Origin of the sequence: Streptomyces sp. NBC_01723 (assembly GCF_036246005.1) — a bacterium.
Taxonomy (GTDB): domain Bacteria; phylum Actinomycetota; class Actinomycetes; order Streptomycetales; family Streptomycetaceae; genus Streptomyces.
The window spans coordinates 6579469-6632760 of sequence record NZ_CP109171.1 but is presented as its reverse complement, the minus strand read 5'-3'; the positions used below and the strand labels follow the sequence as shown (position 1 = coordinate 6632760).

At 72.5% G+C, this 53292-nt stretch carries 57 protein-coding genes and 4 pseudogenes (1 of these 61 only partly in view); 27 read left to right on the top strand and 34 right to left on the bottom strand.

The features are described 5' to 3' along the window. The 3 genes from OIE75_RS31200 to OIE75_RS31190 form a co-directional block, all read right to left on the bottom strand. On the bottom strand, positions 1-246 hold the 5' portion of the coding sequence (locus OIE75_RS31200) for an ATP-binding protein (RefSeq protein WP_329472929.1). 153 nt of this gene lie to the left of the window's left edge; only the first 246 of its 399 coding nucleotides appear in the window; its start codon is at positions 244-246; its stop codon lies off the left edge, out of view. A gap of 134 nt (positions 247-380) precedes the next feature. Then, positions 381-2123 (bottom strand): pyruvate dehydrogenase, encoded by a 1743-nt coding sequence (locus OIE75_RS31195; RefSeq protein ID WP_307015818.1) that lies wholly within the window; start codon positions 2121-2123, stop codon positions 381-383. Positions 2124-2151: 28 nt separating this feature from the next. Continuing rightward, positions 2152-3960: a protein phosphatase 2C domain-containing protein gene (locus OIE75_RS31190; RefSeq protein WP_329472928.1), complete on the bottom strand. Its 1809-nt coding sequence runs from the start codon at positions 3958-3960 to the stop codon at positions 2152-2154. A 269-nt stretch (positions 3961-4229) separates the two neighbouring features. Between OIE75_RS31190 and OIE75_RS31185 the strand changes: the two genes are divergently transcribed. Then, positions 4230-5213, top strand: a complete 984-nt coding sequence (locus OIE75_RS31185; RefSeq protein ID WP_307015816.1) for a helix-turn-helix domain-containing protein — start codon at positions 4230-4232, stop codon at positions 5211-5213. Positions 5214-5286: 73 nt separating this feature from the next. Further along, positions 5287-5772 (top strand): DUF456 domain-containing protein, encoded by a 486-nt coding sequence (locus tag OIE75_RS31180; protein WP_307015815.1) that lies wholly within the window; start codon positions 5287-5289, stop codon positions 5770-5772. Here the strand turns inward: OIE75_RS31180 and OIE75_RS31175 are convergent. From OIE75_RS31175 to rsgA, 3 genes are read right to left on the bottom strand one after another with little or no spacing between them, the layout of a single operon-like run. Next, positions 5769-6296 carry a methylated-DNA--[protein]-cysteine S-methyltransferase gene (locus tag OIE75_RS31175; RefSeq protein ID WP_329472927.1) on the bottom strand — a complete coding sequence of 176 codons (528 nt, stop codon included), beginning with the start codon at positions 6294-6296 and terminating at the stop codon, positions 5769-5771. The genes OIE75_RS31180 and OIE75_RS31175 overlap by 4 nt on opposite strands. Further along, the gene (locus tag OIE75_RS31170; protein ID WP_329472926.1) at positions 6293-7762 is read right to left on the bottom strand and encodes a DNA-3-methyladenine glycosylase 2 family protein; all 1470 of its coding nucleotides are present in this window, start codon (positions 7760-7762) and stop codon (positions 6293-6295) included. Before OIE75_RS31170 ends, OIE75_RS31175 begins: the two co-directional genes overlap by 4 nt. A gap of 28 nt (positions 7763-7790) precedes the next feature. Beyond that, positions 7791-8900: a ribosome small subunit-dependent GTPase A gene (rsgA, locus tag OIE75_RS31165; protein WP_329472925.1), complete on the bottom strand. Its 1110-nt coding sequence runs from the start codon at positions 8898-8900 to the stop codon at positions 7791-7793. A gap of 373 nt (positions 8901-9273) precedes the next feature. Here rsgA and OIE75_RS31160 point away from each other — a divergent pair, with 373 nt between their 5' ends. After that, positions 9274-10152, top strand: coding sequence for an SDR family oxidoreductase (locus OIE75_RS31160; RefSeq protein ID WP_307015811.1), 879 nt, complete (start codon positions 9274-9276; stop codon positions 10150-10152). A gap of 102 nt (positions 10153-10254) precedes the next feature. Here the strand turns inward: OIE75_RS31160 and OIE75_RS31155 are convergent, their stop codons facing one another. From OIE75_RS31155 to OIE75_RS31145, 3 genes are all read right to left on the bottom strand, one after another. After that, positions 10255-11790, bottom strand: a complete 1536-nt coding sequence (locus tag OIE75_RS31155) for an FAD-dependent oxidoreductase (RefSeq protein ID WP_329472924.1) — start codon at positions 11788-11790, stop codon at positions 10255-10257. A gap of 100 nt (positions 11791-11890) precedes the next feature. Next, positions 11891-12436, bottom strand: coding sequence for a pyridoxamine 5'-phosphate oxidase family protein (locus tag OIE75_RS31150; protein WP_307015809.1), 546 nt, complete (start codon positions 12434-12436; stop codon positions 11891-11893). 120 nt (positions 12437-12556) lie between these two features. Further along, positions 12557-12925 carry a low affinity iron permease family protein gene (locus tag OIE75_RS31145; protein ID WP_307015808.1) on the bottom strand — a complete coding sequence of 123 codons (369 nt, stop codon included), beginning with the start codon at positions 12923-12925 and terminating at the stop codon, positions 12557-12559. 164 nt (positions 12926-13089) lie between these two features. Between OIE75_RS31145 and OIE75_RS31140 the strand changes: the two genes are divergently transcribed. After that, positions 13090-13497, top strand: coding sequence for a class II D-tagatose-bisphosphate aldolase non-catalytic subunit (locus OIE75_RS31140; RefSeq protein ID WP_307015807.1), 408 nt, complete (start codon positions 13090-13092; stop codon positions 13495-13497). Here the strand turns inward: OIE75_RS31140 and OIE75_RS31135 are convergent. Further along, positions 13457-14776, bottom strand: a complete 1320-nt coding sequence (locus OIE75_RS31135) for a radical SAM protein (protein ID WP_307015806.1) — start codon at positions 14774-14776, stop codon at positions 13457-13459. The genes OIE75_RS31140 and OIE75_RS31135 overlap by 41 nt on opposite strands. Positions 14777-14882: 106 nt before the next feature. Here OIE75_RS31135 and OIE75_RS31130 point away from each other — a divergent pair, with 106 nt between their 5' ends. Continuing rightward, positions 14883-16142: an FAD-binding protein gene (locus tag OIE75_RS31130; protein WP_329472923.1), complete on the top strand. Its 1260-nt coding sequence runs from the start codon at positions 14883-14885 to the stop codon at positions 16140-16142. Here OIE75_RS31130 and OIE75_RS31125 read toward each other — a convergent pair. Beyond that, positions 16139-17404, bottom strand: a complete 1266-nt coding sequence (locus OIE75_RS31125; RefSeq protein WP_329472922.1) for an MFS transporter — start codon at positions 17402-17404, stop codon at positions 16139-16141. The genes OIE75_RS31130 and OIE75_RS31125 overlap by 4 nt on opposite strands. Before the next feature lie 168 nt (positions 17405-17572). On the opposite strand from OIE75_RS31125, the gene OIE75_RS31120 reads away from it, so the two are divergent. After that, positions 17573-18145, top strand: a complete 573-nt coding sequence (locus tag OIE75_RS31120; RefSeq protein WP_329472920.1) for a TetR-like C-terminal domain-containing protein — start codon at positions 17573-17575, stop codon at positions 18143-18145. Here the strand turns inward: OIE75_RS31120 and OIE75_RS31115 are convergent. Then, positions 18142-18897, bottom strand: a complete 756-nt coding sequence (locus OIE75_RS31115) for an isocitrate lyase/PEP mutase family protein (protein ID WP_329472919.1) — start codon at positions 18895-18897, stop codon at positions 18142-18144. The genes OIE75_RS31120 and OIE75_RS31115 overlap by 4 nt on opposite strands. Beyond that, entirely contained in the window at positions 18894-19394 is a 501-nt protein-coding gene (locus tag OIE75_RS31110; protein WP_307015801.1) for a hypothetical protein, read from the bottom strand. The genes OIE75_RS31115 and OIE75_RS31110 overlap by 4 nt, the downstream gene beginning before the upstream one ends. A 118-nt stretch (positions 19395-19512) precedes the next feature. Here OIE75_RS31110 and OIE75_RS31105 point away from each other — a divergent pair, with 118 nt between their 5' ends. Then, on the top strand, positions 19513-20049 hold the full coding sequence (locus OIE75_RS31105) for a hypothetical protein (RefSeq protein WP_307015800.1): 537 nt from the start codon (positions 19513-19515) through the stop codon (positions 20047-20049). 32 nt (positions 20050-20081) lie between these two features. Here the strand turns inward: OIE75_RS31105 and OIE75_RS31100 are convergent, their stop codons facing one another. Genes OIE75_RS31100 through OIE75_RS31090 form a run of 3 tightly spaced genes read right to left on the bottom strand, consistent with a single transcriptional unit; the run spans position 20082 to position 22761 of the window. After that, positions 20082-20741 (bottom strand): response regulator transcription factor, encoded by a 660-nt coding sequence (locus OIE75_RS31100; RefSeq protein WP_329472918.1) that lies wholly within the window; start codon positions 20739-20741, stop codon positions 20082-20084. Beyond that, positions 20738-21925, bottom strand: coding sequence for a sensor histidine kinase (locus OIE75_RS31095; RefSeq protein WP_373463027.1), 1188 nt, complete (start codon positions 21923-21925; stop codon positions 20738-20740). Before OIE75_RS31095 ends, OIE75_RS31100 begins: the two co-directional genes overlap by 4 nt. Further along, a complete protein-coding gene (locus OIE75_RS31090; protein ID WP_329472917.1) occupies positions 21922-22761 on the bottom strand; it encodes a CPBP family intramembrane glutamic endopeptidase in 840 nt (279 codons plus the stop codon). The genes OIE75_RS31095 and OIE75_RS31090 overlap by 4 nt, the downstream gene beginning before the upstream one ends. A gap of 162 nt (positions 22762-22923) precedes the next feature. Here OIE75_RS31090 and mmuM point away from each other — a divergent pair, with 162 nt between their 5' ends. Then, entirely contained in the window at positions 22924-23832 is a 909-nt protein-coding gene (mmuM, locus tag OIE75_RS31085) for a homocysteine S-methyltransferase (RefSeq protein WP_329472916.1), read from the top strand. Between the two features lie 15 nt (positions 23833-23847). On the opposite strand, the gene OIE75_RS31080 is transcribed toward mmuM, so the two are convergent. Beyond that, complete coding sequence (locus OIE75_RS31080; RefSeq protein ID WP_329472915.1) at positions 23848-24423, bottom strand: CGNR zinc finger domain-containing protein; 576 nt, start codon at positions 24421-24423, stop codon at positions 23848-23850. 82 nt (positions 24424-24505) lie between these two features. Here OIE75_RS31080 and OIE75_RS31075 point away from each other — a divergent pair, with 82 nt between their 5' ends. Further along, positions 24506-25687 carry an epoxide hydrolase family protein gene (locus OIE75_RS31075; RefSeq protein ID WP_329472914.1) on the top strand — a complete coding sequence of 394 codons (1182 nt, stop codon included), beginning with the start codon at positions 24506-24508 and terminating at the stop codon, positions 25685-25687. Positions 25688-25878: 191 nt separating this feature from the next. On the opposite strand, the gene OIE75_RS31070 is transcribed toward OIE75_RS31075, so the two are convergent. Continuing rightward, positions 25879-28002 carry a pentapeptide repeat-containing protein gene (locus tag OIE75_RS31070; RefSeq protein ID WP_329472913.1) on the bottom strand — a complete coding sequence of 708 codons (2124 nt, stop codon included), beginning with the start codon at positions 28000-28002 and terminating at the stop codon, positions 25879-25881. Between the two features lie 495 nt (positions 28003-28497). Between OIE75_RS31070 and OIE75_RS31065 the strand changes: the two genes are divergently transcribed. Next, positions 28498-28809, top strand: coding sequence for a hypothetical protein (locus OIE75_RS31065; RefSeq protein WP_329472912.1), 312 nt, complete (start codon positions 28498-28500; stop codon positions 28807-28809). Between the two features lie 20 nt (positions 28810-28829). Further along, positions 28830-29106: pseudogene (locus OIE75_RS41515) on the top strand (hypothetical protein); the annotation flags it as partial. On the opposite strand, the gene OIE75_RS31060 reads toward OIE75_RS41515, so the two are convergent. After that, entirely contained in the window at positions 29099-29974 is an 876-nt protein-coding gene (locus OIE75_RS31060; protein WP_329472911.1) for a glycosyltransferase family 2 protein, read from the bottom strand. The pseudogene OIE75_RS41515 and the gene OIE75_RS31060 overlap by 8 nt on opposite strands. Positions 29975-30090: 116 nt before the next feature. Continuing rightward, a pseudogene (locus OIE75_RS31055) lies at positions 30091-30363 on the bottom strand (DUF6336 family protein); the annotation flags it as partial. Positions 30364-30479: 116 nt separating this feature from the next. On the opposite strand from OIE75_RS31055, the gene OIE75_RS31050 reads away from it, so the two are divergent. From OIE75_RS31050 to OIE75_RS31040, 3 genes are all read left to right on the top strand, one after another. Then, entirely contained in the window at positions 30480-31067 is a 588-nt protein-coding gene (locus OIE75_RS31050) for a DinB family protein (RefSeq protein ID WP_307015792.1), read from the top strand. Positions 31068-31184: 117 nt separating this feature from the next. Beyond that, positions 31185-31700, top strand: a complete 516-nt coding sequence (locus OIE75_RS31045; protein WP_307015791.1) for an NUDIX hydrolase — start codon at positions 31185-31187, stop codon at positions 31698-31700. 333 nt (positions 31701-32033) lie between these two features. Beyond that, positions 32034-32924, top strand: a complete 891-nt coding sequence (locus OIE75_RS31040; protein WP_329472910.1) for a S1 family peptidase — start codon at positions 32034-32036, stop codon at positions 32922-32924. A gap of 186 nt (positions 32925-33110) precedes the next feature. On the opposite strand, the gene OIE75_RS31035 is transcribed toward OIE75_RS31040, so the two are convergent. Both OIE75_RS31035 and OIE75_RS31030 read right to left on the bottom strand, forming a co-directional pair. Next, positions 33111-33239: an LPFR motif small protein gene (locus tag OIE75_RS31035; RefSeq protein WP_260474199.1), complete on the bottom strand. Its 129-nt coding sequence runs from the start codon at positions 33237-33239 to the stop codon at positions 33111-33113. Positions 33240-33396: 157 nt separating this feature from the next. After that, positions 33397-34044, bottom strand: a complete 648-nt coding sequence (locus OIE75_RS31030; RefSeq protein WP_329474084.1) for a TetR/AcrR family transcriptional regulator — start codon at positions 34042-34044, stop codon at positions 33397-33399. Positions 34045-34257: 213 nt separating this feature from the next. Here OIE75_RS31030 and OIE75_RS31025 point away from each other — a divergent pair, with 213 nt between their 5' ends. Continuing rightward, on the top strand, positions 34258-35721 hold the full coding sequence (locus OIE75_RS31025; RefSeq protein WP_329472909.1) for an MFS transporter: 1464 nt from the start codon (positions 34258-34260) through the stop codon (positions 35719-35721). A gap of 57 nt (positions 35722-35778) precedes the next feature. On the opposite strand, the gene OIE75_RS31020 is transcribed toward OIE75_RS31025, so the two are convergent. From OIE75_RS31020 to OIE75_RS31005, 4 genes and pseudogenes are all read right to left on the bottom strand, one after another. Next, positions 35779-36210, bottom strand: coding sequence for a VOC family protein (locus OIE75_RS31020; RefSeq protein WP_307015786.1), 432 nt, complete (start codon positions 36208-36210; stop codon positions 35779-35781). 49 nt (positions 36211-36259) lie between these two features. Next, positions 36260-37288, bottom strand: coding sequence for a YdcF family protein (locus OIE75_RS31015; RefSeq protein ID WP_307015785.1), 1029 nt, complete (start codon positions 37286-37288; stop codon positions 36260-36262). A 186-nt stretch (positions 37289-37474) separates the two neighbouring features. Further along, positions 37475-37768, bottom strand: a pseudogene (locus tag OIE75_RS31010) (RHS repeat-associated core domain-containing protein); the annotation flags it as partial. Positions 37769-38106: 338 nt separating this feature from the next. After that, positions 38107-38819 (bottom strand): annotated as a pseudogene (locus OIE75_RS31005) (RHS repeat domain-containing protein); the annotation flags it as partial. Here OIE75_RS31005 and OIE75_RS31000 point away from each other — a divergent pair. Continuing rightward, entirely contained in the window at positions 38794-39261 is a 468-nt protein-coding gene (locus OIE75_RS31000; protein ID WP_329474172.1) for a hypothetical protein, read from the top strand. The pseudogene OIE75_RS31005 and the gene OIE75_RS31000 sit on opposite strands and share 26 nt — an antisense overlap. 6 nt (positions 39262-39267) lie before the next feature. Here the strand turns inward: OIE75_RS31000 and OIE75_RS30995 are convergent, their stop codons facing one another. Then, positions 39268-39675, bottom strand: coding sequence for an ATP-binding protein (locus tag OIE75_RS30995; protein ID WP_329472908.1), 408 nt, complete (start codon positions 39673-39675; stop codon positions 39268-39270). Positions 39676-39787: 112 nt separating this feature from the next. On the opposite strand from OIE75_RS30995, the gene OIE75_RS30990 reads away from it, so the two are divergent. Both OIE75_RS30990 and OIE75_RS30985 read left to right on the top strand, forming a co-directional pair. Next, the gene (locus OIE75_RS30990) at positions 39788-40606 is read left to right on the top strand and encodes a helix-turn-helix domain-containing protein (protein WP_329472907.1); all 819 of its coding nucleotides are present in this window, start codon (positions 39788-39790) and stop codon (positions 40604-40606) included. Beyond that, positions 40603-40785 carry a DUF397 domain-containing protein gene (locus OIE75_RS30985; protein WP_329472906.1) on the top strand — a complete coding sequence of 61 codons (183 nt, stop codon included), beginning with the start codon at positions 40603-40605 and terminating at the stop codon, positions 40783-40785. Before OIE75_RS30990 ends, OIE75_RS30985 begins: the two co-directional genes overlap by 4 nt. On the opposite strand, the gene OIE75_RS30980 is transcribed toward OIE75_RS30985, so the two are convergent. Next, entirely contained in the window at positions 40742-42247 is a 1506-nt protein-coding gene (locus tag OIE75_RS30980; RefSeq protein WP_329472905.1) for a carboxylesterase/lipase family protein, read from the bottom strand. The genes OIE75_RS30985 and OIE75_RS30980 overlap by 44 nt on opposite strands. Before the next feature lie 140 nt (positions 42248-42387). Between OIE75_RS30980 and OIE75_RS30975 the strand changes: the two genes are divergently transcribed. Beyond that, on the top strand, positions 42388-42726 hold the full coding sequence (locus tag OIE75_RS30975) for an STAS domain-containing protein (protein WP_307015775.1): 339 nt from the start codon (positions 42388-42390) through the stop codon (positions 42724-42726). A 24-nt stretch (positions 42727-42750) separates the two neighbouring features. Here OIE75_RS30975 and OIE75_RS30970 read toward each other — a convergent pair whose 3' ends face one another. Next, positions 42751-43422, bottom strand: a complete 672-nt coding sequence (locus OIE75_RS30970) for a GOLPH3/VPS74 family protein (protein ID WP_329472904.1) — start codon at positions 43420-43422, stop codon at positions 42751-42753. Between the two features lie 101 nt (positions 43423-43523). Here OIE75_RS30970 and OIE75_RS30965 point away from each other — a divergent pair, with 101 nt between their 5' ends. From OIE75_RS30965 to OIE75_RS30945, 5 genes are all read left to right on the top strand, one after another. Further along, positions 43524-44021, top strand: coding sequence for a hypothetical protein (locus OIE75_RS30965; protein ID WP_329472903.1), 498 nt, complete (start codon positions 43524-43526; stop codon positions 44019-44021). Next, positions 44018-44365: a transcriptional regulator gene (locus OIE75_RS30960; RefSeq protein WP_307015772.1), complete on the top strand. Its 348-nt coding sequence runs from the start codon at positions 44018-44020 to the stop codon at positions 44363-44365. The genes OIE75_RS30965 and OIE75_RS30960 overlap by 4 nt, the downstream gene beginning before the upstream one ends. Continuing rightward, positions 44362-45282 carry an ABC transporter ATP-binding protein gene (locus OIE75_RS30955; protein ID WP_329472902.1) on the top strand — a complete coding sequence of 307 codons (921 nt, stop codon included), beginning with the start codon at positions 44362-44364 and terminating at the stop codon, positions 45280-45282. Before OIE75_RS30960 ends, OIE75_RS30955 begins: the two co-directional genes overlap by 4 nt. After that, positions 45279-46172: an ABC transporter permease gene (locus OIE75_RS30950; RefSeq protein WP_307015769.1), complete on the top strand. Its 894-nt coding sequence runs from the start codon at positions 45279-45281 to the stop codon at positions 46170-46172. Before OIE75_RS30955 ends, OIE75_RS30950 begins: the two co-directional genes overlap by 4 nt. Before the next feature lie 268 nt (positions 46173-46440). Continuing rightward, the gene (locus OIE75_RS30945) at positions 46441-49044 is read left to right on the top strand and encodes a LuxR C-terminal-related transcriptional regulator (protein ID WP_329472901.1); all 2604 of its coding nucleotides are present in this window, start codon (positions 46441-46443) and stop codon (positions 49042-49044) included. 12 nt (positions 49045-49056) lie between these two features. Here OIE75_RS30945 and OIE75_RS30940 read toward each other — a convergent pair whose 3' ends face one another. After that, complete coding sequence (locus OIE75_RS30940) at positions 49057-49254, bottom strand: hypothetical protein (RefSeq protein ID WP_329472900.1); 198 nt, start codon at positions 49252-49254, stop codon at positions 49057-49059. A 33-nt stretch (positions 49255-49287) separates the two neighbouring features. Then, positions 49288-49857, bottom strand: a complete 570-nt coding sequence (locus tag OIE75_RS30935; protein ID WP_307015767.1) for a potassium channel family protein — start codon at positions 49855-49857, stop codon at positions 49288-49290. An 86-nt stretch (positions 49858-49943) separates the two neighbouring features. Between OIE75_RS30935 and OIE75_RS30930 the strand changes: the two genes are divergently transcribed. Both OIE75_RS30930 and OIE75_RS30925 read left to right on the top strand, forming a co-directional pair. After that, the gene (locus tag OIE75_RS30930) at positions 49944-50396 is read left to right on the top strand and encodes an SHOCT domain-containing protein (protein WP_329472899.1); all 453 of its coding nucleotides are present in this window, start codon (positions 49944-49946) and stop codon (positions 50394-50396) included. Next, positions 50393-50803 carry a DUF7144 family membrane protein gene (locus tag OIE75_RS30925; protein WP_307015765.1) on the top strand — a complete coding sequence of 137 codons (411 nt, stop codon included), beginning with the start codon at positions 50393-50395 and terminating at the stop codon, positions 50801-50803. Before OIE75_RS30930 ends, OIE75_RS30925 begins: the two co-directional genes overlap by 4 nt. A 12-nt stretch (positions 50804-50815) precedes the next feature. Here the strand turns inward: OIE75_RS30925 and OIE75_RS30920 are convergent, their stop codons facing one another. Continuing rightward, complete coding sequence (locus OIE75_RS30920) at positions 50816-51145, bottom strand: hypothetical protein (protein ID WP_307015764.1); 330 nt, start codon at positions 51143-51145, stop codon at positions 50816-50818. Positions 51146-51264: 119 nt separating this feature from the next. On the opposite strand from OIE75_RS30920, the gene OIE75_RS30915 reads away from it, so the two are divergent. After that, on the top strand, positions 51265-51669 hold the full coding sequence (locus OIE75_RS30915) for a VOC family protein (protein WP_329472898.1): 405 nt from the start codon (positions 51265-51267) through the stop codon (positions 51667-51669). On the opposite strand, the gene OIE75_RS30910 is transcribed toward OIE75_RS30915, so the two are convergent. Together OIE75_RS30910 and OIE75_RS30905 are read right to left on the bottom strand one after the other, a co-directional pair. Continuing rightward, positions 51649-52338 carry a helix-turn-helix transcriptional regulator gene (locus OIE75_RS30910; RefSeq protein WP_329472897.1) on the bottom strand — a complete coding sequence of 230 codons (690 nt, stop codon included), beginning with the start codon at positions 52336-52338 and terminating at the stop codon, positions 51649-51651. The genes OIE75_RS30915 and OIE75_RS30910 overlap by 21 nt on opposite strands. A gap of 10 nt (positions 52339-52348) precedes the next feature. Further along, a complete protein-coding gene (locus OIE75_RS30905) occupies positions 52349-53281 on the bottom strand; it encodes an AraC family transcriptional regulator (RefSeq protein WP_329472896.1) in 933 nt (310 codons plus the stop codon). Positions 53282-53292: the final 11 nt, after the last annotated feature.

Below are 53292 nucleotides of genomic sequence, written 5' to 3'. Positions count from 1 at the left end.
GACGTAGTCCCGCACCTCGACCCGCAGCGCGCGCGGGCCGACCGTGGCGGTCAGGACGGCGCCCTCGTCGGTGTGGACCAGCGCGTTGGTGACCAGCTCGCTGGTGAGCAGTTCGGCGATCTCCGACTGTCCGGGCCCGCCCCAGTGCCGCAGCAGCTCGCGCAGGGCCCGCCGGGCCTCGGGCACCGCCCGCAGGTCCGCCCGGCCGAGCGGCCTCCTGAGGTCCGGCGCCGCCCGCTTCCTCATGTCCCCCGTCGGCATGCTGATGTCGTCTCCCCCTTCTGGTCGAGCATGTTCACGGTCGAACATCCTCACGGGGGAAGCCTTGCCCGTTCGGGCGCCCGGCAGTCATACGGATTGGCGGCGACCGCCACGTCCGGTCACGGCCGGGGTACGTTGCGCAGGTTCGAGCGGGCCATCTGGAGCATGCGCCCGACCCCGCCGTCCAGGACGATCTTGGAGGCGGACAGCGCGAAGCCGGTGACCATGTCGGCGCTGATCTTCGGCGGGATGGACAGCGCGTTGGGGTCGGTGACGACGTCGACGAGGGCCGGGCCCCTGTGCTTGAACGCGGCCTTCAGGGCACCCGGCAGATCCTTGGGCTTCTCCACCCGCACCCCGAAGGCGCCGCACGCCTCGGCGACGGCGGCGAAGTCGGGGTTCTTGTTGGCCACGCCGTGCGAGGGCAGGCCCGCCACCAGCATCTCCAACTCGACCATGCCGAGCGAGGAGTTGTTGAAGAGGACGACCTTCACCGGCAGATCGTGCTGGACCAGGGTGAGGAAGTCGCCCATGAGCATGGTGAACCCGCCGTCGCCGGACATCGAGACGACCTGCCGGCGCCGGTCGGTGAACTGGGCGCCGATCGCCATCGGCAGCGCGTTCGCCATCGAGCCGTGCGAGAACGAACCGATGATGCGGCGCCGCCCGTTGGGCGAGATGTAGCGGGCGGCCCAGACGTTGCACATGCCGGTGTCCACCGTGAACACCGCGTCGTCGTCGGCCAGGTCGTCCAGCACGGCGGCCACGTACTCGGGGTGGATCGGGACGTGCTTGTCGACCTTGCGGGTGTACGCCTTGACGACGCCCTCCAGCGCGTCCGCGTGCTTCTTGAGCATCCGGTCGAGGAACCGCCGGTCGTGCTTCTCCCGCACCCGCGGGATCAGACAGCGCAGGGTCTCCCGGGCGTCGCCCCACACCGCGAGGTCCAGCGTGGAACGCCGGCCCAGGTGCTCCGGCCGGACGTCGATCTGGGCGATCTTGACGTCGTCGGGCAGGAAGGCGTTGTACGGGAAGTCCGTGCCGACCAGGATCAGCAGGTCGCACTCGTGGGTGGCCTCGTAGGCCGCGCCGTAGCCGAGCAGACCGCTCATCCCCACGTCGAACGGATTGTCGTACTGAATCCACTCCTTGCCGCGCAGGGCGTGCCCCACCGGCGACTTGATCTTCTCGGCGAACTCCATCACCTCGGCGTGCGCGCCCGCCGTGCCGCTGCCGCAGAACAGGGTGACCTTGTCGGCGTCGTCGATCATCCGCACCAGGCGGTCGATCTCCTCGTCGCCGGGGCGGACGGTCGGCCGGGAGGTGACGAGTGCCGTCTCGGCGGCCTCCTTGGGGGCGGGCTCGTCCGCGATGTCGCCGGGCAGCGAGACGACACTGACGCCGCCCTGGCCGACGGCGTGCTGGATGGCGGTCTGCAGCAGCCTGGGCATCTGCTTCGGGCTGGAGATCAGCTCGCTGTAGTGGCTGCACTCGCGGAACAGCTGGTCGGGGTGGGTCTCCTGGAAGAAACCCAGGCCGATCTCGCTGGACGGGATCTGCGAGGCGAGGGCGAGGACGGGGGCCATGGAGCGGTGGGCGTCGTAGAGCCCGTTGATGAGGTGGAGGTTGCCGGGGCCGCAGGAGCCGGCGCACGCGGCCAGCTTCCCGGTGATCTGCGCCTCCGCGCCGGCGGCGAAGGCGGCGGTCTCCTCGTGCCGGACGTGCACCCATTCGATGCCCTTGTGCCGGCGCACGGCGTCCACGACCGGGTTCAGGCTGTCGCCGACGACTCCGTAGAGGCGTTCGACCCCGGCGCGGGTGAGGATGTCGACGAACTGTTCCGCGACGTTCTGTTTGGCCATGGCTCTACGTATGGCACAGCGAGCGGCCTCACGCCTCCCAAACGGCGGCCGCCGTACGGTCGTCCGCGTACCCCTTGACCCGGACGCCGGTGTCGGCGAGGAAGTCCCCGAGTCCGGGCGGGGTGCGGCCCGTCCACCGCCGGGCGAGGAGCCCGCCCAGCTCGGGCTCGGTCAGCATCGGCTCGGCCAGGCCCGTGGTGCACATCAGCAGCACATCACCCGGGCGGGCTACGGAGGCCCGGAAGCGGAACGGCCGGCGGGGCGGCTCGTCGGGGGGCGGCGCGTCGTACGGGCCCGGGGGCGCGGTGACGCCGAGGTCCATGGTGAGCCGGTCGCCGTCGGGCGTCTCGCTCGGCCGGTCGGCGGGCGTGCCCCTGGGCAGCGAGCCGAAGCCGAGGACGGGCGCACCGGTGACGTCGCCCGCGGTCGGCTCCATGTCCCGCCAGGTGCCGTCGCGCAGCCTCAGCAGTCCGCCGGGGCCGACGCCGAAGAACACCCTGGTGCGGCAGGCGGGGTCGGCGGGGAGTATCAGGCAGCGCAGGGAGGCGGCGTACTCCTGCGAGGACAGGCCCTGTTCGGCGGCGCCCGCGCGGAGCCGGCCGAGGCTGCGGTCGGTGAGGCGGTGCAGGCCGGACTTGAGGTCGCCGCGCCGGGCGGCCCGCAGGTCCTCGGCGAGCCGGGCGTGGCTGCGGCCCACGGCGGCTCCGATCCACCGGCAGACCTCGGCCGCCGCCCGGTGCGCCCCGGCGGTCGCACGGGTGCCGGTGGCCATCGCCACCAGGACCAGCGCGTGCTCGCCCGCGCCGAACCGGGCGACGAGCAGCGCGTCACGCCGCGGCTCACCCCGGTACCGGGCGGAGTCGCCGCGCACCGAGACGGCCCGCAGGGTGCACGTCCCGTACCGGGCGCCGTCCAGCACGGTGTCCGGCACCAGGTCGTCGAGCCCGTCGGGGTCGGCGGCCGGCAGGGCGGTGGGCTCGGGGTCGTAGGTGGGCGGCCCGGACCCGACGAAGTCCCGTGCGGCCCCGGCGCCCGGTTCCGGCAGTGGCCGTGGCGCCGCCGAGGGAAGGAACGGGGGCGGCAACGGCGGCAGCCCCACCTCCGGCGGCTCCCGAAGATCCGCGGGCCCACTCCCGGAGGCGGTACGCCCACACGGCTGCCCGGGCGCCGCGTCGGGAGCCCATGGTGGCGGGGGCGGCTCGGGCTGCGGGGACGACGGAGCCGGGGACTGCCGGGGCGGCTCGGTCCGATGGGACGCGGACGGCAAAGGCTGCCAGGGCGGTGCGGGCCGCGGGCGTGCGGGGGACGACGTGTCGGGGCGCGGTGGGTCCGGGGGGCGCGGGGCGTCCGGGGGCGGCGCCGACGGTGGTGGGGCCGGGGGCCGCGCATCGCCCGGGGGCCGTGGCGGGCGTGAGGTGTCCGGGGAGGGGGCGGTTCCTGGGCCGTCCGCGGGCTGTGCGCCGTCGCGGGGCGCGGACGGGTGGGAGCCGTCCGTCGGCTCCGCGGCGGCCGGCGGTGGCACGGCGGCCGGCGGTGGCGCAGGGGATCGCGGGTGGTCCGGGCGCGCGGGCGCCGGGCTCCCGGCGGGTGGGGGCGGGAGGTTCGACGGGGCCGCCGGTGTCGTGGGTGGGGGCTCCCAGCGGGAGCCGGCCCTGGGGCCGGGGACGGCGGGCGGGCCGTTGCCCGAGCCGTCCGTCACCGTGCCGGACGCCGAGGCGAAGCGGTCGTCCAGGGAATCCGGTGCGGCCGTGGGGCCGGTGTCGTCGGTGGAGTCGTCGTACAGCTGCCCCCACCAGTCGTCCTCAGGACCGGTGGGCCTTCCCCCCTGCTGACTCATGCTCCTGATTGTCCACCGAAGGAGCGGGATGGAAACGGGGCATCGGGAAATTCCGGCGGACCGGCACGCGCCGGGCGGCGTGTCGCGGGACGGCTGGAACAGGGTTGCGAGGTGAAGTGGCCGAGCGGTCCCACCCCCCACGGGAGAACCGCTCGGCGTCGCCACCTTGGCAGAGTGACCGGCGGTACGGCGATGATGTGCGGAGGCGGGTTTGCGCCGTGGCCGTTTTCCGCCACGGACGCTGGTTTCTCGGGGAGGGACGACGGCTGATGCTGGGAGTGCTGGGGCTGGAGGACACGCACGAGTCGGCGTACCGGGCGCTGGTGTCCCTGGGCGCCGCCGACGTGCCCGACCTGGCCAGGCGGCTGGCGCTGGGTGAGCGGGACACCGAGCGCGCACTGCGCAGGCTGGAGCAGAACGGTCTGGCCGCCCAGTCCTCGGGCCGCCCCGGCCGCTGGGTCGCCGCGCCGCCGGGCGTGGCGCTGGGCGCGCTGCTCACCCAGCAGCGGCACGAACTGGAGAAGGCGGAGCTGGCGGCGGCGCTGCTGGCCGAGGAGTACCGGGCGGCGGCGGCCGAACCCGCGGTGCACGACCTGGTGGAGGTGGTGACCGGCGGCTCGGCGGTCGCCCAGCGTTTCCTCCAGCTCCAGCTGGGCGCGACCGAGGAGGTGTGCGCGCTGGTCACCGGCAACCCGGTCGCCGTCACCGGCATGGAGAACGACGCGGAGGAGCAGGCCAGCGGCCGCGGTGTCCGCTACCGGGTGGTGGTCGAGCGGTCGGTGCTGGACCAGCCGACCGGCATCACCGAGCTGAGCGCCGCGCTGGGCCGGGAGGAGCAGGTGAGGGTGGTGGACCGGGTGCCGACCAAGCTGGTGGTCGCCGACCGGGCGCTCGCGCTGGTGCCGCTCACCGCGCGTTCCTCGGAGCCCGCCGCGCTGGTGGTGCACGCCAGCGGGCTCCTGGAGCTGCTGTCGGGCCTGTTCGAGGCGGTGTGGCGGGAGGCGCTGCCGCTGCGTCTGGGCGCCTCCGGCGTGACCGAGCACGGCCCGGAAGCCCCCGACGGCACCGATCTGGAGATCCTCTCCCTGCTGCTGGCCGGGCTGACCGACGCCAGCGTCGCCAAGCAGCTCGACCTGGGCCTGCGGACCGTACAGCGCCGGGTGAAGCGCCTGATGGAACTGACCGGGGTCACGACCCGGCTCCAGTTGGGCTGGCACGCGTACGAGAGGGGCTGGGTCGCCAGGAAGGGCTGACCCACGACCGCGCCCGGCCCCGCCCCCGCGCCGGACATCTGCGGACCGGGCCGGACTCCTGCACCCTGGACAGATGGGAGCGTGGGATCTCCTGCTGACCGGCCTGGTCATTCTGCTCGGGCTGTGCGGCGTCCTGATTCCCGGCGTGCCCGGGTCGTGGCTGGTGTGGGCCGGGGTCCTGTGGTGGGCGCTGAAGGATCCGCAAACGCTGGCGTGGGCCGTGCTCGTCGGTGCCACCGTCGTCCTGCTGCTGGCCCAGGCGGTGCGCTGGGCGCTGCCGACCCGCAGGCGCCGCCGGGACCAGGCGATGCGCCGGCTCACCGCGTACGGCGGCGCGGGCGCGGTCCTCGGCTTCGTCCTGGTCCCGGTGCTCGGCGCGATCCCCGGCTTCATGGGCGGCATCTACCTCGCCGAGCGGCTGCGGCTCGGCCGGCACGGCGAGGCGAAGGCTGCGCTGCGGACGGCGATGCGCTCGGGCGGCGCCGACGTCCTGGCGGAGCTGTTCGCCTGCCTGCTGATCACCGGGGCGTGGGTGGGGGCGGTACTGGCCGGCGGCTAGGAACGGCCGAACCCGTCCTGGAGGGCTCCCTCCAGGGTGAGCAGACGGGTCTTGCGGTCCAGGCCGCCCGCGTATCCGGTCAGGGAGCCGTCGGCGCCGATCACCCGGTGGCAGGGGCGCAGGATGAGCAGCGGGTTGGCGCCGATCGCGCCGCCGACCGCGCGGACCGCGGGCCGCGAGGCACCGATGCGCGCCGCGATCTCGCCGTACGTGGTGGTCGCCCCGTAGGGGACGTCGTCGAGGGCGGCCCACACCCGCTCCCGGAAGGCGGTGCCCGCGGCGCGCAGCGACAGCCGGAAGTCCGTCAGCTCCCCGGCGAAGTAGGCGGCTAGCTGCTCCTGGGCCGCCCGGAAGGGCCCGGTGTCGTGCCGCCAGCCGTCCTGGACGCTCCGGCCGCCCTTCTGCCCGGGCACGGACAGCGAGGTGAGCGCGCCGTCCGGGGCCGCGGTGAGGAGCAGCGGACCGACGGGGCTGTCGGTCTCGGTCCAGTACGTCACGGACGTGCCGGCGGTGGTCGTGGTCATCGGTCCTGCTCCCAGTCTCCTGCGGCGCGCAGGTGGTTCACGGCGTACGAGCGCCAGGGGCGCCAGCCGTCGGGCACGGTCGGGTCGGGCGGGGCGGTGTCGGGGTCGCCGAGGGCGCGGGCGCGGACGACGGCGGCCGTCCGGGCGTCCATGCCGGGCAAGGCGAGCAGGGCGCGTTCGGCCTCGTCCCGGTCGGCACCCGGGTCCAGGCGTACGGTGCCGTCGGCGAGGGCGGCGGCGAGCGCGCCCACGGGGCCGTCCGGCTCGGCGGCGGCGAGGACCGCCGGTTCGGGGAAGAGGTGGGTGAGGGTGCCGCAGGGCGCGTCGAGGACCTTGCCGTACCGCTGCACCAGCCGCTCGGCGGCCGCGCGCCCGGCCAGGGCCCGGACGGCGAGTTCGTCGGGGTCGGCGGTGCCGGGTGAACGCAGCCCGGGGCGGGCGGCGACCAGGGGGGCGAGGCGGGGGTCGGCGCCGAGGCGTTCGTCCACGGCGTACGGGTCGGCGTCCAGGTCGAAGAGCCGCCGCAGGCGCTGCACGGAGGTGGTCAGGTCGCGCAGGTCGGTGAGGTGGAGGCGGGCGTCGAGCCAGCCGCCGCCGTTGCCCTGGGCGCGCGTGCGCTCCTCGACGGCGACGATGCCGGTGCCGTACGGCAGCCGCAGGGTGCGCCGGTAGCGGCGCCGGCCGGGCGGGCCGCTCACCTCCTCCACGCCGGCGACGGCCTCCCGCTGGAGCAGGTCGAAGACGGGTCCGGCCTGGTAGGGGCCGCGGTGGGCGAGGCGCAGCGGGACGCCGGCGGACGGGGCGGCGGTGCGCCGGGAGGCGGCCCGGTCGGCCGCCGGAGCGGCGGCGCGGACATCGCTCGGGGTGGCCGCGTACACGGCCCGGACGGTGTCGTTGAACTGCCGCACGCTGGCGAACCCGGAGGCGAAGGCGATCTCGGTGACCGGCAGCCCGGTGGTCTGCAGCAGGACGCGCGCGGTGTGCGCCCGCTGGGCCCGGGCGAGGGCGACGGGCCCGGCGCCCAGCTCGGCGGTGAGCTGTCGCTGCACCTGGCGGGCGCTGTAGCCGAGGCGGACGGCGAGTCCGGCGACGCCCTCGCGGTCGACGACGCCGTCCCCGATCAGCCGCATGGCCCGGCCGACGACGTCGGCGCGGACGTTCCAGTCCGCCGAGCCCGGGACGGCGTCGGGGCGGCACCGCCGGCAGGCCCGGAACCCCGAGCCCTGCGCGGCGGCCGCCGTCGCGAAGAAGCGCACGTTGCACCGCTTCGGGGTGACCGCCGGGCAGCTCGGCCGGCAGTAGATGCCGGTCGTGCGCACGGCGAAGAAGAACGCGCCGTCGAACCGGGCGTCCCGGCTGCGTACGGCCTCGTACCTGCTGTCCTCGTGCGCTGTGCGCTGTGCTGTCTCGGTCACGCTGTCCAGTCTCCGCCAGTCCGGCGGACCGGGCTGGCGGAAATCGGACATGACATCCGAGCGTGGCCGGAGCGGGTGGCTACCGGGGGCCGCCGCCCCGCTTGGCCTCCATGGCCGCCCGGCCCATGGCGCCCCGGCGCTTCCACTCCTTGCGCATCTCCGCCCGGACCCGGGCGTCGGTCTTGGCGATGATGCGCTGGTTCTCCCGCATCAGCTTGCGGTAGCTCTCCAGCCGCCGTTCGGGCAGCTCGCCGGAGTCGAGGGCGCCGAGGACGGCGCAGCCCGGCTCGCGCTCGTGGGCGCAGTCGTGGAACCGGCAGTCGCGGGCCAGCTCCTCGATCTCGGCGAAGACCTGCCCGACGCCGCTGCTCGCGTCCCACAGGCCGACGCCGCGCAGCCCCGGGGTGTCGATCAGCACGCCGCCGCCGGGCAGGGCGAGCAGGTTGCGGGTGGTCGTGGTGTGCCGGCCCTTGCCGTCGACGTCCCGGATCCGCTGGACGTCCATGACGTCCTCACCGAGCAGGGCGTTGGCGAGCGTGGACTTGCCGGCGCCGGACTGTCCGAGCAGCACCGCCGTGCCGCCGCCGACGACGGCGCCCAGCACGTCGAGCCCCTCGCCCTGCTCGGCGCTGACGGTGAGCACCGGCACGCCGGGCGCGCTGGTCTCCACGTCCTGGACGAGATGCGACAGGGTCACCGGGTCGGGCACGAGGTCGGCCTTGGTGAGGACGACCACGGGCTGCGCCCCGGACTCCCAGGCGAGCGCGAGGAACCGCTCGATCCGGGCGAGGTCCAGCTCGGCCGCGAGCGACACGGCGACGATCGCGTGATCGACGTTGGCGGCGAGGATCTGCCCCTCGGACCGCTTGGAGGAGGTGGAGCGCACGAAGGCGGTACGACGCGGCAGATACGTGCGTACGTAGCGCGGGTTGCCGTCCGGTTCGAGGGCGACCCAGTCGCCGGTGCAGACGACCCGCAGGGGGTCGTGCGGGGTGACGAACGCGGTGTCGGCCCGCACGGTGCCGTCGGCGGTGACGACGTCGCACTGGCCCCGGTCGACCCGTACGACGCGGCCGGGCAGGAGCCCTTCGGCGGCGTACGGGGAGAAGGCGTCGGCCCAGTCCTCGTCCCAGCCGTAGGGGGTCAGGTCGGAGGAGGAGGTGGACGAGGTGGAAGCGTGAGAAGACAAGGGGTGACCCTTCGAGGGGCGGCCCCGGCCGGGAACTGCGGGAAGTGGTGTCAGCCGGCGGCCACGGAGGTGGACTTGACGGATTCCTGGATGCGGGCAGCGCCCTTCGCAACGACAGCCATCGGTCAACACCTCCCGGGTCACGTACAGCGAGCAGCGGCGGCGGAGCAGCCGCCGGAACGAACAGAACTCTAGCGGCGCGCCGCGAGGCTCACCAGCGATTTACCGGGCACCGATGATCTTCCCGAGACGCTTCACGTCACCCCAGTGGAGAGACTGGGGAAAGGCCGGGGAGAGTCCTGTGGCCCTGGGTACCCGTGGCGAGGCCCGGTGTGATCACCGGGTCCTTCGTCAGGTACATGGAGGTAGACCCGTGACCGAACAGCAGCACCCCGGCGAGCAGCACCCGACCCCGGAGTTTCCCTCCCAGGACCAGCCGCACCCCGGTTGGACGGGGCCGATGGACCCGCCCCCGGACCACGGCGAGGAGTCCTACCGGGGCAGCGGCCGGCTGGAGGGCCGCAAGGCCGTGATCACCGGCGGGGACTCCGGGATCGGCCGCGCGGTCGCCCTGGCATTCGCCCGGGAGGGAGCCGACGTGCTCTTCACCCATCTGGACGAAGAGAGGGACGACGCCGCCGAGACGATACGGCTGATCGAGGAGGCCGGTCGGCGTGCCGTGGCCGTTGCGTGCGACGTACGGGAGGAAGAGAACTGCCGTGCGCTGATCGACCGCGCCGTCTCCGAGTTCGGACGGATCGACGTCCTCGTGAACAACGCGGCGTACCAGATGTCCCAGCCCGACGGCATCGAGGCGATCTCCACCGAGCAGTTCGACCGGGTGCTGCGCACCAACCTGTACGGCATGTTCTGGCTGTGCAAGATGGCCCTGCCGCACATCCCGGAGGGCGGCAGCGTCATCAATTCCGCGTCGGTGCAGGCGTACAAACCCAGTCCGCATCTGCTGGACTACGCGACGACGAAGGGTGCCATCGTCACCTTCACCCAGGGTCTGGCGCAGATGCTGATCGGGAAGGGCATCCGCGTCAACGCGGTGGCGCCGGGCCCGGTGTGGACGCCGCTGATCCCGGCGACCCTGCCGGATACGCAGACGTTCGGCAAGCAGGCCCCCATCGGGCGGCCCGCGCAGCCCGCCGAGATGGCGCCGGCGTATGTCTTCCTCGCCTCGCAGGAGTCGTCGTACATCACAGCCGAGGTCGTCAACGCGACGGGCGGGACGCCGTTGCCGTAAACGCACCGTCCCGGCTCCTCCAGATCGGATCTCTGGTCATCACCGGCCTCGTGGGAACACGAGGCCCCTTTCCGGACACACTGCCCGCACCACGACGGCGGGTCAGATGTCGCGTCGTTTCAGGGGCTTGATCGCCGGGCCCTCGATCACCTTGCCGTCCGTGTCGAAGCGGGAACCGTGGCAGGGGCACTCCCAGGCGCGCTCGGCCGCGTTGAAGGCCACCAGACAGCCGAGGTGCGTACAGCGTGCCGAAAGGGCGTGCAGCGCGCCCGCCTCGTCCCGGTAGACCGCCAGCCGGTCGCCGCCCGCCTTGACCACCGCGCCCTCGCCCGGCGGCAGCGCGTCCACCGGTGGTACGGGCCGCAGCCGGTCGCCGACGAAGTGACCCGCCACCTCGGCCTGCGCCCTGAGCAGCGCGGGCGCCTCGCGCACCGCCGTACGCAGCCGGCGCGGGTCGTACAGTCCCGCCCACGCGCACTCCTCGCCGGTGATCAACGCGGTGAGCAGCCGGCCCGCCATCATGCCGCCGCTCAGCCCCCAGCCGCCGAAGCCGGTGGCGACGTACGTGTGCCGTGCCCCCGGGTGCATCGGGCCCACCATCGGCACGGTGTCGGAGGGGTCGATGTCCTGGGTGGCCCAGGCGTGGGTGAGGTCGACGCCGGGAAAGTGCTCGCCCGCCCACGCGGACAGGCGCGCGAAGCGCTCCCGGGTGTCGCCCGTGCCAGGCGTGAAGTGCTCGCCGGTGACGACGAGCAGCCGGCGCCCAGAGTCGGCGGCCGCTCCGTCCAGCGGAGCCGTACGGACCGAGCGGGTGTTGTCCTCCGGCGTGATGAACATGCCGTCGACGTCGCGGTCCGCCTCGACGCTCCCGGCGACGACCAGCTCGCGGCGCGGGGAGAGGCGGGCGAAGAGCAGCGCCCGGTCGAAGACCGGGTAGTGCGTGGCGACCACGACGTCCCGGGCGGTGACAGTGGCCCCGGTGCCGGTCGACACGCGGCACGGCGTGCCCTCGTCCAGACCGTGGACGGGGGTGCCCTCGAAGATCAGGCCGCCCTGTGCCTCCAGATCCTCGGCCAGGGCCAGCAGGTACTTGCGGGGATGGAACTGGGCCTGCCCGGTCACCCGGACCGCGCCCGCGACCGGGAACGGCAGCCCCGTCTCCGTCACGAACGACGCGGGCAGCCCCGCCTCCCGCGCGGCGTCCGCCTCGGCCCGCAGCTCGTCCACCCGGCCCGGGTCACGGACGTACGTGTACGCGTCCCGGGTCTCCCAGTCACAGTCGATGTCCAGGTCCGCCACGATGCCGGCGGCCCGCTCGACGGCCTCGGACTGCGAGCGGGCGTACAGGCGGGCGCCCTCCGGGCCGCGGGTACGGCGCAGCCGGTCGTAGATCAGCGTATGCAGGGCGGTCAGCTTCGCGCTGGTGTGCCCGGTGACGCCGGCGGCGACCCGCCCGGCCTCCAGCACCGCGACCCGGCGCCCGGCCCGCCCCAGCTCCCAGGCCGCGCTGAGCCCGGCGACCCCGGCGCCGATCACGACGACATCGACTTCCAGGTCCTCCGCGAGGGCGGGGCGCGGCACACCACCCGGCGCCGTCTGAAGCCAGTACGAGGCGTTGACCTGCGTATTCTCCGTCATGCGGGCCGAGTACCCCGATGCCGCGGCTCCACTGCCGCGCCGGGTCACGACACGTTGGCCACCGTCGTTCGCCCCGGCGGGACCGGACGGCGCGGGCCCGCTAGAAGGTGTAGCGGGTGTGGCTGAACACCTGGCCATCGTGCCCGAAGCCGTACGCCGTGCCGGGTGCCACCGCGAACAGCAGGTCGTTGCCCTCGCGGATGCTGTCGCCGAAGCCGTGGAACACCCCCTCCGGCGAGGTGATGTGGTCCCCGTACTGTGCCTCGAACGCGGCCAGGACCTCGTCCTGCCGCGCCGGATCCGTCACCCGCTCCGCCGTGCCCTCGACCACGACGTCGAGGCCTTCGGAGAGTGAGTTGTGCCCTGTGGTCAGTGCGCAGTGGGGATTGGCGGCCAGGTTCTTCGCCTTCTGCTCCCCCGACCCGGTACTGAAGTGCAGCGCCCCGTCGTGCCAGGCGGCGATCAGCGGTGTGACGTGCAGGCGGCCGTCCGGCCGGACCGTGGTGATCCAGAAGACCTCGGCGGCCCGCAGCCGTCGCTGGGCCTCGGCCCAGTCCGTGGCGGTGACGTTCTCCGCGCCCGGGCGCGGGTTGAGGGCGGAGCTGTAGCGGGCGTCGAGTTCGGTCCTGGGCTGCTTCGGCGTCATGCGGAACACCTTCCCTTCCTGTCACCAGGGCTACGCAGCCGGTACTGAAGGAACGCTCGTCCGCCGCAGGTCAAAGCATTCCGTCGGAACACCCGCTTCGGGCACGCCCACCCGTCCCACTCAGGTCTGCTCCTCGATGCCGATGGCCGTGCGCAGCGAGCGCTGGGCCGGGCCGGGTTCGCCCTGCTGGGACTCCAGCAGGGCGGCGGCGATGGCGTCGAGCTTGCGCTGCACGGCGTGCTCGGCCCTGCGTTCACTGTTCTTCAGCAGCGCCAGCAGCAGAAGGGTGACCGCGGTCATGGACTCGCCGGCGAGCAGCATCCAGGTGAGCGGCGCCTTGGCGATGTGCACGCCTATGACGATGCCGACCAGCAGCAGGCAGACCCCGAAGAAGGCCGGACTGCTGGTGAAGTTGGACGCCCGCTCGGCGAACCGCTCGAAGGGGCCGCGCCTGCTGCCGCCGCGTTCGGCCGGGTGCTCCAGGGTCATGTGCCGCCTCCTTCGGTGCCGCCGGGTGTCGGTGCGGTCCTCGTACCCGGACGGGGCGTCGGCAAATGTGCCGCGACGCCCGGTCACAGTCGGTGATCGAGGCCCGGAAGCGGTACCGGTCGCCGCGGTAGCTGGCGACCGTCAGTTCCAGCGGGCGGCACCGGGTGTTCGGCTACCGCCGGTCCGCGACGGACCGGCTGCGCCGGGTCCTGGACGACGAGCCGGACATGGTCTTCGAGGCCCACTCGACCGACTACCAGTCGGCCGCCTCGCACGGCGAACTGGTGGCCGGCCACTGGGCCGTCCTCAAGGTCGGCCCCGGTCTGACGTTCGCCCTGCGCGAGGCGCTGTTCGCGCTGGCGGCCATCGAGGACGAGCTGGTCGGCCCGGACCGGGCGTCCCGGCCGGCGGCCGTCGTCGAACGCCGCATGCCGGAGGTTCTCCTGTGCGTGCGGTGCGTCGGTCAGTCCACTCTGGTACGCGCCGCACACACAGGCAGTAACGCGCAGAAGTTGCGCGCTGTTGCTCGCTTCACACCTCGACGGGCGCGTCCTCCGGCAGGCTGTCCATGAAGGAGCTGACGGAGAAGACCGCGTTGCCGGCGCCGGGCGGGCCGTAGCCGGGGGGCGAGGAGAGACCGAACTCGTCCATCGTCTGCCGGTAGGCCTGGAGCAGCCGGATGTGGTACTCCAGCGGGGCGCCCTGCGGGTTGGCCTTGCCGAGCGGGGTGGTGGGCTCGGGGCACCAGGTGGTGAAGCGGGGCGTGATGCCCTGCGACATGAAGAAACGCAGGCCCTCGGTGGTGGAGGCGATGGCCTCGTCGACCGTCTTGAAGCCGAAGGGCTCGGCCATCTCCACGCCCGCGACGAAGTTCGGGATGACGTTGCGCGCGCCGAAGACGTCCGCTGAGTCGAGGATGCGCTTGTGCCACTCGTCGCGGCCGACGTAGCGCTCCTTGCCCGGGCAGTACATCTTGAACAGGTACTCGTCCCACACCTCGTAGTTGGGGTGGTAGATCTGGACGCCGTAGTCCTTGAAGCGCTGGACGTCGTCCTTGGGCAGCGCCTGGGCGACGACCTTGCCGATCCAGCGGCCGGGGAAGTGCTCCTCGATGGCCTTGGCGTAGCGCCCGTAGAAGTCCGCCTCGTCCAGGCCCTGGACCTTCGACGTGATCGCGCCACCGGTGAGCGTGTAGGCCGTGGACGTCTTGGCCGTGTCGTACGTGTTGATGATGTCGAGCGCTTCGAGGACCTCGTCGACGTCCTTCACGCCCGTGTAGGGGCGGCCCGCCGCCTTGTGCTGGCGCCAGTTGTGGTTGATGTCGCAGTACTGGCACTCCTCCTTGGCGCCGAAGTACTGGCAGACCCGGAACGCGGTCAGGTAGATCAGGTAGCCCCACTGGATGGTCGGGGCCACCTCCATGACCGACTTCCCGTTGGCGAGCTTGTGGCGGTAGTACTCCGGCATCGGCGGCACGCCGACGTCCGAGATGCGCTTGCCGTCGAGGTAGAGGCCGAGCTGGCCGTGCTCGTCGGAGGCGACCCGGTACGGCGAGGACGGGTTCACGCGCACCGAGACGACGGTGCGGCGCAGGTCGTAGGGGCCGCCGGTGAGGATGATCTCCTCGGGCGGGCGGCGCAGCGCGGCCTCGCCCAGCTCCGGCAGGGTGCCGTGGTCGAAGGAGAAGATGAAGTACGACTTCGGCTTGACCTCACCCGACTCGTTGTCGCTCAGCGCGGAGGGGTCGAAGGCCACCCCGCCGCGGAGCAGGTCCTCCTTGAAGACGGCTTCCCGCGGTACGTGCGGAAAGCGCTCCATAAGATCCTCGACCAGCGCGGTACGGCTGCCCATCCGTGTCTCCTCCCGGCTCAGGCGTTCGACTTCTCACGGTATGCCCCCGCGCGTGCGGCTTCCCGCCCGGGGCCCCTTCCAGGCGCGCCGGGTAGGTTTCCGCCGTATGAGCGACGTCACGGTGACCAACTGGGCCGGCAACATCACCTACAAGGCCAAGGAACTGCTGCGGCCGCGCTCGCCGGCCGCGCTGCGGGCCCTGGTGGCGGACAGTACGCGGCTGCGGGTGCTGGGCAGCGGGCACTCCTTCAACGAGATCGCCGAGCCCGGCGACGGCGGCGTCCTGCTGTCGCTGGCCGACCTGCCGTCCGAGGTGGACGTCGACACGGAGGCCCGTACGGTGCGGGTGGGCGGGGGTGTCCGGTACGCGGAGCTGGCCCGGCGGGTGCACGCGCGGGGCCTGGCGCTGGCGAACATGGCGTCGCTGCCGCACATCTCGGTGGCCGGCTCGGTGGCGACCGGCACGCACGGCTCCGGGGTGGGCAACGGCTCGCTGGCGTCGGAGGTGCGCGAGGTGGAGCTGATCACGGCGGACGGCTCGACGCTGGTCCTCGCGCGCGGCGACGACCGGTTCGGCGGCGCGGTGACGTCACTCGGCGCGCTCGGAGTGGTGACCGCCCTCACCCTCGACCTGGAGCCGGCCTACGAGGTCGAGCAGCACGTCTTCACGGAGTTCCCGCTCACGGGTCTGGACACGGCGACGTTCGAGACGGTGATGGCGTCGGCGTACAGCGTGAGTCTCTTCACCGACTGGCGGGCGCCCGGCTTCCGGCAGGTGTGGCTGAAGCGGCGCACGGACCAGCCGCTGCCGGAGTTCCCGTACGCGGAACCGGCGGTGGACAGGATGCACCCGGTGCCGGGCATGCCCGCGGTGAACTGCACGGAGCAGTTCGGGGTGCCGGGGCCGTGGCACGAGCGGCTGCCGCACTTCCGCGCGGACTTCGTGCCCAGCAGCGGGGCCGAGCTCCAGTCGGAGTACCTGATGCCGCGCGAGCACGCCCTGGACGCCCTGCACGCGATGGACGCGATCCGGGACCTCCTCGCGCCGGTCCTCCAGACCTGCGAGATACGCACGGTGGCCGCCGACGCGCAGTGGCTGAGCCCGTCCTACGGAAGGGACACCGTGGCGGCGCACTTCACCTGGGTCGAGGACACGGCGGCGGTGCTGCCGGTGGTGCGCGGCCTGGAGCGGGCGCTGGCCCCCTTCGCCGCCCGGCCGCACTGGGGGAAGGTCTTCACGACCCCGGCGGACGAACTGCGCGCCCGCTACCCGCGACTCGACGACTTCGGGACGCTGGCTCGGACACTGGATCCGGCGGGGAAGTTCGGGAACGCGTTCGTGCGCGGGATCCTGGGCGGGGCCTAGGACCGTCCCGCCCCGCGGATCGGCGTGAGCAGCGCGACCGTCGCGATGAGGACGCAGCCGGCGCCCGCCGCCAGGGCGACCGGTGTGGTGCCGTGGTGCTCCGCCGCCCAGGTGAGGACGGCCGCGCCGATGGGGGCCACCGAGTACTGGAGGGTCCAGAAGGCGGAGGTGACGCGGCCGAGCAGGTGCTCCGGGGTCACCTCCTGGCGCAGGGACATCGAGCAGGTGCCCGCCATGCCGACGCAGGCGAGGAAGGCGGCGCTCAGCAGGGCGACCGCGGGGACCTCGCTCACCCAGCCGAGACCGGCGAAGGCCAGCCCGCACACCGCGACCGCGCCGGTCCAGGTCGGGCCGAAGCCGAGCAGGCGCCGCGCGCGGGCCACCAGCAGCGCGCCGGTGATCGTGCCGAGCGCGCCGATCGCCATGACGGTGCCGACCGTGCCGTCGTCGCGGCCCAGGTCGTGCTTGAGGTGGTAGATGACCAGGTCGTTCAGGCCGAGGGTGAGGAAGCTGAACCCGCACAGCAGCAGGGTGAGGGAGCGCAGCACGGGGTGCCCGTACAGGAAGGCGATGCCGGTGCGCAGGTCCTGCCGGAGGCCCGGCCGCTTGCCGGTGGCCGGGGCGTCGTCGGCGGGTCGGGAGCGGAAGCGGACGAAGGCGACGCAGGCGGCCGAGACGCCGAAGCTGGCCGCGTCGACGCCGATGGCGGCGGCCGGTCCCGACCAGCCGGCCACCACCCCGGCGCACAGGGGGCCCAGCACGCCGGCCGCGGCGGCGGTGGCGTTGAGCCGTCCGTTGGCCTCGGTGAGCTGTTGGGTGCCGACCAGGCTGCGTACGACGGTGACGTAGCCGACGGCGAACAGCATGCCGACGGCCTCGCACAGGGGCAGGACGACGTAGAGCAGCCAGATCTGCGGGCCGAACAGCCAGACGACGGGGACCAGCCCGTACATGCCCATCCGGACGAGGTCGCAGCCGATGAGCAGCTTGCGGCGGTCGACGCGGTCGACGACGGCCCCGGCGAACACGGCCGCGAGGACCGCGGCGGCGCCGCCCACGGCCGTGAGCAGGCCCATCCGGGCGATCGAGCCGGTGGCCTCCAGGACCAGCAGGGGCAGCGCGATCAGCGCGAAGGAGTCGCCGAGGACGGACAGGGTCTGCGCGGCCCAGAAGACCCCGAAGTCCCGTTGCCGCCACAGGGGCCGGGTGTCCTTCGCGGGGCGTCGGGCGGCTCGGTCGGCGTCGCGTGTCTCGTCGGTCATCCCGTCGTCGCAGTCAGCCGTCGCATCCCGGTCGTCTCCCCCTGCTCGCCCTCCGCGGTCGGCGACACCCTACGGACCGGGGGCGGTCGGCGCAGCAGGGTTTATGGCCGCTGGCCTAGCATGTGGCCCGGGATCTTCAGGAGTCCCGGAGAGTCAGGAAGGTGGCGCATGCCCCGAGTGGGCCTCACGACCGGCCGTGTGGTCGCGGCCGCCGCCGACCTCGCCGACGCGAGCGGCTTCGAGAGCGTCACCGTCTCCGCCCTCGCCCGGCACTTCGGGGTGAAGGACGCGAGCCTGTACACGCACGTCAGGAACCTCCAGGACCTGCGCGCGCGGGTCGCGTTGCTGGCCGGCGGCGAGCTGATCGACGAGATCGCGGCGGCGGTGGCGGGGCGGGCCGGGAAGGACGCGCTGGCCGCGTTCGCGAACGCCTACCGCGCCTACGCCCTGCGGCACCCCGGCCGTTACGCCGCGACGCAGATCCGCCTGGACCAGTCCCTCGTCGCCGACTCCCCCGCCCTGCGCCGCACCGCCGAGATCACCCACGGCATGCTCCGCGCCTACGGCCTCACCGAACCCGACCTGACCGACGCCGTGCGCCTGCTGCGCAGCACCTTCCACGGGTTCTGCGCCCTGGAGGCCACCGGCGGCTTCGGCGCCCCGCGCGCCGTCCAGGCGTCCTGGGACCGGGCGGTGGACGCGCTGCACGTCGCGCTGGAGAACTGGCCGCGCGCGCACTAGCCGCCGCTCAGCGCGGCCACCTCCTCGTACGCCGGTGACGTGCCCACCGGCGGCCGGCCCGCGGCGATGTCGGCCACCGTCTCCAGGGCGGCGCCCAAGGCCCTGCGGTACAGCAGCGAGCCGAGGCTGACGCGGGCCACGCCGAGGTCGGCGAGGTGCGGGAGGGTGGGGCCGGTGGGTGAGTGGAGGACGTTGAGCGGGACGTCGAAGTGCGCGGCGAGGGCCGCGATCCGGGCGGGGTCGGTGAGGCCGGGGACGAAGACGCCGTCGGCACCGGCCTCGCGGTAGGCCTCCAGGCGCCGCACGGTCTCCCCGGGATCGCCGTCGCCCGACCAGTACGTGTCCGTACGAGCGTTGACGAACAGGCCCGGTGCCGCCGACCGCACCGCGGCGATCTTCGCGGCGTGCCGGTCGGCGGGGCCCAGCGCGTCCTCCAGGTTGATGCCGACCGCGCCGACCGCCGCCAGTTGCCGCGCGAACTCCCCCACGTCATCGGGGTCGTCGGCGAAGCCGCTCTCGGCGTCCACGGTCAGCAGGAACGGCCCGGAGCCCAGAGTGAGGGCCAGCCGCAGGGTCTCGTCGCGGGTCGCCGCCGCGCCGTCGGGCAGCCCGCTCGCCGCCGCGACACCGAGGCTGGTGGTGCCCACGGCCCGGAAGCCCCGGGCGGCGAGGGCGTGCGCGGACGCGTGGTCCCAGGCGCACGGCAGCAGCAGGGGCTCACCCCGCCGGTGCAGGGCGGCGAAGGCGGTCACGTCAGGTCACCCACGGCGTCGGCGTAGTACACGGACTCCCCCAGGTGCCGGGCGAGTTCGCGGAAGCTCCAGCCCTCGCCGGGCGAGTCGTCGAGCTGCCGAGGGGTGAGCGCGTCCAGGCGGTCGGCCCAGATCCGGGCGAGCCGGGTGAGGCGGCTGCGGGCCTCGTCGAGGTCGTCCGGAGTGAAAGGTGCGCGGTCCGCGTCCGTGGTCGTGGCGGAGGCGTGCCAGTGGTCGGGCTGGGTCGGCCGGCCCGCCAACCGCGCCTCCATCTCGGCGAGATGGTCGACCATGTGGTCGGCGACCCGCCGGACGGCCTTGTGCGGGGTGTAGACGCGGCCGTCGACGTGGACGGGTTCTCCGTCCCAGCGGGTCCAGGTGGCGGCCAGGGCGAGGACGTGCTCGACCATGCCGGTGACGGTGTCGGCGGGTGTGGCACGGGCGGGGGCGGGGGCCGTCGTCGCGGTGTGCGTGGTTGCGGTGTGCGTGTCGCTCATGTGCCCGACGTTATGGGCCGGTTGCTTCGGCGGGCGCCGAAGTGTCCGGGGGCGGCGGGCGGGTATCCGGACGGGCACGTGACGTCACCCCCCTGATCCGGCCGACCGAGAGGTGGACATGAAGAGACGCGAGCGACACGACGGGGCCCTGGAGCGGGACTGGCGGGACAGGCTGTCGGTGATCGGCCTGGCCGCGCTGGCCGTGGGCGTGGTGGTCCGGCTGGCGGCGAACGGGCTCGACTCGTGGCCGTGGGCGGTGATCAGCGCTGCCCTGATGAGTGTCTGGGTCGTGTTCCTGGTGCGCCGTCGCAGGCGTCACGACGCTCGGGACACCGGTGCCGAGCCTGAGGACGTGCCCGCCATGGAACGGCGGATCCTCAAGGGCGGCGCTCCGCCCGAGGACCCCGGCCGGCGCCGGGAGATGGCCGCGCTCGTGGACTCCCGTCAGCGGCGGCTGCGGCGCAATCGCTGGTGGGCGTTCCCCATGCTGGCCCTCATCTTCTTCGGTACGTCCGTCCTGTGGTTCGCGGCCGGTTCCACGACCGCCGGGAGCCTGACCCTCGCCCTCGCGGTGGCCTTCATGGGCTGGCTGACCTGGTTCAACCTGCGCTTCGACCGGCGCCTGACGCAGATGCGCCACCGGCTGCGGACCTGAACCCCCCGGGCCGGTGGGCCTGAATCCGGGCTTCAGGTCACCAGCCCGTGGCGGTAGGCGAACACGACCGCCTGGACGCGGTCGCGCAGGTCCAGCTTGGTGAGGATGCGGGAGACGAAGGTCTTGACCGTCTCGGGGCTGATCACCAGGGCCGCGGCGATCTCGCTGTTGGACAGGCCGTCCGCGATGAGGCGCAGCACCTCCGTCTCGCGGGGCGTGAGGGGGAGGTCCTCGGCGGGGCCGCCGACGGGCCGGATGCGGGCGGCGTACCGGCCGACGAGGCGGCGCGTCACGTCGGGGTCGAGGAGCGCCGCGCCCATCGCCACGGTCCGGATGCCGTGCAGCAGGCGGTCCGGCGGCGCGTCCTTGAGCAGGAACCCGCTCGCGCCCGCGCGCAGCGCCTCGTAGACGTACTCGTCGAGGTTGAACGTCGTCACCACGAGGACCTTGACGGGACGCTCCACCCCCGCGCCCGCCAGCCGCCGGGTGGCCTCGATGCCGTCCATGACCGGCATCCGTACGTCCATGACGACCACGTCCGGCCGTACTTCGGCGGCCAGGTCGACGGCGGCCTGCCCGTCGCCGCACTCGCCCGCCACCTCCAGGTCGGGCTGGGCGTCGACGATCGTCGCCAGTCCGGCGCGGATCATCACCTGGTCGTCGCAGATCAGGACGCGGATCGGGGCGCTCATGACGGACTCCCCGCGGGGATGCGGGCCTGGACGACGAAGCCTCCGCCCTCCGGGCGGTCCGCGCTGAAGTCGCCGCCGAGTACGTCGACCCGTTCCCGCAGTCCGGCCAGGCCGCGCCCGCTGCCGCCGGGGGACGCGGCGCCCGAGCCGGTGCCGTCCGTGCCGACCCGCACGGTGATCTCCCGTTCGCCGTGGTGGACCAGGACCGAGGTCCGGCCGCCGTGGTCGTACTTGAGCGCGTTCGTCAGGGCCTCCTGGACGACGCGGTAGGCCACGAGGTCGGCACTGCCGGTCGAGGCCGCCGGTGTGCCCTCCTCGGTGAACTCCACCGGCTGACCGGCCCGGCGGGTCTGCTCCACCAGCGTGAGCACCCGGCCGACGGGCGGTGTCCTGGGCTCGGCGCTCCGGTCGGTGCCGTGGTCCGGGTTGAGCAGGTCGAGCAGGTGCCGCAGGTCGGTGATGGCGCGGCGGCCGGTGTCGCTGACCGCGGCCAGCGTCTGGTCGAGGCGGTCGGGCGCGGCGGTCAGGTACCGGGCGGCCTCGGACTGGACGACCATCGCCGTGACGTGGTGGGTGACGACGTCGTGGAGTTCGCGGGCGATGCGGGTGCGCTCGGCGTTGCGGGCGTCCTCGGCGACCCGTCCCCGCCGTTCGGCCTCCGCGGCCCGGGCGGAGCGCATCCAGGTGCCGATGCCCCAGGCGAGGCCGAGCGCCAGGTAGAACGTGACGAACTCGGCGACCGGGTCGCCCGGTCCGCGCCGGTACAGCTCGACCGAGAGGGCGACGAAGGCCAGGGAGGCGACGGCCATGGTCGCGCGCCGGTACCGCTCCAGATACGAACCGGCGCTCAGCAGCGCGATGGGCAGCGCTGTTCCGGCGAAGAGGTGGTAGCCGCGGATCTGGTCGAGGGCGAAGCCGATCGACACCAGGGCGAGGCAGAGGTGCGGCCACCGCCTGCGCAGGGCGAGCGGGAGGCACTGGAGGACGGCCGCGACACCGGCGAGTACGTCGGCGGAGCGGGTGGGCAGACCGCCGATCTCGGTGCCGTTGCCCCGCAGCGCCGGCAGCAGGGACGCGATCAGGAGGAGCACTCCGAGCGGCAGATCCCGGACGGTCACGTCGAGGCGTCGCCACCGCTCGGGTATCCCCGGCATCATGTCCGGCATCCCTTTGCGAGCGGTCATCGGGGCAGTGTAGCGGTGGAGTTGGCACGTGCCGCACGCCGAGCCCCGGGCGCCACGATGTGCCCGCGCCGGTGGGCCAGCCACAGGAACACCAGGGTCAGCAGCGCCCCGAATCCGACCGCGTACACGCTGCCCTCGGGGCCGAACTCGCCGCCCGTGATCAGTTTCGGACCGTCCGTCGCGGCGTCCAGCAGCCCCTGGTTGGAGCCGTTGCCGGAGACCTCGGTGCTGAAGACGCCGGCCGCGGCGAAGTTCCAGCCGAAGTGCACGCCGATCGTCAGCCAGAGGCTGCGGGTGGCGGCGTAGGCGGCGGCGAGCATGAAACCGGCCTCGATGGAGATGGCGAGGGCGCCCCAGACGGTCGCGTGCTCGTTGAGCAGGTGCGAGAGGCCGAACACGAGGCCGGTCAGGACCAGCGCGACGTACGTGCCGACGTGTTCCTCGACGATCCGGAACAGGACGCCCCGGTACACCACTTCCTCCATCGCGGCGGCGGCCGCCATGAAGCCGACCAGGCCCAGGGCGCCCTCCACCGAGCCCAGGCCGTCGACCTCGTAGTACCCGGAGGAGAAGAGGTTCACGATGACGGCGCCGAACATCCCGGCGCCGATCAGCGTCCCCCAGCCGGCCTTGGCCGCGGCGCCCTCCCGGGCCACGTCCAGGGCCTGCCGGCGCTCGGTCCGCCGGACCACCCACGCGTACACGAGGACCACCAGTGCGGCCGCCGTGAGGCCGACGACGAGTGTCAGCCAGTCGTTGTCCTTCACGGCGTTGACGGCGCTTCCGCCTATGGCGTACATCGCCAGGACGGCCAGGAACTGCCAGACGAACCTCACGGGAACTCCTTCGTGGGAGGCCCGCGACCGGGGTGTCCCGGGCCGATCAGGACGCTACGGATCCGGCGCCGGGAGATCGTCACCTCAGGGTGGACACCTGGCCGTAGCTCGCACGGGGGACAAGACCCGGGCCCGCCGCCGGACCGGGCATAGCCTGGTGCTATGACCAGCGATTTCGCCGCCGCCCTCGCCTCCGGCCGCCCGCTCGTGCTCGACGGCGGGATGTCCAACCAGCTGGAGGCCGCCGGGCACGATCTGAGCGACGAGCTGTGGTCGGCGCGGCTGCTCGCCGAGGCGCCCGGCGCGATCACCGAGGCGCACCTCGCGTACTTCGCGGCGGGCGCCGACGTCGCCATCACGGCCAGCTACCAGGCGACCTTCGAGGCGTTCGCCCGGCGCGGCTTCGGTCCCGAGCGCTCGGCCGAACTGATGGCCCTCAGTGTCGGCTTGGCCAGGGAGGCCGCGCGTCGGGCCCGCGCGGACCGCCCGCTGTGGGTGGCGGCCTCCGTCGGCCCGTACGGCGCGATGCTCGCGGACGGCTCGGAGTACCGCGGCCGGTACGGCCTCACCCCGGAGGCTCTGGAGCGCTTCCACCGGCCCCGGCTGGAGGTACTGGCCGCCGCCCGGCCCGACGTCCTCGCGCTGGAGACGGTCCCCGACGCCGACGAGGCGGTGGCGCTGCTACGGGCGGTGCGCGGACTGGGCGTCCCCGCCTGGCTGTCGTACACGGTCGCGGGGGGCCGCACCCGCGCCGGGCAGCCGCTGGAGGAGGCGTTCGCCCTGGCCGCCGACGCGGACGAGGTGATCGCGGTCGGCGTCAACTGCTGCGCCCCCGAGGACGTGCCGGGTGCGGTCGAGACCGCCGCCCGGGTCACCGGCAAACCGGTCGTGGCCTACCCCAACAGCGGGGAGACCTGGGACGCGGTGGCCCGGTCCTGGCGGGGGCGTTCCTCCTTCACCCCGGAGCGGGTACGGGCCTGGCGGGCGTCCGGCGCCCGGCTGGTCGGCGGCTGCTGCCGGGTGGGACCGGACACGGTCAGGTCGATCGCGTCGGCGCCGGGACGGGGGTGAGGAGAGGCGCCTGAATCACTCGGCCGAACCGGCGCTCTTGCGCTGGTTGGCATGGAAGCGCGCCTTCTTCTGGCGGTTTCCGCACGTGTTCATGTCACACCATTTGCGGGTGCGGCTCTGGCTGGTGTCGAAGAAGGCGGCTCGGCAGGTGGGTGACGCGCACAGAGCCAGTTTTCCGTCCCGTTCGCCCGCGATGACGCTGATCGCGTCGGCGGCGATCACACTGAGGGCGTCCTCCACGCGGGAAGCCGGGCTGAGCCGCCACCGCCGCACGCCCTCGGGCGTGAGGATCGCCGCGGCCCGGCCCTGAGCGCTGCGGTCGTTGATGACTTGGACGGCGGAGGCGGGGAGCGCCTCCTGGACCGCGGCCGCCGTCGCGGCGGCATGGATCGACTCCCTCAATTCCCGGGCGAGGTCGAGCTGGGCGGCGGTGCAGGAGTCCACGGCGAGGTCGTACACCGCCAGCCAGTCGATGAGTCGCTGCGGCGTGGGGATGCGCTCCACGGCGTCGCCATGACGCTCCGACAGGGTCCCCGTGAAGCTGGTGGCCAGCACCTTGCCGAGGCGGAAGTCAGGGAACGCAGCAGGCATGGAACCACCTTAGCCGGTTGCGGCGTGGCTCGCAGGGCTGCTAGAACCGTCTTAGCCGGTTCCGTGATGGCCAGGAGGTCCCATGTCCCGTCCAGACAGCGACGTGCGAGCGTTCGAAACCCACGCGACTGACGCCGAACTCGACGATCTGCGCGCGCGACTGGCCGCGGCGCGGCTGCCGGAGGCGGAGACGGTCCAGCGCGCCGCGCCCGGCCCCGGCCGATGGGACCAGGGCGTGCCGCTCGCCGACCTCGTCGATGTCGTGAACTACTGGCGCACGGGGTACGACTGGCGGTCGTTCGAAGAGCGCCTCAACGGCGCCGGCCAGTTCCGCACGACCATTGACGGCCTGGGCATCCACTTCCTGCACCGCCGGTCGGCGCGCGCGGATGCCACTCCCCTGCTCATGACGCACGGCTGGCCCGGCAGCATCGCCGAGTTCATCGACGTGGTGGACGAGCTGGCGGATCCACAGGACGCGGACGCGCCGGCGTTCCACGTCGTCGCCCCGTCGCTGCCGGGCTTCGGCTACAGCGAGAAACCGGCCGCCACCGGGTGGGGGACCGAGAAGATCGCGGCCGCGTGGGTGGAGTTGATGGGAAGGCTCGGCTACGGCGAGTTCGCGGCCCACGGCGGCGACTGGGGCGGCAACATCACCACGGTCCTCGGCGGCAGGTTCCCGGCGCACGTCCTCGGCATCCACAGCACGTTCGCGCAGGCGCCCCCCGGTCTGCCCACGGACGGCCTGACGGCGGTCGAACGCCGGTGGGCCGAGGAGACAGCCCACTTCTGGCGCCACCGCGCGGCCTACGCGAAGCAGCAGGCGACCCGGCCCCAGACCATCGGCTACTCACTCGTGGACTCACCGGTCGGGCTTCTCGCCTGGATCCTGGACAAGTTCGCCGAGTGGTCGGACACGGAGGACAGCCCGTTCGAGAGGATCTCCAAGGACCGCATTCTCGACAACGTGACGCTCTACTGGCTGACACGCACCGGCGCATCGGCGGCCCGCATCTACTACGAGAGCCACAACTCACTGGACCCCGAACTCCGGGTCGACGTCCCGTCGGCGATCAGCATGTACCCCCGGGACATCGAGAAGTGCCCGCGCCCCTGGGCGCAGGAACGATACCGCCGGATCATCCGCTGGAGTTCACCCGAATCCGGGGGTCACTTCCCGTCCCTGGAAGTTCCGGACTACTTCATCAAGGACCTCCGGGAAGGCCTCGCGGCAGTACTGAGGGCCACGGGGCGTGGAACGTGACTTGCTCGCGAACGGCCCCGGAGATCTACGAACTGCTCGATTGAGCGACGGTTGGATCAGGGATATCTAGGGGGCGAAGGGCTTCTGTGCAGTTCGGAGGTCGATCACCCGATCAACAGTGCAGGCAAGTAGGGCTTGTCAACGGTTCGGTCGAACCGGTCACAGGGCTTCGCTTGGCCGGGGCAGGGCTGTCAGCGCTTGACGCGGTTGCGGATGGCGAGGACGGCCAGGCCGAGAAGGACGGGTTCGGACAGGCGGGAGGTCATCTCGATGTACGTGCCGGCGGTGGTCAGGTCCTGTCCGGAGGAGCGGAACACCACCGAGTTGAGGGTGACGTTCAGGGCCTTCTCGAAGCGCTCGCCGGTGAACCGGTCGCCGGTGGGGTTCTTCGGATCGTCCTTGTCGATTTCGAAGGTGACCTTGCCCCCGCCGTCCGGGACGGTGCCCGTCGCGGTCTGCTTGGGGGTCTCCTGGGCGAGGCCGACAGCCATCAGCATGACGACGGTGAGGACCATGGCGGCCCCGAGCCAGGCCAGGGCCCGGGACGAGCGCAGGCCGTAGCCGGACAGCGCCCAGTACGCGGTCAGCAGCCCTCGTTCACTGCGAGGGATGTCGCCGGCGCGGCGGCGCATCTCCATCTCCCCGTAGTAGAAGTCCGCGGCCCCCGGCTCGTGCTTGCCGTCTTCGAACGCCTTGCGTAGTGCCCGGTACACCGGAGCCAGCTGCAACGGCCCCGCCCGTCCGGCACCGAGGACCGCCACGTTCCAGCCCCTCACTGCCCGGGGCTGGCTCGCGCGCCAGTGGTGTTCCTCGGCCAGGACGCGGCGCTCGGTGAAGCGCACGGGCGGCCAAATCCTCCATACGGGAGTCGGGGCCGTGTCGAAAGTGCAGGCCCCCTCCAGACGGATTTGGTCCAGGTGGACCGTGCCGGAGAACAGACACCCCGACAGATCGAGGTCGGCCAAGACCAGATGGGCCGCGTCGACCCCGCGCAGCGACGCTACCCGCACCTCCGAACCGGTCAGGTTCGACAGGGAGTCTTCAGAGAGCTGGAGTCCGTTGGTGAGCACGAACGGAGCCGGCTCGGCGGCGATCGTGAGGGGGTACTCGAACACCGCATGAGCGAAGTCCACCGTGGTACAGCGCAGTCGGATCTCCGCAGTCGAAGACCAGCGAGTCCGACGGCACTCCAGACGTCGCGCAGCGAACGAGAGGGTCACCGGGCCGCCGAATTTGGCGCCAGACAACACAACCCGACCTGCACACACCAAGGGCCCGAACTGGTCAGCCTCCTCGAAGGTCGCCGACTCGAACACGGCGTCGCCCTTGAAGATCGCCGACTCAAACCCGGCGTAGCCCTCGAAGACCGCCGACCGGAACCCGGCGCCGCCCTCGAAGGCCGCCAACTGGAACCCGGCGCCGCCCTTGAAGGCCGCCAACTGAAACCCGGCCTCGCCCTTGAAGATCGCCGACTCGAACCCGGCGTAGTCCCCGAAGGTCGCCGACCGGAACCCGGCGCCGGCCTCGAAGGCCGCCAACTGGAACCCGGCGTAGCCCTTGAAGGTCGCCGACTCGAATATGGCGTCGGCCTTAAAGGTCGCCGACTGGAGCATGGCGTCGCCCTCGAAGGCCGCCGACCGGAACACGGCGTAGCCCTTGAACGTCGCTGATTCGAACCCGGCGTCGCCCTTGAACGTCGCAGACTCGAACCCGGCGCCGCGCTCGAAGGTGGCCGACTCGAACCCGGCGTCGCCCTCGAAGGTCGCCGACCGGAACACGGCGTAGCCCTTGAAGGTCGCCGACACGAGCCCAGCGTCGCCCTTGAAGGTCGCCGACCGGAAGCCGGCGTAGCTCTCGAAGGTTGCCAACTGGAACACGGCGTCGCCACCGAAGGTCGCCGACTCGAACATGGCGGCGCCCCCGAAGGTCGCCAACTGGAACATTGCGCCGCCCTCGAAGGTCGCCGACCGGAACACGGCGCCACCCTCGAAAGTCGCCGACCGGAACCCAGCGTCGCCCTCGAAGGTCGCCGACTCGAACATGGCGCCACCTAAGCGGACGTCACCCGTTGCAGGGTCACGGAGGGCGTTGAGTAAGGCGTTGAGGAGAGGCTCGGTGAGGGTGGTGCCCCGGTGGTCGATGCTGGCGCCGGGAGTCAGTCCGGCCAGGTAGGCGTCGCGATGGGCATCGGCCAAGTGAGCGAGGCATGCGGTGTGACCGGGAACGTGGATGCCGCGACAGCCGACGGAGTCGACGGCAGGGTCGGCACCGTAGGCGCAGTGCGGCCAGGACGGCGCTGCCGAGGGTGTGCTCATGGTGTAGCGGCTCCGGGACGTCAGGTGCCCGTAGGGACGCCCTGAGGACGCGAACGGTTCAGGCTCGACGATGACGGGCAGTGTCGGGGATCGGGACCCGCGTTGCGAACATGCCGTACGTGCCTGAACAACCCATACGTATCTGTCAGGCACAACGCACTGAGGCGCCAAGCCTCGCATGCCTTTCGCCTGCCGTCACCCGAGAGAACTCTGTCAGTCCTCTGCCAGACCTGCCTGAAGCACCATGGCGACAAGTGCGGCTGCCTGGCTCGTGGTTACGAAAATGAGCGCCGAATTCGCGTTGGCCATGGTTGCGGGAAGGGCCGTGCGCCGTCGTCCGTCAGCGTCGAGGGCGGGGTGGCCCGGTACGTCTCCGACTGACGTCCGGACTGGCGGCTCTGCCCGGCGGGCAGCGTCAGGAGGCCGGGCTGAGCGCCTAGCCGTTTCTTACGGATCACTGCACGAGATCCGAGCTGTCGGTGGTGTGATGGCTTCATGCGACCCGAGCACTGTGTGACCCGGAACCACATCGAGGTGTGGCGTGAACATGCGCTGCCGTCCGGGCCAGAACGGATCAGATTCGGGACAGTGCTGCGCGGCTCGCTCCTGCCGATCCTGGTCTGGGCTGGAGTCGGGTGCTTCGTGTACTTCGTCTACAACCCGATCGTAGCGACGGTCCTGGGCGGGCTCTTCGTCTTGTCGTTCATCGTGGGCTTCGGACTGCGCCGCAGGGCGAAACACTCCGTTCGCTGCAGCGTCTACGGTGCGCTGGGTGGAGTGCTCGATAAGTCCATGGCCGGGCTCTGAGGCGTTGCGGCGCAGGCGGCCGCGAACACCTGCGACGACGAGGGAGTCGGGCTGGCACCCCGGTCACAGCTGACCAGCAGGGTCACCGGCTCCGTCGGGGCAGCCACGACGGCTTGCCACCCACCCTCGACCGCAAGGCATGCAAGCAGCGCAACACCGTCGAGCGATGCGTCAACCGGTGGCGAGGGATCGCAGCCCGCTACGCGAAGACCGCCCACCGTCCATCTGGCCGGACTCCACGTCGCGGCCATCCTCATTTGGTCGGCGCGATGGTCCGAAAGAAAACGGCCTAGATGACCGGGGGGCGACCCAGGCGCGTCATCCGTGCCACGGTCGCCCACCGCATCGGCCGTCGCGGCCCGCACGACACGCGGACTCCCTCGGCGAAGCCGCCCGCCCAGGCCCGCAGACCGCCCCACGAGCGCGTCCGCGCCACCGTCAGCAGGGTCCACACCCCGAGGTAGACCGGAACGAGCGGTACGGGCAGATGCCGTTTGGCCAGCCACACCCGGTTGCGGGCCGTCATCCGGTGGTAGACCGCGTGCCGAGCGGGTGACGTCCAGGGGTGCTGGAGCAGCAGTGACGGCTCGTAGACCACCCGCCACCCGTCATCCAGCGCCCGCCACGCAAGATCGGTCTCCTCATGTGCGAACAAGAACGCGTCCGGCCAGGTGCCGGTCCGCTCCAGCATCCGCATCGACAGCGCGTGTCCGCCGCCCAGGAACGTGGTCACCTCACCGGCGCGCAGCGGGTCCTTCGACCGCAGCCGCGGCACATGCCGCCGCTGCGTACGGCCCTGCTCGTCGGCGATCCGGAACGACACGATCCCCAGCCGCTCATCCGCCCCGTACATCGCGGCCAGCTTCTCGAACACGTCCGTGTGCACGAGCAGGCCGTCGTCGTCCAGGTCGACCACGACGTCCACGTCGCCCCGTGCCCGCAGGTGTTCGATGGCCACGTTCCGGCCGCCGGACACCCCCAGGTTTTCCTCCAGCTCCACCCCGTCCACACTCGCGGGCAGCTCCGGCAGCGCACTGCCGTTGCCGACCACCACGATCCGCGCGGCCGGCAGTGTCTGCCGGGCCACCGACGCCAGCAGCGCCTCCAACTCGGCGGGCCGGTTGCCCATGGTCAGGATGGCGATCCCCAGGCGTACACGGCTCACAGGTGAACTCCGATCGGATTTCCGGAGCGACGCAGCCTATCGGCCCGCCCACCCCGCTCCACGTGACACGCCCGGGAGCCCCGACCACGACACGTTCCCGAGGGCGGCGGAAGGCTTCAGTGGCTGTGCAGCCAACTGTCGTACGACGCGGCGTCCACGAGGTGGTACAGACCGAACCCGGCGGCCCCGAGGACGAGCAGGAACACCCCCGAGCGCAGGAACACCGGGCCCACGAGTGTCACCGAGGCGGCCTGCCCCTCGATGGTGCGCCAGTCGCGCCAGCGCCGGATGGCCCCGGCGCCGGCCCGCCAGAAGCCACCACCGACCACGAGGAACAGCGCGCCGAAGAGGCTGAGAGCGCCGACGAGGGCGAGGAAGTCCTGGCGGTCGCTGTGGTCGGATCGTCGCGGTGGGGCGTCCGGTCATGGAGAACTTGGTGACGTACTCGGCGAAATGGATCTACCCCGACGCACGCCACGAGCAGCCCATGGCAGGCTCGTGCCGCATGATCGATGAATTCGCGAAGGACAGCCTGCACGGGAGACTGCGCCGGGACCGCGAGGCGCTGCTCTGGAAGCTCGACGGCTTGTCCGAGTACGACGCCCGCCGGCCTTTGACCGCGACCGGGACCAACCTCCTCGGCCTGGTCAAACACGTGGCCAACGTCGAAGCCAGGTACTTCGGCGAGGTCTTCGACCGCCCCTCCCCGGAACCGCTGCCCCGGTGGCAGGACCACGACGGCGGCGATCAGTGGGCGGCCGCGGACGAGACCCGCGATCAGATCATCGGCTTCTACCGGCGCACGTGGGAACACTCGGACGCGACGATCAGCGAGCTTCCCCTCGACGCCCCCGGCCACGTGCCGTGGTGGCGGGAGCCCTCTCCCAACACGAACCTTTTCGCCGTCATGGTCCATGTCCTCGGCGAGACCATCCGGCATGCCGGCCACGCCGACATCCTGCGCGAGGGCCTCGACGGCCGGACCGGGGTGCGCGCCGAGCACGAGCAGCGGATCGACGAGGAAGCCCGTGCCGCCTACCGCGCGAAGATCGAACAGGCCGCCAGATCGGCCTCATCAGTCAAGACCTACTGATCGTTTCAGGATGAGCTTGGTATGGCGCGTGGCGGCTGGCGCCCTACATGGGCAGGGCTGCCGCCGCCTGGCCAAGGGCAGCCACCCGACCCCACTCACCGAAGGGCTGACGCGTCAATGACGTTCGCCGAACCGTTCGACCGCATCAAGATCCGCGTCGCCGCGGCTCTGTTCAACGGCGAGGAGATCGCCCTCATCCACCGCACCAAGAACGGCCAGGACCAGTACACCCTGCCGGGCGGCAACGTCGAACCCGGCGAACCCATCCAGCAGGCCCTCGCACGCGAACTCGACGAAGAACTGGGCCTGGACCTCGCAGACACGAGCAGCGCCCCACAACTGACCTGGGTACAGGACGCCATGGTCACCCGCCCCGGCAGCACCCCGCCCCGCAAACTCCACCTCGTATTCCGCGTGCACATCGCCACCCCCGTGCGGACCCGATTGCGCACCGTCGAACATGACGACACCGCCGGCGTCGGCCACCTCACCTGGAGCCACTACAAGGACGCCGCGAACAAGGCTCTGTTCCCACCGGTCCCGCTCGCCGAACTGGCCGCTCCCACCGCGCCGCTCGACGCCGCCCAGTCCCTGCTGCCGGCCCTGGACGACACCAACTACAAATGGATTTGACCCGCCCCGGATGACGTCGAGTCGCCCGGAGGACCCGACTTGCCGACAGGGCCGGTTAGAGGCTGGCCCAAGGGACGTGATGTTCGCGGCGGAGCCCCCCATCCACCCGACTCACCCTTCTTGCCGTTCACCTCGAACCGCACCACCCCCGGCGGTGGAAGCGCTCGCGTGGGGAGGGGGGTTGCGGGGGTCTTGCGCAGACGCGCCGCCCTGCCCAGGATGAGGAGAGCGCTTGTCAGGATCACACCAACGGTACGGGTGTGCCTGACGGTGTGTCATGGGGCGTCCACCCAGCGCCCTCTCCCCGGTTCCCCACAACCTGGAGGATTCACAGTGCGACTCTCCCACCCCCACGACCTTCCGAGACGCGCACGACTCGTCGCCATGGCGACCGGCCTCGCGGCCGCCGCGGCCCTGGCGGTTCCCGCCGCCACGGCGTCGGCCCAACCGGCCCCGCAGACGTTCAGCGCCGCTGAGCTCAAGCAGACGCACGACGCCGTGCGCACCGCCGACGTCGGCGGCACCGCGTGGTACACCGACACCCGGTCGGACAAGGTCGTCGTCACGGTCGACAGCACGGTCAGCAAGGCCGAGATAGCCGAGATCAGGAGCGAGGCCGGTGCGAACGCCGACGCTCTCGTGATCAAGCGCACCCCCGGCAAGTTCTCCAAGCTCATCGCCGGTGGCGAGGCCATCACGACGGGTGGAGCCCGGTGCTCCCTCGGCTTCAACGTGCAGGACGGCGCGGGCACCAAGTTCGCGCTGACCGCCGGTCACTGCACCAACATCGGCAGCTCGTGGTCGATCGGCACCACCGCCGGGTCCAGCTTCCCCGGCAACGACTACGGCATCATCCGGCACTCCAACGGTGCCGCCGCCGACGGTCGTGTCTACCTCTACAACGGCTCCTACCAGGAGATCACCGGCGCCGGAAACGCCTCGGTGGGCCAGTCGGTCCAGCGCAGCGGCAGCACGACCGGCCTGCACGGCGGCAGCGTCACCGGCCTCAACGCCACCGTCAACTACGGTGCCGACGGCATCGTCTCCGGTCTGATCCAGACCAACGTCTGCGCCGAGCCCGGCGACAGCGGTGGCGCGCTCTTCTCCGGCAGCACCGCGCTCGGCCTGACCTCCGGCGGCAGCGGCAACTGCTCCTCCGGCGGCACGACGTTCTTCCAGCCGGTCACCGAGGCACTCGGCGCCTACGGCGTGAGCATCATCTGAGTCCTGCTCGACTCGGTGGCCCATCCGCCACCTCGGCGCATCGCCCCCGTCCGGTTCACCGGGCGGGGGCGACGTCCTGAGCACGATGAGCGCGGGCCACGTGAACTACTGCGGGACCGGCCCCGCAGCATGGGGCGGTCAGGCCCATCGGCCGGGCCGTCCCGTCGACATCGCCACGCGAAGAAGTCAGTGGCGTCCGTGAGCACTCGCGGACGCGCCCCCGAAGAGCCGCGCAACGGCACGGAAGGGAAGTGTGACGACCGTGGCAATCGCTCCACCAACGGATCGCAGAACGTCTGCAATGGCCTTCAGCATGTGGGACCTCCAAGCGGGATCTTGCTGTCTTGCACCGCGAGCCGAGCGCTCCTGCGCAGGCTGTGCCTACCGGTTGCCCCTCGACCGACGGCAAAAACACAGGGACCTCACTCCAGTGATCCCTGGCGGGGCGAAGACGCCGGCGGTCGTGCCGAGGTCAGGTGCCGGCTTGCAGGCGCAGGCCCGCCAGCGTGAGGTCCAGCGCGGCGAGGAACTGGTCCCGGTCGTCGTGACCGGCGAACTCGTCGGCGATGTGCCGTACGAACGGGAACTCCTCGGCGTCGAGCGACCGCCACGTCTCGGCGAAACGGCCGAGGTACTCGTCGCGGTCCACCTCGCCGTCGAGTAGCTCCTGCGGGATCTCCGCACCCAGGTCGGCAGCCGTGCCGACGACGACGCCCGTGATCGCCGAGACGGCATGGAACCGCTGCCGCGACGTGAGATCGAGGCGCAGGGTCTGTTGACCGAGCCGCTCGTACAGCCGCAGGGAGTTGCCCTGCACGTCGGTGTTGCGCATGAAGTACGCCGAGAGCCACGGCCGGTCCACGATCGCGTCGAACAGGGCGACGGCCATCGCGCGGAGGTCGGCAATGGGGTCGTCGCTGTCCGGGTGCTCCGCCACGGCGGCCAGGACCCCACTGATCGCATGGTCGGTGGCGCGGTCGAGGAGCTCGTCCTTGTTCTGGACGTACCAGTAGATCGTGCCGACACCGGTGCCGAGCCGGGCGGCGAGGGCGCGAAACGTCAGCGCGGGACCGCCGGCCTCGTCGAGGAGGGCCACGGCCGCGTCGAGGACGGCCTCCATGGAGTGCGAAGCGCGTCGGCGCCCGCGGGCGGGCCTCTCGGAGGCGGAGCGTGCACGTGCGGGCGGCGGTGTCATCCATCCATCCAAGCACAGCTTGCCTGCACGGCTTGCCTCTCTATCGAACATGGTTCTATGGTGCACAACGAACAATGTTCTATGAACGAACGCCGTTCGATTCCTGGCGGCGTTCAGCTTGCAGAAAGGAGGCCGGTCATGAGTGCCACCACCACCGAAACCGAGCCCGTCCCCACCCGTACCTACGGGTCACTGCGGGCGGCATGGATCCCGCTGGCCGCGCTCTGCCTGGCCTTCTTCGTCGAGATGGTCGACAACACACTGCTCTCGATCGCACTGCCCACCATCGGCCGCGACCTCGGCGGCAGCACGACCGCCCTGCAATGGGTCACCGGCGCCTACTCACTGACGTTCGGCGGCCTGCTGCTCACGGCGGGGTCCATGGCCGACCGCCTCGGACGCCGCCGCGTCCTGCTCGTCGGCCTCGCCGTCTTCGGCCTGATGAGCCTGTCCGTGATCGCCGTCGACTCCACCGGGCAACTGATCGCGCTGCGCGCCGGACTCGGCATCGCCGCCGCCGCCATGGCCCCCATCACCAACTCGCTCGTCTTCCGCCTGTTCGACGACCAGGCGCTGCGGATGCGCGCGATGACCCTGATGATCGTCGTCGGCATGTCCGGGTTCATCCTCGGCCCGCTGCTCGGCGGCACGGCGCTCGCCCACGTGAGCTGGCAGTGGCTTCTGCTGATCAACGCGCCGATAGCCCTGATCGCGGCCATCGGTGTGCGTCTCGGCGTCGCGCCCGACCGGCGCGAGGACCTCACCGACGACAGGCTCGACCTGCCGGGCGCCGCCCTGAGCGTGCTCACCATCGGCCTCGCCTGCTACGCCCTGACCAGCGGCGTCGAGCACGGTTGGCGCTCCGCCGCCACGCTCGCCTCGGTCCTGGGCGCCGCGGCCGCGGGCATCGCGTTCGTGTGGCACGAGCGCCGCAGCAAGGCCCCCATGCTGGACCTCGGGATCTTCTCCAACGGCACCGTCCGCGGCGCCGCCCTCGCCCAGACCGGCACGTCCGTCGCGATGGCCGGCGTGATGTTCGGGCTCATCCTGCACTTCCAGTACGCCTACGGATGGAGCCCCGTGCGGGCCGGCCTGGCGAACCTGCCGCTCATCGTGACGATGATCGCGGCGACCCCGCTCTCGGAGTGGCTCGCCAAGAAGTACGGCCACCGCGTCGCCTGCCTGGTCGGCGCGGCCTGTCTGACCGTGGCGCTGGCCGGCCTCGCCTGGGGCGTCGACCACGGGTACGCCGCCATCGCCCTCTGCATGGTCGTGATGACCGTCGGGCTGCGCACGGTCATGACCATCTGCGCCGTCGCCCTGGTCGAGGCGATGCCCGCCAACCGCACCTCGCTCGGCACCGCGCTCAACGACACCGCCCAGGAGGTCGGCACCAGCGTCGGGACCGCCGTCGTCGGCACCCTGATCGCCGTACTCGTCACCACCCGGCTGCCCGCGGGCACCTGGGGCAGCGGCCTCGTGCAGTCCTTCTTCCACGGCGAGCGCATCACCTACGGCGTGCTTGCCGTGCTCGTCGGCCTGATCGCGGCGGGCGGCGCGCTCACCCTGACCGACTCGCACACCACCGAAGAGCAGGCCTGAGGCAGGCCGTCGCGAGACCAGGCGGATGATTCCGGTGCAGACGCCGTCCTTCGGATATCAGTCGAGGCAGAACTCGTTGCCCTCGATGTCCTGCATCGTGATGCAGGACTCGTTGACGCCGTCGGCACGCTGCGTGAGCACGTGCTTCGCGCCGAGCGCCATCAGCCGTGCGCATTCGGCCTCCAGTGTGGCCAGGCGCTCGTCACCCACGAGCCCGGTGCCGGCCCGCACATCGAGATGCACCCGGTTCTTGACGACCTTGCCTTCGGGAACTCGCTGGAAGAGCAGGCGCGGACCCACACCCGAGGGATCAGCGCACGCGAAGTAGAGCTCCTCCTCGGGCGGCAGCGAGTGGTGGTATTCCTCCCACGTGGCAAAGCCCTCCGGGACCGGCGGCACGACGTACCCCAGCACCTCGCACCAGAAGGCGGCGAGGCGCGCGGGTTCCGCGCAGTCGAAGGTCACTTGGAACTGTCTGATCGTTGGCATCGGCGCACGATAACAGGGCGCCCGCTCAGCAGGGTGGGGAAAGGAAGCCCTACGTGACGGCCCCCGGCGACGGCCACCCCAGCCACCAGATGAACAGGCCGCTCAGCAGGACGAGCAGGAAGAGTGCGGCGTTGGTGCGGCGGTAGGCGACCAAGAGGGCCACGAACTCGCGGATCATGGCGCTCGGCCAGAAGTACGCGGCTGTAGGGGCACCGATCACGTGGCCCCGGATGCCGGTGCGGCGGGCGGTGATCGCGGCGCGGAAGACGTGGTAGTTGTTCGTGACGATCACGCACCGGTAGTCCGGATTCGCCCGCTCCATCAGGGCTTTGCTGAACGTCAGGTTCTCGTCCGTGGTCGTCGAGCGGTCCTCGCGTTCGATCAGGTCGGCGGGGACACCCTGGGTGACCAGGTAGTCGGCCATCGCGTGGGACTCGGGCAGCTTCTCGTCGGGCCCCTGTCCTCCCGAGGTGATCAGGACCGGGCGCCGGCCCTTCCTGGACAGCCGGGCGTGTTCCTTCCGGGCCCGGTCGAGGCGACCGGCCAGCAGCGGGGGCACGGTGGTGCCGCCGCTCAGGCCCGAGCCGAGGACCACCACGTAGTCCGCCCGGCGCCGGATGCGCAGACGTCCGTACAGGCCCCCGTAAACGAGGAAGCAGAGGAACAGGAAGGCCACGTAGCCGGCGAGCGCCACCGCCGTCGCCGCCACGACCACGAGCGTGTGCGTGTGCAGCACCAGCGCGGTGATCAGCAGCGCGAGCAGGGCGATCAGGGCGATGCCCGCCCCCAGGGACAGCAGGTTCGCCGGGCTTCTGCCCTCCTTGCGAACCATGGTGATCCCGTTGGCGATGAGGAACCACGCCAGCGTGACGACCCCCACGCCCGCCAGGGTCAGCAGAGCGACCGCCAGATCGCGGCCCAACTGGGTCCGCTCGGAGGCCACGTGCAGCAGGAGCGCGAGCACCGCGAAGACGGCGGACAGGCCCAGCAGAACCGCGTTGCTCAGTCGGCGGCGATCTCGAACCGCACCGGCACAGAACAGGAAGAAGCAGATGAACGACGGTACAAAGGCCACCATGCGCCGATCCTACGAGGCCTGGCGCTCCTCCGGCCGACCTCCGTGGTGCCCCGCACCGGCCGCTTCGCCGGGGGCGCCTACGAGGTGCGCTCCACGCCTGGGTGGCGCCCGGACATCAGGAGCGAGTCTTCCGGTGTGCCTGGAAGGCGAAGACCGCCAGAATCAGCCCACTAACCGCTGCGATCGAAGGTAGGGATTCTTCTCCTGGCCGGAGGGGTCGGGTTGGGTGAAGCGGCCCAGGGTGGGGTCGCAGTAGCGGTGGCCCATCTTGTAGAGGCCGGTCGGGTCGGCGTAGGCGCCGACAAAGCGGTAGGGCTGGGGGACGGACTCCGTCGGTGTGGTGCGCGGCAGCCCCGTCGGACCGTAGGCGTAGGTGTGGGTGCGTTTGCCGGTGTTGTCGGCGAGGCCGAGGACGTTGCCGGTGGCGTCGGTGAGGTAGTAGTAGGACTTCCCCACGATCGCCATGGAGTTCAGCGTGCCCGAGGCGAGGCAGGAACCTGCGTAGCGGTACGGCTGAGGCCTGGCCTGTGGTAGCCAAAGGCCAGGCCTCTTTGGTGCGGCCGCGTCAACAACTCACTGTCGGCGCCTTCTTCTGCCGATGACGATCACAGCTATCGCTCCGCAGACGGCTCCGACGATTCCGCACGCGAGAATGAGTGTGAGGTCCATCTTCAGCCTTCCATCAGCTATGGCCGTTCCGACCGGACTCTGCGGGCATCACGTCAGGTCGTTCCACAGGTACGTACCTGCGCCGGTGACAAGGCCGCCGGCCGCGCCTGTCGCAGCACCGATCCCGCATCCAGCCAGGGCGCCAGCACCACCGTGCAGCGCTGGCCCTCGAAGCCGCCGCACTCGGGGGTGGCCTTGTTGTACGTGTACTCCCTCACCCCGCCCGCCGTGCCCGACGTCGTCACCGACATCGTGTTGCCGTTGGCGTCGTACTTGAAGGAGTCCTTGCGGCCGTCGGCACTCGTGAAGTCGTTCGGCAGGGCGGTGCCCGCGACCGTCTGGTACGCGGACACGGACGCGGTCGCGCCGAGCGGCAGTTTCTGGGAGAGGGCGTTGTTGCGGCCGTCCCAGCCGTACGTGGTGGTGTTGCCGCCGGTGCCGTCCGCGCCGGTGCCCATGGCGTCGATCGCCGTCTGGGTGAGGTGGTTCTTGTAGGTGGCGTGGCGGGTGTGGCCGAGGGGGTCGGTGACCTTATGGAGCGGACGCGGTTGTGGCCGTCGTAGGTGAAGAGAGTGGCCGATCCCTCGGGGGTGGTCTCCTTCGTCACCCGGCGCGAGCCGTCGTACTCGTACGTGGTGGCCTTGCCCGCGGTGTCCGTCACCTTGACCAGGTTTCCGGCGCCGTCGAGGTCGAGGACGGCGGTGCGGCCGGTGTGGTCCTTGGCCTGCCACTGGTTCGGGTACGTCTTGACCAGGTCGATCCAGCGGCCGGAGCGGGTCTCGGTGAGCTTGAAGCCCTTGTGCTCGCCGCCCTCGTCGTGCTGCTCGACGGTGATCGTGCCCTTGTTCTTGTCCGTCACCTTCCCGTGGACGAAGCCGACGAAGGTGGCCGCTCCGGCCACGCCCGCCGGCAAGACCAGGGCGCCGGCCTCGCAGGCGGAGGCCGAGCCGTCGGCCGAGGTGGCCGCCTGGCGGGCGGCGCAGCAGGCCCGTACGGCAGGCGAGAAAGGCCGCAGCGGTCCGGCATTCCGCGCGGCGGCGGTTGCCGCCTCCGACTACCTGCCCGAGTGGGCCGGCCTGTTGCTGTGCTGGAGCCTGGCTCTCGCCATGGTCTCCGCCGCCGTAGAAGCGCTCTTTCACCCGGGCGCCGCGTGGTGGCCCCTCGCCTGGCCCGTGCCCTGGTACCTCATCCCGGTCGCCGCGCTCGCCTGGGGCAACTTGCGCCTGCGTGAGAAGGCCGCGGGCCGGCCGCCCTGCGACGAGCACAACGACCTGCCGGGCGAGGACTGGGACCGGGCGGCCTGATCCGCCCTACACGCCTCCCACCTCGAACCACACCACCTTGCCGGGGTCCCGCTCCCCCACGCCCCACTTGTCCGCCAGCTCCGACACCAGCAGCAGCCCGCGCCCGCCCTCACCGGGCTCCCGCACCTCCGCCTGCGGCACCGCCGGTACGCCGTCCCCGCTGTCGTGGACCTCCACGCGCACGCCGTCTCCGCAGGGCACCAACCTCAGCAGGAAGCCGCGGCCGGGTGGTACGCCGTGCACCAGGGCGTTCGTCGCCAGTTCGCTGACGCACAGCAGCACGTCGTCCACGCGCCCGCGCACGCCCCACGCAGTAAGGGTCTCCCTCGCGAACGCCCTCGCGGCGGGGACGGACCGGCGCTCCCGACGGTAGAAGCGCTCACGGAGGGACGGGGGTTGAGTTTCGGTGTTCACGTGACGAGGGTCACGCTCCGTGGTCACACTGAGACAGTGCGCAGGGCCGTACGGCCGGTTTGTACGGGCGCGCGATGGTGGACGTACGGGCGTGGGTGGGGAGTTCGACCTCATGGGGACGACGACACGGAGGAACGCCTCCGCGATGAAGATGGTGGGGGCGCTGCTCGCTCTCTACCGGCAGGCCGCCGGCCACACCCAGAGGTCACTGGGCGAACGCTTCGTCATCGGCGAGCAGCAGATCGCGTCGATCGAGCAGGGCCGACGTCCGCTGAAGCCGGATCTCGCCGAGCAGCTCGACGAACTCCTCGACACCAAGGGCGCGTTGTCCATCGCCCTGAGCAAGATGCCCGAGGTGGACCTGGTCCCGCTGTGGGCGGAGGAGTTCCTGGACAGGGAGCGGGAGGCCATCGTGATCTCGTCGTACGAGAACCAGGTGTTGCCGGGTCTGCTCCAGACGGAGGCGTACGCGTGGGCGGTGTTCCGCAGTCGCGTGCCGTTCTATGACGAGGACACGATCGCCCGCCTTGCGGCTGCACGTATCGATCGACAGGGCATCCTGCACCGCAAGGTCCCTCCGATCACGTGCTTCGTCGTATGGGAGCCGGTCGTACGGGCGCCGATCGGCGGCCCAGAGATCTGGATCGAGCAACTTCGACATCTGCGACGATGCTCGGAGTTGCCGGGCCTCATGTTCCAAGTCCTTCCTCAGGACCGCACAAGCCACGCGGGCCTGAACGGCTCGTTCGTACTGCTGGAGACCCCAGACCACCAGCGGCTTGCCTACACGGAGAACCAGCGTGGCAGCCAACTGATCGCTGACCCCGACGAGGTGGCGATCCTCACTCAGAAGTGTGCGATGCTGCGGTCACAGGCCCTCACACCCGAGGACACGAGGGATCTGCTGGACCGTCTCCTGGGGGAGCCATGAGCAGCACCGCACTTCGGTGGTTCAAGTCGAGCTACAGCGGCGACGAAGGCGGCAACTGCGTAGAGGTCGCCACCGAACCCACCGCCATCCACATCCGCGACTCCAAAACGCCCCCCGACGACACCACCCCGCACATCACCGTCGCACCAAGCGCCTGGACCGCATTCCTCGCATGGTGACGTCCGTCTTCCACAGGTCGAACTCCGCGTCGCGCGGGCCGTACGCCACATAGGGCTCGCCCTCGCCGAACACCCGGACGGGATGCGTGGCGTCCCAGGCCGCCCAGCCCGGGTCGCCGGACTCCGCGAACCGGACCCACGCCCCGTGCATCGCATCCGCCAACTCCTGCGGAGCACCCTCGCCCGCGAGCTTGCGGGAGTCGGGGAGGTCGCCGGAGTCGAAGACGAAGCCCAGTTCCAGGGCGTGGCAGGCGCCGAGGTCGGGCAGGCTGGACGGCCAGGCGAACTCGTAGACGTAAGAGGATCCGGGCCGCGCGTCGGCCACGCGGTGCAGCGGGATGCGGAGCAGGTGGTCGGTGACCAGCTGCCCCACCGTCTCGGCGGCACCGGCGTCGGGGCGCGCCGCGCGGTAGCCGCGTACGACCTCGTTGCCGCAGTGGCAACGGGCGCGCGCGCCCGCGAGGGCCACCGCGCCGAGCCGGTCGACGCGTTCGAGGAGGCCGCCGGGGACCAGCCAGAGCCGGTACTCGTCGCGGGTCCAGCCCATCATCAGGTCGACGTCGCGGGCGGCGTCGCCCTCGACGAGCGCGTCCAGCGGGTCCCGGGGCATCACGTCGCCGTCGACGACGATGCCGAAGGCGGGTCCGCCGAGGACGGGGCTGCTGAACCGGCCCACCTCGGCCTGGGCGCGCAGCAACTGGGCGCGGTCGGCGGCGGCGAAGGACTCGGCGGTGGCGGGTATCCGGAGGCGGGCGGCCATCCGGCGGACCATGCGCCGTACCTTGTCGCGGTCGGCGGCCTCGGGCGCGCCGCTCTGGAGCACCGCGCGGCGGAACAGCCCCTGGGCCCGGGGCGCGGCGAGCAGGGCGCCGGTGCTGATGGCGCCGGCGGACTGACCGGCGACGGTGACGCGGTCGGGGTCGCCGCCGAAGGCCGCGATGGACGCCCGCACCCACTCCAGGGCGGCGATCTGGTCGCGCAGGCCGGCGTTGGCGGGGACGTCCGGGAAGAGGCCGTAGCCCTCGACGCCGAGTCGGTAGTTGACCGAGACGCAGACCACGCCGTCCCGCGCGAAGGTGGCACCGTTGTAGACGGGCACCGCGGAGGATCCCCTGGTCAGGGCGCCGCCATGCAGCCAGACCAGGACCGGCAGCCGGGCGCCGGGGCCGGGCTCGGGCGTCCAGACGTTGAGGTTGAGGCAGTCGTCGCCGGGGATCGCCGGGTCGGAGAGGTACTGCGCGAAGGCCTCGGAGTACGGCGGTTTCGGCGCCGTGGGGCCGAAGGTGCCGGCGTCGCGCACCCCGTCCCAGGGCTCTGGCGCCACGGGCGGGCGGAACCGGCGGGGGCCGAAGGGCGGGGCGGCGTAGGGGATGCCGCGGAAGACGGCGACCCCGTTCTCGTACCGGCCGCGCACGGCCCCGTACACCGTGCTGACCACGGGTTTCGTCCGGCCTGCCGTCATGTGCCCACCAGCCCTTCGCCGCACTCTCGTACCGCTCATGGCACAGCGTCACCGTGTCCGTGTCTATTCCGGACCGTCCGCTTCGGCCCGGCTGGGGGACAATGGAAGCCACGCACGCCCGCACTGCGCAGGAGGCCGTCGTGACCCTCGACCCTCATCGCTCCACTCAGAACGCGCCCGTATGGATCGCCGAGGCGGGCGGACGGCACGCCGTGCTGGCCTTCTCCGGCACCCTCGACTCGCACGCGCTCCAGGTCCTGGAGGAACTGCTCATGGACCCGCGGCTGCGGGAGCCCTCGGACTGGACCCTGGAGATGAGCGGTCTGGAGAACATCGACCTGGCGTCCGCCTACGCGCTGATGCGGGCGGTGACCCGGGCGCACGAGCCGGTCAGCCTGACGGTCCGGGGTGCCCGTCCGGCCGTCCACCGGGTGCTGCGGCAGGCCGGGCTGGACACCGTGGTCACCTACGCGGAGTGATGTGCCGCATACCCGCTGCCGGCTTCAGTCGGTGGTGACGGCCGCCGCGGTGCCCGCGGTGACGGCGGCGAGGGTCCGCAGCACGGCCGTGTTCACCGCTTCCGCGCCCCAGCTGTCCTGCTCCAGCCTCTTGGCCCGCTGGTAGACCTTGCCCGACCAGGGGATCACGCGGTGCAGGCCCGGCAGGGTCCCGCTCGCGGAGAGCAGGCCGATCAGGGCCGCCGTGCGCCCGTCGGGCTCCTCCTCGTCCACCAGGACCGCGCGCACGCGTTCCAGCAGGGCCTCCTTGTGCCGGGTGTCGGCCGCTGACAGGGACGTCGCGGGGAACAGGCCCAGTACCTTCTTGCGCTCCCAGCGCACCATCCCGCGCTCGACGAGCCGGTCGAGGACCGTCTCGCGCAGGCCGGTTCCGATCTCGATGAGGAGGGTGTTGACCCCACGGGTGCGCGCGGAGACCTTCTCGTGGGCCCCGCGGAGCACCGGGTCGGACAGCGGGGCCCCGGCGACGGCGTGCACGCGCACACCGTCCATGCCCACGTCCCGCCGGTCGACGCGCAGCCGCCCGGCCTGCGCCAGTTCCACGAGCACGGCGCCGCCCTGGGTGTAGTACAGCGTCCCGGCGCCCGCGATGGCGCCCGAGGCGTCGTCGAACATCAGCAGCGTCAGGTCCTCGACGATGAGCGGATCCTTCTGCATGGTCCTCTTCCCTCCGTCCGCCCGACTTGCCTGCCGGGAAAGTCAAGAGTAACTTTCCCGGCAGGAAAGTAAAGCTGGACGTGGAAGGGGAGGCGGTGGGCGTGGGCGCACCGGTGAACGCCGAACAGGCATGGCAGGACCTCCAGCGCATCCGGGTGCCGCAGGAGCGGGTGTACGACGAGGTCGAGCGGTCCGCGTCCGGCGGTCCCCGCACGACGTACGGCACGGCCGCCCTCATGTGGCTCTTCCTGGCCGCCCAGGGCCTGGAGCCGCCCCCGTGGGGCGTCGCGCTCGCGGCCGTCGCGTACCTCTCGCTGCTGGCGTGGATGGTCGTGACGCACACCAACCGCGGCAGGGTGCGACTGCACCACTCCCGCTACGACTGGCGTTCCCTCGCCACGTTCGCCGGAGGCGCGGTGCTGGTCGGCGGGACGACCGTACTGACCGGGCAGTTGGCCGAGCCCTTGGAGCCCTTGGCGGGCAGCATGATCCAGGCGACCGCGGCGGCGGCCGTCTTCGTGCTGTTCGTGAACCCCGCCAACCGCTGGGCCACCGGCACGCTGCGCCGCCGGGGCACCGGCGCGGAGGCGGGCCGATGAGCGTCCCCAGCGGCTTCGACGAGCTGATCCACCCCGCCACCCGGCTGTCGGTGGTCGCCCTGCTCGCCGCCACCGAGTGGGCGGACTTCGCGTTCGTCCGCGACAGCCTCTCGCTCAGCGACTCCGCGCTCTCCAAGCAGCTGCACACGCTGGAGGAGGCCCAGTACCTGGAGATCCAGAAGGAGGGTGCCGGCCGCAAGCGGCGCACCAAGGTGCGGCTGACGGACCGGGGGCGCACCGCCTTCGAGGGGCATGTGGCGGCGCTCCGGGCGATCGTCGAGGGGGCCGGGCCGCCGGAGACGGCTGATGCGCGGGCACACCACCCCACGGAGGTCGCACGATGACCGGGCGCCCCACCCCCGTGGTCCAGGCACGCGCCCTGAACATGGCGTACGGCGACGTCGGCATCCTGCACGGCGTCGACCTGGACGTGCACCGCGGCGAGGTCCTGGCCCTGCTCGGGCCCAACGGCGCGGGCAAGACCACGACCGTCGAGATCCTGGAGGGCTTCCGGCAGCGCTCCGGCGGAGAGGTCCGCGTGCTGGGCACCGACCCGGAGCGGGGCGACGACGCCTGGCGGGCGCGGATCGGGCTGGTCCTCCAGTCCTGGCGCGACCACCGCCGCTGGCGGGTCGCCGAACTGCTGACCCACTTCGCGACGTACTACGCCGACCCGCGCGACCCGGCCGAGCTGCTGGACCTGGTCGGCCTCACCGAGCAGGCCGGGCGGCAGGTGGAGCGGCTGTCCGGCGGGCAGCGCCGGCGCCTGGACGTGGCGCTCGGCATCGTCGGCCGCCCTGAGCTGCTGTTCCTGGACGAGCCGACCACGGGCTTCGACCCGGAGGCCCGCCGCGAGTTCCACCTCCTGGTCGAACGGCTGGCCCGCGAGGAGGGCGTCACCGTCCTGCTCACCACGCACGACCTGGTCGAGGCCGAGCGGCTCGCCGACCGGATCGCCATGCTGGTCGGCGGCCGGATCCAGGCCCACGGCACCCCCGCGGAGCTGGCCCGCCGGGCCGCCGCGCGGGCCGAGGTCCGCTGGACGGCCGGTGACGGCACGCCCCGCCGCGAACGCACCGAGGACCCCTCACGGCTGGTGTGGGAGCTGCACCGGGACGCCGACGGCCCGATCGCGGACCTGGAGGTCCGGCGTCCGACGCTGGAAGACACGTACTTGCACATGGTGCACCGGTCGGATGTCGGTACCGACGGTACGGACGGTGCCGACGGGATCGCGGAGAGCGAGGCACGGGCCGCATGACGGAGACACAGCTGGAGCGGGAGGGCCCGCGCCGCACCGTCCGCGCCCCTTGGCGGGCCGGTTTCCTGCGCGGCGGCATCGAGCTGCGCCACCTCCTGCGCAACCCCAAGGAGATGTCCGGCCACCTCAGCAACGTGGTGGTGGCGCTGGTCGTCGCCGGATACGTCGGCGACGACGTGCCCGGGACCCGGACGCCGATGGCCCACCTGGTGCTCGCGGGCTTCGCCGCCTACCTGATGTTCCAGATCGGGCTGATCAATCTCCCGCAGATGCTGGTGACCGAACGGGAGGAGGGTGCCCTGCTGCGGCTGCGCGCCACACCCGGCGGGATCCCGGCCTACCTGGTGGCCAAGTCCCTGCTGGTGGTCGTCACGACGGTCGCCACCCTGGCCGTGCTGCTGGGACTCGCCGCGCTGCTGGTGGACGGGCCGCTGCCGCAGGGGCCGGGCGGCTGGGTGACGCTGCTCTGGGTCACCACGCTCGGGCTGCTCGCCGTCGTCCCGCTGGGCGCGGCCATCGGCGCGGTGCTGCCCAACCCGCGCGAGGCACTGGCGTTGATCATGCTGCCCACCATGGCGCTGCTGTTCACCTCCGGCACCGTGTTCCCGCTGACCTCGCTGCCCGTGCCGGTCCAGCAGGTGGCCTCGGTCTTCCCGCTCAAGTGGATGGCGCAGGGCCTGCGTTCGGCCCTGCTGCCGGACAGCGCCCGGACCGCCGAGGCGGCCGGTTCCTGGGAGCTGCCCACGGTCGCGCTCGTCCTGACCGCCTGGGCCGTGCTCGGCTTCCTCCTCGCCGTGCCCCTCCTGCGCCGCGCCGCGCGCCGCGAGTCCGGTTCCCGCCTGAGCGCGCGCCACCGCAAGGCGGAACAGAGCGGCGCGCTGCCCGCGTAGGGCCTGCCGGCGGATCATGCCGCAGATGCGGGGCCGGCACGCGCAACCGCGGCGTTGTCGTCACCCGCCGACTCCCCCACGCTCGGCTGCGCTCGCGGGGCGCCATCGCGTCGCCCCCTCCGCCTCGCCGCTGGGCGCACCAGACCTGCCCCCAGGCAGGCCCCGGCCCGACCGGGCGGCGTTCCCGTCGCCGCGCCGCGCCGTGCGAACGCTGCGATGCTGAGAGGGCAGGCGCGCTTCTCACGGGGCGACGAAGGTGGTGCTGACCATGGCCGGGGAGAGGCAGAGTGGTCGCGAGCCGACGGCGCCGGGGCACGAGAACGAGCCCCGGACGGGCCCCTTCCTGCGTACCCGCACGGCGGTGCCCGCCCTCCCTCCGACGTTCTTGCGGCGCGGGCGGCTGTCACGGCGCCTCGACGACGGCCTGGACACGCCGTTGACGCTGGTGAGCGGTGCCGCGGGGGCCGGGAAGACGTTGCTGGTGGCCGACTGGGCGGCCCGGGCCGGGCGGCCCGTCGCCTGGCTCACCAACGACCCCGGGCACCAGGGCGGCGGAACGTTCTGGGCCTACCTGCTGCAGGCACTGCGCGTCGCCGGTGAACCGGTGCCCCCGGAGGTCGGGATCCCCGCCTGCGGGGACCGGGTCGACCCGATGTTCCCCTCGCGTCTGGCCGGCGCGCTGTGCGAACGGGAACGGCCGGTGGTCGTGGTGCTGGACGAGTACGACCGGGTGACCGATCCGGAGATCGCCGCACAGCTGGAGTTCGTCCTGCGCCACGCGGGCGAGGGGCTGCGCCTCTTCCTCGTCACCCGCAACGAGCCCCGGCTCCCCCTGCACCGCTACCGGGCGTCCGGTCAGCTGACCGAGATCAGGAACGCGGACCTGGCCTTCACCCCCGACGAGGCCGCCACGCTCCTCGAACTGCACGGCCTGCGCCTCGCCCGGCACGCCACGCTCGGGCTCGTGGAGCACACGCGCGGCTGGGCCGCGGGACTGCGGCTGTGCGCGCTGGCGGCACGGAACAGTCCGGACCCGGAGCGGTACCTGAAGGAGTTCGAGGCGGGCCACTCCGCCGTCGCCGACTTCCTGCTTGCGGAGGTGCTCGACCGGCAGGGCCCCGGCATCCGGGGCCTGCTGCTGCGGGTGAGTGTGCTCGACGACTTCCGGCCCGAGCTGGCGGACGCGCTGACCGGGCGCCGGGACGCCGAGTCCGCGCTGGCGGGGCTGCGGCGGCAGAACGCGTTCGTCGAGTACCTGGGAGACGTCTCGTACCGGCTGCACCCGCTGTTCGCGGAGATCCTCCGCGCCCACCTGCGTGAGCGGCTGCCCGGTCTGGAGGCGGAACTGCACCGGCGGGCGGCGGTGTGGCTGCGGCGGCACGGGCGGCTCACCGAGGCGCTGCGGCACGGAGCCGCCGCCGACGACTGGGAGTTCACGGCCGGGGCGCTGCTCGGGGACCTCGCCGTCGGCCAGTTGTTCACCGGGCTGCGGTCCGCCGACCTCTCCGCCCTGTTCGCACGGATGCCCGCCACGGCCACCACCCCGGCCGCGGAGCTGGTCCGCGCGGCACGCGGCCTGGCCCGGTCCGACCTGGAGGGTGGTCTGGCCCATCTGCGGCACGCCGAACGGGCCCTGACGGCGGACGCCCCGGCGACCACCCGGATGTGCGAGGCGCTGCTCCAGGCACTGGCGGCGCGGCTGACCGGCTCGCCGGAGCGGGCGGCGACGGCGGCCGGGACCGCGGGGAAGCTGCTCAGCGAGCTGCCGGAGGGGCTGCTGGACGAGCACCCCGAGGTCGTCGCCCTCCTGCGGGCCCATGTGGGCTGCGCCTTGCTCTGGGCCGGCCGCCTGGACGAGGCACGGGCCGAACTGGCGGCCGTGGCGGGCGGCGACGAACGGGCGGCGACGGCACCGGCCCGCGAGGACGCGCTCGGACACCTCGCCCTGATCGACTACCTGGACGGGCGCCCCTCGGCCGCCGAGAGCAGGGCACTGGCGGCCACGGCGGTACGGCGCCGGTTCAGTCTGCCGGGGCGGTCCGGGTCGGGCATCGCCCTCGTGGTGCTCGCGGCGGTCGCCGTGGAACGCGACGAACTCGATCGCGCCGAGGCACTGCTCGACGTGCCGGGCGGCGGGGAACAGGCGGTGCGGGACCCGGTGTGCGCGGGGGCCCGGGCCGCCACCACGGCCCGGCTGCTGCTGGCCCGCGGCCGGGCCCGCGCCGCGTTCGACGCACTGCGGCGGCCGGTGCCCGGAGTGACCGTCTCACCGTGGCTGGAGGCGCACCGCACCGTGCTGACCGCCGCCGCGCACCAGGCCGCGGGAGACCGGGGGGCGGCAGGCGCTGTCCTGCGACGCGTTCCGCCCGGGTTCCCGATGTGCGCCGTGGAGGCCGCGGGCGTCCAGTTCGCCGCGGGTTTCCCCGAGGCGGCGCTGAGGCGGCTCGACGCGCTCCCCGCGCGGGGCGACCCTGGTCCGGCCGTGCGGGTGCGGGCCGCGCTGCTCAGGGCACGGGCGGCCGATGCCGCCGGGGACGCCGTCGCCGCCCGCAGGCTGGTCGGCCACGCCGTGCGGGAGGCGCGGCGCGAGCGGCTGCGGCGCCCGCTGCTCGACACCGGCCCCTGGGTGCGTCCGCTGCTGGCCCCGGCGCCCGCACCGCCGCCCGCGGCACCGGTCGTGCCGGACCTCAGTCCGAGGGAGCGGGAGGTGCTGAGCGGGGTCGCGCGGCTGATGTCGTACGAGGAGATCGGTGCCGACCTGTTCATCTCGGTGAACACGGTCAAGACCCACCTCAAGAGCGCCTACCGCAAGCTGTCCGTGAACCGGCGCTCCGACGCCGTGCGCCGCGCGCGGGAGCTGCACCTGCTGTGAGGCGGCGGCGGCTCACACCGGGCGCTGGCGCAGCTCCATGACCCGCAGGCCGAGGGACTGGCAGCGGTCGAGCAGCCCGTACAGCTGCGCCTCGTCCACGACGGCCCCGTACAGCACCGTCTGGCCGTCCATCTCCACGTGCTCCAGCTCGGGGAAGGCCCTGGCCAGCGCTGCCGACAGATGACCGTCGACACGAATCTCGTAGCGCATCCCATCGCCTCCCTCCTGCGATGCGCGCCCGCGTCAGTCGGGTGGCGGCTCTCTGCCCTGCCGCCGCAGGCCGGTCTGCACGGCGCCCACCAGCACCCGCGCGGCCACACCCACCAGGAGCAGGCCGCCGGCCATCTGGATCATCACCACCAGCCGGCCCGTCTGGGAGTGGGCGACGATGTCGCCGTACCCCACGGTGGCGAACGTGGCCAGCGTGAAGTACAGCGAGTCCGTCTTGGTCAGCGCCTCGCTGAAGGTTCCCGGACTGGCCCGCTCCAGCAGGTAGTAGAACGCGGCGAACAGCACCAGGAACAGCACGGCCGTGGCGGCGAGGGCCTCGGCGGCCCGCAGCCGGGGGTGCGGGGAGCGCAGGATGGCCCGGATCTCCCACAGGAAGACCAGGACGACCGCGACCAGGCCGCACACGAACGCCGCCCAGGTGGCGGCCGTGGGGCGCTCGTCCAGCGGCAGCAGGTAGTAGGCGGCGAACAGACCCGTCGTCACGCCCGCGGCCCGCGCGAGGGCCACGGCCGTCGCCCGCCGCCGGGACACCGACCCGGTGAGCGGGTCGGGACCCGCCCGGTCGTCCACCGGTCCGTCCACAGCCTCATCACACCGCCGGACACGGCCGGGCCGGATCACCCGCGGAGGGTGATCCCGCGCGCTCCCGCCGTCGCGACACTGGGGACATGGACGGACAGGTGTTTCTGGCGTACGACTATCCGCTGCTCAGCGTCTTCTGGTCGCTGCTCTGGTTCTTCCTGTGGATCATGTGGATCATCCTGCTCTTCCGCATCGTGACCGACATCTTCCGCGACGACGAGCTCGGTGGCTGGACCAAGGCGGGATGGATGGTGTTCGTCATCGTCCTCCCCTTCGTCGGCGTCCTCATCTACGTGATCGCCCGGGGCAGCGGCATGGGCCGCCGTGAGCACGCCCATGTTCGGGCCCGGCAGGAGGAGGTCGACGACTACATCCGCAAGACGGCGGGGAGCGGGCACGGGCGGAGCGGCAGCGTGGACGAGCTGGCCAGGCTCTCCGAGATCCGTGCCCGCGGCGACATCACGGAGGACGAGTTCCGCAGGGCGAAGGAGCTGGTACTCAGCGGCTCCGGGCCGGCCGGACCCAAGGAGGCACGATGACCGCGACCCACGGCGCACGCGCGCACACGACCAGGGGGGCGATGGCCGGCGGGCTCACGGCCTTCGCGGGCGTGATGCTGATGATCTCGGGGCTGCTCGGGATCTTCCGGGGCATCATGGCGATCGCCGAGGACGACGTGTTCGTCGCGACGCCCGAGTACGTCTTCCGGTTCGACCTCACCGGCTGGGGCTGGATCCATCTCGCGCTGGGCATCCTGGCGGTGCTCGTCGCGCTGGGTCTCTTCCGCGCCTCGCTGTGGGCGCGGGTGGTCGGGGTCGGCGTCGCGGGGCTCGTCCTCATCGCGAACTTCCTCTCCCTGCCCTACTACCCGGTCTGGTCGATCGTGGTGATCGCGATGTCGGCGTTCATCATCTGGGCGCTGTGCGTGGTCCGGCAGGACGAGTGACGCCGGCCGCCCTCAAGGGCGGTACGCCGCCGCGTCCTTGGTCAGCTGGACGGCGGCGAGCAGGGTGAGACCGGGCGCCTCCCCGCGCAGCGTCTTGACGGCCCGCACGGAGTCGACGGGGCCCTCGTGACCGGCCGCGGCGAGGCGTTCGTGGACCCAGCGGGCGCGCAGCTGAGCGTCGGAGGCCGCGGCGGCCCGCTCGGCGACGGCGGCGGCCGCCTCCAGGCCGGGCCGTTCCTCGGGCGTCGCCGTGGCGAGCGCCTGGCGGATCCCGTGGGCGATGACGTCGGCGTCGCGCAGGACGAGGACGTTGAGTTCCGGTGGCTTGCTCAGTCCGAACATGCGGTCATCGTCGATGCCACGGCCCGTCCGGAGCAAGGCGCTTGAGGAGTTCCTGAGCCAACCCGCCCGTGTCCGTTTCCTTCAAGAGCCGGGCGGCGCGCTCTGCCTACGGTGGCGTCATGACCGCACGATTCAACGCCATCGGCCTCGTCGTCTCCGACATGTCCGCCTCCGTGGCCTTCTACCGCCGGCTCGGCTTCGCGTTCCCCGGCGGCTGCGAGGGGCAGCCGCACGCGGAGGCCGAACTGCCGGGCGGCATCCAGCTGCTGCTCGACACCGAGGAGTCCGTCCAGTCCTTCATGCCCGGGTGGCAGCCGCCGGCCGGGGGCGGGCGCCATTCGCTCGCCCTGCTGTGCGACACACCCGCCGAGGTCGACGCGCTCTACGCCGAATTGACCGCCGCCGGCTGCCACGGCGAGCGGAAGCCGTGGGACGCCGACTGGGGCCAGCGGTACGCCGTACTGGGCGACCCCGACGGCCACGGTGTGGACCTGTTCGCGCCGCTAGCGACGGCCGCCGAGTAGGTCGCCAGGAGTGACGCCCGCCAGGTCCCGTACGTCCCGCGTCAGGTGGGCCTGGTCCGCGAAGCCGGTCCGGGCGGCCGTTTCGGCGAGGGGCGTGCCGGCGCGGGCCAGGGCGAGGGCGCGTTGCAGGCGCAGTACCCGGGCCAGGGTCTTGGGGCCGTAGCCGAAGGCGGCCAGGGAGCGCCGGTGCAGCAGGCGGGCGCCGATGCCGAGTTCGTCGGCGGTGTCGGCGACCGGGCGGCCCGCGTCGAGGGCGGCCACGATCCGGCGCAGCAGCGGGTCGGGGGGCTCCGCCTCGGCGGCCCGGGACAGCGCGGCCTCCTCCAGTCCGCTCGCCGGATCGGCGGCCGCGTTCACCCGCGCGGCCAGCTGCCGGGCGCGGGCGGCCGGCCAGAGGTCGGTGAGGTCGACGCGCCGGTCGCGCAGCTCGCGGGCGGGGACGCCGAGGAGCGCGGGCGCGGTGCCGGGCGGGAAGCGGACGCCCGCCCAGGGGGCCGGGGTGCCCTCCGTGAGGTGGGCGCGGGTGTCGGGTCCGGCGACCAGGAGCCGGCCGTCGTGCCAGAGCAGGTCCATGCAGCCGTCCGGCAGGACCCGTCCCGGTTCCGGCTCGGTCGGGGTGTTGGTCCACACCACGGCGCCGGTCAGGCGGGAGGCGCGTTCCGCGTACACGGGTGCCAGGTTACGCCGGTGCCCGGTACTCCTGCGGGCTGACGCCGTACACCCGCTTGAAGGCGGTGGACAGGGCGAAGGCGCTGCCGTAGCCGACCCGGCGGGCGATCGCGCCCAGGGTGTCCTCGCTGTCGCGGAGCCGGTCGGCGGCGAGGGCGAGGCGCCAGCCGGTGAGGTACGCCATCGGGGGTTCGCCCACCAGGTCGGTGAAGCGCCGGGCCAGGGCGGCGCGGGACACCCCGGACTTCGCGGCGAGGGACGCCACCGTCCACGGGTGCGCGGGGTCGTCCTGGAGCAGCCGCAGCGCGGGGCCGACGACGGGGTCGCCCAGGGCCCGGTACCAGGCGGGCGCCTCGCCGGACGGTCCGGCGAACCAGGCCCGCAGCGCGGCGATGACCAGCAGGTCGAGGAGGCGGTCCAGGACCACCTCCTGGCCCGGTTCGTCGCGCGCGACCTCCGTCATGAGCAGGGGGGTGAGCGGGTTGTCCCAGGCGTCGGAGGTGAGGGACAGCAGCGGGGGCAGGGCGTCGAGGAGCCGCCCGCCGATCTCGCCCCGCACCAGGTAGCTGCCGATCAGCAGCACCGCCGCGCCGTCGGGCCGGTCGCCCCAGGCGCGTACGCCGAGGTCCATCGAGCCGTTGAGGGGCCGCCCGTCCGGGTAACTGCACGCCCCGCCCGGCAGGATCACCGCCTGCGGGGCGGTGGCCGGGTCGTCGGCGCAGGTGTAGGGCTCGGGCCCGCGCGCGACGGCGAGATCACCGGCCCGCAGCCGCACCCGCTCCCCCGCGTCCGGCACCACCCACGCGTCACCGCGGACCACGAGCATCACCGTCAACGGCGCCCGGTCCTCGACCCGGACGGCCCAAGGCGGATCGAAACAGGCACGGATCATGAACGCCCCACGGGCGCGGGGGCCTTCCAGCAGACCGGCGAGTGCGTCCATGGCGGCCCAGC

Coding starts and splice junctions, on each gene's coding strand:
- OIE75_RS31195 (WP_307015818.1), bottom strand. CDS start 2,123: ATGGCCAAACAGAACGTCGCGGAACAGTTCGTCGACATCCTCACCCGC.
- OIE75_RS31190 (WP_329472928.1), bottom strand. CDS start 3,960: ATGAGTCAGCAGGGGGGAAGGCCCACCGGTCCTGAGGACGACTGGTGG.
- OIE75_RS31185 (WP_307015816.1), top strand. CDS start 4,230: ATGCTGGGAGTGCTGGGGCTGGAGGACACGCACGAGTCGGCGTACCGG.
- OIE75_RS31180 (WP_307015815.1), top strand. CDS start 5,287: ATGGGAGCGTGGGATCTCCTGCTGACCGGCCTGGTCATTCTGCTCGGG.
- OIE75_RS31175 (WP_329472927.1), bottom strand. CDS start 6,296: ATGACCACGACCACCGCCGGCACGTCCGTGACGTACTGGACCGAGACC.
- OIE75_RS31170 (WP_329472926.1), bottom strand. CDS start 7,762: ATGTCCGATTTCCGCCAGCCCGGTCCGCCGGACTGGCGGAGACTGGAC.
- OIE75_RS31155 (WP_329472924.1), bottom strand. CDS start 11,790: ATGACGGAGAATACGCAGGTCAACGCCTCGTACTGGCTTCAGACGGCG.
- OIE75_RS31150 (WP_307015809.1), bottom strand. CDS start 12,436: ATGACGCCGAAGCAGCCCAGGACCGAACTCGACGCCCGCTACAGCTCC.
- OIE75_RS31145 (WP_307015808.1), bottom strand. CDS start 12,925: ATGACCCTGGAGCACCCGGCCGAACGCGGCGGCAGCAGGCGCGGCCCC.
- OIE75_RS31135 (WP_307015806.1), bottom strand. CDS start 14,776: ATGGGCAGCCGTACCGCGCTGGTCGAGGATCTTATGGAGCGCTTTCCG.
- OIE75_RS31130 (WP_329472923.1), top strand. CDS start 14,883: ATGAGCGACGTCACGGTGACCAACTGGGCCGGCAACATCACCTACAAG.
- OIE75_RS31125 (WP_329472922.1), bottom strand. CDS start 17,404: ATGACCGACGAGACACGCGACGCCGACCGAGCCGCCCGACGCCCCGCG.
- OIE75_RS31120 (WP_329472920.1), top strand. CDS start 17,573: ATGCCCCGAGTGGGCCTCACGACCGGCCGTGTGGTCGCGGCCGCCGCC.
- OIE75_RS31110 (WP_307015801.1), bottom strand. CDS start 19,394: ATGAGCGACACGCACACCGCAACCACGCACACCGCGACGACGGCCCCC.
- OIE75_RS31105 (WP_307015800.1), top strand. CDS start 19,513: ATGAAGAGACGCGAGCGACACGACGGGGCCCTGGAGCGGGACTGGCGG.
- OIE75_RS31100 (WP_329472918.1), bottom strand. CDS start 20,741: ATGAGCGCCCCGATCCGCGTCCTGATCTGCGACGACCAGGTGATGATC.
- OIE75_RS31095 (WP_373463027.1), bottom strand. CDS start 21,925: ATGACCGCTCGCAAAGGGATGCCGGACATGATGCCGGGGATACCCGAG.
- mmuM (WP_329472916.1), top strand. CDS start 22,924: ATGACCAGCGATTTCGCCGCCGCCCTCGCCTCCGGCCGCCCGCTCGTG.
- OIE75_RS31080 (WP_329472915.1), bottom strand. CDS start 24,423: ATGCCTGCTGCGTTCCCTGACTTCCGCCTCGGCAAGGTGCTGGCCACC.
- OIE75_RS31075 (WP_329472914.1), top strand. CDS start 24,506: ATGTCCCGTCCAGACAGCGACGTGCGAGCGTTCGAAACCCACGCGACT.
- OIE75_RS31070 (WP_329472913.1), bottom strand. CDS start 28,002: ATGAGCACACCCTCGGCAGCGCCGTCCTGGCCGCACTGCGCCTACGGT.
- OIE75_RS31065 (WP_329472912.1), top strand. CDS start 28,498: ATGCGACCCGAGCACTGTGTGACCCGGAACCACATCGAGGTGTGGCGT.
- OIE75_RS31050 (WP_307015792.1), top strand. CDS start 30,480: ATGATCGATGAATTCGCGAAGGACAGCCTGCACGGGAGACTGCGCCGG.
- OIE75_RS31045 (WP_307015791.1), top strand. CDS start 31,185: ATGACGTTCGCCGAACCGTTCGACCGCATCAAGATCCGCGTCGCCGCG.
- OIE75_RS31035 (WP_260474199.1), bottom strand. CDS start 33,239: ATGCTGAAGGCCATTGCAGACGTTCTGCGATCCGTTGGTGGAGCGATT.
- OIE75_RS31030 (WP_329474084.1), bottom strand. CDS start 34,044: ATGGAGGCCGTCCTCGACGCGGCCGTGGCCCTCCTCGACGAGGCCGGC.
- OIE75_RS31025 (WP_329472909.1), top strand. CDS start 34,258: ATGAGTGCCACCACCACCGAAACCGAGCCCGTCCCCACCCGTACCTAC.
- OIE75_RS31020 (WP_307015786.1), bottom strand. CDS start 36,210: ATGCCAACGATCAGACAGTTCCAAGTGACCTTCGACTGCGCGGAACCC.
- OIE75_RS31015 (WP_307015785.1), bottom strand. CDS start 37,288: ATGGTGGCCTTTGTACCGTCGTTCATCTGCTTCTTCCTGTTCTGTGCC.
- OIE75_RS30990 (WP_329472907.1), top strand. CDS start 39,788: ATGGGGACGACGACACGGAGGAACGCCTCCGCGATGAAGATGGTGGGG.
- OIE75_RS30985 (WP_329472906.1), top strand. CDS start 40,603: ATGAGCAGCACCGCACTTCGGTGGTTCAAGTCGAGCTACAGCGGCGAC.
- OIE75_RS30980 (WP_329472905.1), bottom strand. CDS start 42,247: ATGACGGCAGGCCGGACGAAACCCGTGGTCAGCACGGTGTACGGGGCC.
- OIE75_RS30970 (WP_329472904.1), bottom strand. CDS start 43,422: ATGCAGAAGGATCCGCTCATCGTCGAGGACCTGACGCTGCTGATGTTC.
- OIE75_RS30960 (WP_307015772.1), top strand. CDS start 44,018: ATGAGCGTCCCCAGCGGCTTCGACGAGCTGATCCACCCCGCCACCCGG.
- OIE75_RS30955 (WP_329472902.1), top strand. CDS start 44,362: ATGACCGGGCGCCCCACCCCCGTGGTCCAGGCACGCGCCCTGAACATG.
- OIE75_RS30950 (WP_307015769.1), top strand. CDS start 45,279: ATGACGGAGACACAGCTGGAGCGGGAGGGCCCGCGCCGCACCGTCCGC.
- OIE75_RS30945 (WP_329472901.1), top strand. CDS start 46,441: ATGGCCGGGGAGAGGCAGAGTGGTCGCGAGCCGACGGCGCCGGGGCAC.
- OIE75_RS30940 (WP_329472900.1), bottom strand. CDS start 49,254: ATGCGCTACGAGATTCGTGTCGACGGTCATCTGTCGGCAGCGCTGGCC.
- OIE75_RS30930 (WP_329472899.1), top strand. CDS start 49,944: ATGGACGGACAGGTGTTTCTGGCGTACGACTATCCGCTGCTCAGCGTC.
- OIE75_RS30925 (WP_307015765.1), top strand. CDS start 50,393: ATGACCGCGACCCACGGCGCACGCGCGCACACGACCAGGGGGGCGATG.
- OIE75_RS30920 (WP_307015764.1), bottom strand. CDS start 51,145: ATGTTCGGACTGAGCAAGCCACCGGAACTCAACGTCCTCGTCCTGCGC.
- OIE75_RS30915 (WP_329472898.1), top strand. CDS start 51,265: ATGACCGCACGATTCAACGCCATCGGCCTCGTCGTCTCCGACATGTCC.
- OIE75_RS30905 (WP_329472896.1), bottom strand. CDS start 53,281: ATGGACGCACTCGCCGGTCTGCTGGAAGGCCCCCGCGCCCGTGGGGCG.